This is a genomic window from Acidovorax sp. KPB24-07 (assembly GCF_057543315.1).
Map to the genome: position 1 here is coordinate 1 of NZ_BAAJYS010000008.1, position 55,813 is coordinate 55,813.

Annotated in this window: 46 protein-coding genes, 1 tRNA gene and 4 pseudogenes; 17 read left to right on the forward strand and 34 right to left on the reverse strand. The window is 66.5% G+C overall.

Going from position 1 to position 55,813, the window contains the following annotated elements:
* Together AC27IQ_RS02375 and AC27IQ_RS02380 are read right to left on the reverse strand one after the other, a co-directional pair.
* Positions 1-369, reverse strand: a 369-nt coding sequence (locus AC27IQ_RS02375) for a group III truncated hemoglobin (RefSeq protein ID WP_487088003.1), incomplete at its 3' end; no start/stop codon positions are given.
* A gap of 132 nt (positions 370-501) precedes the next feature.
* Positions 502-1,440, reverse strand: a complete 939-nt coding sequence (locus tag AC27IQ_RS02380; protein WP_487087961.1) for an HTH-type transcriptional regulator ArgP — start codon at positions 1,438-1,440, stop codon at positions 502-504.
* 68 nt (positions 1,441-1,508) lie between these two features.
* On the opposite strand from AC27IQ_RS02380, the gene AC27IQ_RS02385 reads away from it, so the two are divergent.
* The gene (locus tag AC27IQ_RS02385; RefSeq protein ID WP_487087962.1) at positions 1,509-2,165 is read left to right on the forward strand and encodes a LysE/ArgO family amino acid transporter; all 657 of its coding nucleotides are present in this window, start codon (positions 1,509-1,511) and stop codon (positions 2,163-2,165) included.
* A gap of 116 nt (positions 2,166-2,281) precedes the next feature.
* On the opposite strand, the gene AC27IQ_RS02390 is transcribed toward AC27IQ_RS02385, so the two are convergent.
* Entirely contained in the window at positions 2,282-3,175 is an 894-nt protein-coding gene (locus tag AC27IQ_RS02390; protein ID WP_487087964.1) for a LysR family transcriptional regulator, read from the reverse strand.
* 154 nt (positions 3,176-3,329) lie between these two features.
* Here AC27IQ_RS02390 and AC27IQ_RS02395 point away from each other — a divergent pair, with 154 nt between their 5' ends.
* On the forward strand, positions 3,330-4,070 hold the full coding sequence (locus AC27IQ_RS02395) for an SDR family NAD(P)-dependent oxidoreductase (protein ID WP_487087966.1): 741 nt from the start codon (positions 3,330-3,332) through the stop codon (positions 4,068-4,070).
* A gap of 148 nt (positions 4,071-4,218) precedes the next feature.
* Here the strand turns inward: AC27IQ_RS02395 and AC27IQ_RS02400 are convergent, their stop codons facing one another.
* The 4 genes from AC27IQ_RS02400 to mfd form a co-directional block, all read right to left on the reverse strand.
* Complete coding sequence (locus AC27IQ_RS02400) at positions 4,219-5,004, reverse strand: MetQ/NlpA family ABC transporter substrate-binding protein (RefSeq protein WP_487088005.1); 786 nt, start codon at positions 5,002-5,004, stop codon at positions 4,219-4,221.
* A gap of 256 nt (positions 5,005-5,260) precedes the next feature.
* A complete protein-coding gene (gene serB / locus AC27IQ_RS02405) occupies positions 5,261-5,974 on the reverse strand; it encodes a phosphoserine phosphatase SerB (RefSeq protein WP_272564097.1) in 714 nt (237 codons plus the stop codon).
* A gap of 158 nt (positions 5,975-6,132) precedes the next feature.
* The gene (locus AC27IQ_RS02410; RefSeq protein WP_487087968.1) at positions 6,133-7,110 is read right to left on the reverse strand and encodes a Bug family tripartite tricarboxylate transporter substrate binding protein; all 978 of its coding nucleotides are present in this window, start codon (positions 7,108-7,110) and stop codon (positions 6,133-6,135) included.
* Positions 7,111-7,399: 289 nt separating this feature from the next.
* The gene (gene mfd / locus AC27IQ_RS02415; RefSeq protein WP_487087970.1) at positions 7,400-10,873 is read right to left on the reverse strand and encodes a transcription-repair coupling factor; all 3,474 of its coding nucleotides are present in this window, start codon (positions 10,871-10,873) and stop codon (positions 7,400-7,402) included.
* 153 nt (positions 10,874-11,026) lie between these two features.
* On the opposite strand from mfd, the gene AC27IQ_RS02420 reads away from it, so the two are divergent.
* Both AC27IQ_RS02420 and ispF read left to right on the forward strand, forming a co-directional pair.
* Complete coding sequence (locus AC27IQ_RS02420) at positions 11,027-11,875, forward strand: IspD/TarI family cytidylyltransferase (protein WP_487087972.1); 849 nt, start codon at positions 11,027-11,029, stop codon at positions 11,873-11,875.
* Between the two features lie 30 nt (positions 11,876-11,905).
* A complete protein-coding gene (ispF, locus tag AC27IQ_RS02425) occupies positions 11,906-12,397 on the forward strand; it encodes a 2-C-methyl-D-erythritol 2,4-cyclodiphosphate synthase (RefSeq protein WP_284399393.1) in 492 nt (163 codons plus the stop codon).
* Here the strand turns inward: ispF and AC27IQ_RS02430 are convergent.
* Together AC27IQ_RS02430 and ompR are read right to left on the reverse strand one after the other, a co-directional pair.
* A complete protein-coding gene (locus AC27IQ_RS02430; RefSeq protein ID WP_272564092.1) occupies positions 12,378-13,877 on the reverse strand; it encodes a sensor histidine kinase in 1,500 nt (499 codons plus the stop codon). The two genes, ispF and AC27IQ_RS02430, sit on opposite strands and share 20 nt — an antisense overlap.
* Before the next feature lie 76 nt (positions 13,878-13,953).
* Entirely contained in the window at positions 13,954-14,685 is a 732-nt protein-coding gene (gene ompR / locus AC27IQ_RS02435) for an osmolarity response regulator transcription factor OmpR (RefSeq protein ID WP_272564091.1), read from the reverse strand.
* Positions 14,686-14,902: 217 nt separating this feature from the next.
* Here ompR and AC27IQ_RS02440 point away from each other — a divergent pair, with 217 nt between their 5' ends.
* Positions 14,903-15,619 carry an SIMPL domain-containing protein gene (locus AC27IQ_RS02440; protein ID WP_487087975.1) on the forward strand — a complete coding sequence of 239 codons (717 nt, stop codon included), beginning with the start codon at positions 14,903-14,905 and terminating at the stop codon, positions 15,617-15,619.
* Positions 15,620-15,711: 92 nt separating this feature from the next.
* Here the strand turns inward: AC27IQ_RS02440 and AC27IQ_RS02445 are convergent, their stop codons facing one another.
* Positions 15,712-16,494: a 3-hydroxybutyrate dehydrogenase gene (locus AC27IQ_RS02445; protein WP_284424867.1), complete on the reverse strand. Its 783-nt coding sequence runs from the start codon at positions 16,492-16,494 to the stop codon at positions 15,712-15,714.
* Between the two features lie 69 nt (positions 16,495-16,563).
* Here AC27IQ_RS02445 and AC27IQ_RS02450 point away from each other — a divergent pair, with 69 nt between their 5' ends.
* The 3 genes and pseudogenes from AC27IQ_RS02450 (at position 16,564) to AC27IQ_RS02460 (ending at position 19,913) form a co-directional block, all read left to right on the forward strand.
* Positions 16,564-17,514: an alpha/beta fold hydrolase gene (locus tag AC27IQ_RS02450; RefSeq protein ID WP_487088007.1), complete on the forward strand. Its 951-nt coding sequence runs from the start codon at positions 16,564-16,566 to the stop codon at positions 17,512-17,514.
* A 26-nt stretch (positions 17,515-17,540) separates the two neighbouring features.
* Positions 17,541-19,767, forward strand: a pseudogene (locus AC27IQ_RS02455) (RelA/SpoT family protein).
* Positions 19,768-19,836: 69 nt separating this feature from the next.
* Positions 19,837-19,913: transfer RNA gene (locus AC27IQ_RS02460), tRNA-Val, on the forward strand.
* A 330-nt stretch (positions 19,914-20,243) separates the two neighbouring features.
* Here AC27IQ_RS02460 and AC27IQ_RS02465 read toward each other — a convergent pair.
* The 7 genes from AC27IQ_RS02465 to AC27IQ_RS02495 form a co-directional block, all read right to left on the reverse strand.
* Complete coding sequence (locus AC27IQ_RS02465; RefSeq protein WP_284399417.1) at positions 20,244-21,554, reverse strand: citrate synthase; 1,311 nt, start codon at positions 21,552-21,554, stop codon at positions 20,244-20,246.
* A gap of 19 nt (positions 21,555-21,573) precedes the next feature.
* A complete protein-coding gene (locus AC27IQ_RS02470; RefSeq protein ID WP_284403346.1) occupies positions 21,574-21,873 on the reverse strand; it encodes a succinate dehydrogenase assembly factor 2 in 300 nt (99 codons plus the stop codon).
* 5 nt (positions 21,874-21,878) lie between these two features.
* Positions 21,879-22,580 (reverse strand): succinate dehydrogenase iron-sulfur subunit, encoded by a 702-nt coding sequence (locus AC27IQ_RS02475; protein WP_272548188.1) that lies wholly within the window; start codon positions 22,578-22,580, stop codon positions 21,879-21,881.
* A gap of 27 nt (positions 22,581-22,607) precedes the next feature.
* Positions 22,608-24,416, reverse strand: a complete 1,809-nt coding sequence (sdhA, locus tag AC27IQ_RS02480) for a succinate dehydrogenase flavoprotein subunit (RefSeq protein WP_487087979.1) — start codon at positions 24,414-24,416, stop codon at positions 22,608-22,610.
* A gap of 31 nt (positions 24,417-24,447) precedes the next feature.
* Positions 24,448-24,813 carry a succinate dehydrogenase, hydrophobic membrane anchor protein gene (gene sdhD, locus AC27IQ_RS02485; protein ID WP_272564085.1) on the reverse strand — a complete coding sequence of 122 codons (366 nt, stop codon included), beginning with the start codon at positions 24,811-24,813 and terminating at the stop codon, positions 24,448-24,450.
* A gap of 46 nt (positions 24,814-24,859) precedes the next feature.
* Positions 24,860-25,294, reverse strand: coding sequence for a succinate dehydrogenase, cytochrome b556 subunit (gene sdhC / locus AC27IQ_RS02490; protein WP_284399427.1), 435 nt, complete (start codon positions 25,292-25,294; stop codon positions 24,860-24,862).
* A 136-nt stretch (positions 25,295-25,430) separates the two neighbouring features.
* Entirely contained in the window at positions 25,431-26,222 is a 792-nt protein-coding gene (locus AC27IQ_RS02495) for a GntR family transcriptional regulator (RefSeq protein ID WP_487087982.1), read from the reverse strand.
* 223 nt (positions 26,223-26,445) lie between these two features.
* Here AC27IQ_RS02495 and AC27IQ_RS02500 point away from each other — a divergent pair, with 223 nt between their 5' ends.
* From AC27IQ_RS02500 to AC27IQ_RS02525, 6 genes and pseudogenes are all read left to right on the forward strand, one after another.
* Positions 26,446-27,432 (forward strand): malate dehydrogenase, encoded by a 987-nt coding sequence (locus AC27IQ_RS02500; RefSeq protein WP_284399433.1) that lies wholly within the window; start codon positions 26,446-26,448, stop codon positions 27,430-27,432.
* Positions 27,433-27,454: 22 nt separating this feature from the next.
* Entirely contained in the window at positions 27,455-28,231 is a 777-nt protein-coding gene (gene tam, locus AC27IQ_RS02505) for a trans-aconitate 2-methyltransferase (RefSeq protein ID WP_487087984.1), read from the forward strand.
* Complete coding sequence (locus AC27IQ_RS02510; protein ID WP_317353971.1) at positions 28,228-29,241, forward strand: HpcH/HpaI aldolase/citrate lyase family protein; 1,014 nt, start codon at positions 28,228-28,230, stop codon at positions 29,239-29,241. Before tam ends, AC27IQ_RS02510 begins: the two co-directional genes overlap by 4 nt.
* A gap of 49 nt (positions 29,242-29,290) precedes the next feature.
* A complete protein-coding gene (locus AC27IQ_RS02515; protein ID WP_284428820.1) occupies positions 29,291-29,986 on the forward strand; it encodes a hypothetical protein in 696 nt (231 codons plus the stop codon).
* 88 nt (positions 29,987-30,074) lie between these two features.
* A pseudogene (gene acnB, locus AC27IQ_RS02520) lies at positions 30,075-32,658 on the forward strand (bifunctional aconitate hydratase 2/2-methylisocitrate dehydratase).
* Positions 32,659-32,883: 225 nt separating this feature from the next.
* A complete protein-coding gene (locus AC27IQ_RS02525) occupies positions 32,884-33,348 on the forward strand; it encodes a hypothetical protein (protein WP_487087987.1) in 465 nt (154 codons plus the stop codon).
* Between the two features lie 174 nt (positions 33,349-33,522).
* On the opposite strand, the gene AC27IQ_RS02530 is transcribed toward AC27IQ_RS02525, so the two are convergent.
* From AC27IQ_RS02530 to AC27IQ_RS02565, 8 genes and pseudogenes are all read right to left on the reverse strand, one after another.
* Complete coding sequence (locus AC27IQ_RS02530; protein WP_487087989.1) at positions 33,523-34,740, reverse strand: NAD(P)/FAD-dependent oxidoreductase; 1,218 nt, start codon at positions 34,738-34,740, stop codon at positions 33,523-33,525.
* Positions 34,737-36,644 (reverse strand): sulfate adenylyltransferase subunit CysN, encoded by a 1,908-nt coding sequence (gene cysN / locus AC27IQ_RS02535; protein ID WP_284409036.1) that lies wholly within the window; start codon positions 36,642-36,644, stop codon positions 34,737-34,739. Before cysN ends, AC27IQ_RS02530 begins: the two co-directional genes overlap by 4 nt.
* On the reverse strand, positions 36,644-37,543 hold the full coding sequence (gene cysD, locus AC27IQ_RS02540; RefSeq protein WP_487087991.1) for a sulfate adenylyltransferase subunit CysD: 900 nt from the start codon (positions 37,541-37,543) through the stop codon (positions 36,644-36,646). Before cysD ends, cysN begins: the two co-directional genes overlap by 1 nt.
* 60 nt (positions 37,544-37,603) lie before the next feature.
* Positions 37,604-38,776, reverse strand: coding sequence for an MFS transporter (locus AC27IQ_RS02545; protein WP_284403366.1), 1,173 nt, complete (start codon positions 38,774-38,776; stop codon positions 37,604-37,606).
* Between the two features lie 56 nt (positions 38,777-38,832).
* Positions 38,833-39,597: pseudogene (locus tag AC27IQ_RS02550) on the reverse strand (family 3 encapsulin nanocompartment shell protein); the annotation flags it as partial.
* Positions 39,598-39,802: 205 nt separating this feature from the next.
* Positions 39,803-40,525 carry a sulfotransferase-like domain-containing protein gene (locus AC27IQ_RS02555; protein ID WP_487087993.1) on the reverse strand — a complete coding sequence of 241 codons (723 nt, stop codon included), beginning with the start codon at positions 40,523-40,525 and terminating at the stop codon, positions 39,803-39,805.
* Between the two features lie 50 nt (positions 40,526-40,575).
* On the reverse strand, positions 40,576-41,559 hold the full coding sequence (locus tag AC27IQ_RS02560; RefSeq protein ID WP_284409042.1) for an aldo/keto reductase: 984 nt from the start codon (positions 41,557-41,559) through the stop codon (positions 40,576-40,578).
* A 59-nt stretch (positions 41,560-41,618) separates the two neighbouring features.
* A complete protein-coding gene (locus AC27IQ_RS02565) occupies positions 41,619-44,798 on the reverse strand; it encodes a non-ribosomal peptide synthetase (RefSeq protein ID WP_487087995.1) in 3,180 nt (1,059 codons plus the stop codon).
* Here AC27IQ_RS02565 and AC27IQ_RS02570 point away from each other — a divergent pair.
* Together AC27IQ_RS02570 and AC27IQ_RS02575 are read left to right on the forward strand one after the other, a co-directional pair.
* The gene (locus AC27IQ_RS02570; RefSeq protein WP_487088011.1) at positions 44,761-45,069 is read left to right on the forward strand and encodes a hypothetical protein; all 309 of its coding nucleotides are present in this window, start codon (positions 44,761-44,763) and stop codon (positions 45,067-45,069) included. The two genes, AC27IQ_RS02565 and AC27IQ_RS02570, sit on opposite strands and share 38 nt — an antisense overlap.
* Positions 45,070-45,282: 213 nt before the next feature.
* Positions 45,283-45,612: a hypothetical protein gene (locus tag AC27IQ_RS02575; RefSeq protein ID WP_487087997.1), complete on the forward strand. Its 330-nt coding sequence runs from the start codon at positions 45,283-45,285 to the stop codon at positions 45,610-45,612.
* Positions 45,613-46,225: 613 nt separating this feature from the next.
* Here the strand turns inward: AC27IQ_RS02575 and AC27IQ_RS02580 are convergent.
* The 8 genes from AC27IQ_RS02580 to cyoA form a co-directional block, all read right to left on the reverse strand.
* Positions 46,226-46,774, reverse strand: a complete 549-nt coding sequence (locus AC27IQ_RS02580; RefSeq protein WP_487087999.1) for a BON domain-containing protein — start codon at positions 46,772-46,774, stop codon at positions 46,226-46,228.
* 197 nt (positions 46,775-46,971) lie between these two features.
* Positions 46,972-47,508, reverse strand: coding sequence for a response regulator transcription factor (locus AC27IQ_RS02585; protein WP_284399448.1), 537 nt, complete (start codon positions 47,506-47,508; stop codon positions 46,972-46,974).
* Positions 47,498-48,835, reverse strand: a complete 1,338-nt coding sequence (locus AC27IQ_RS02590; protein ID WP_284428813.1) for an ATP-binding protein — start codon at positions 48,833-48,835, stop codon at positions 47,498-47,500. Before AC27IQ_RS02590 ends, AC27IQ_RS02585 begins: the two co-directional genes overlap by 11 nt.
* Positions 48,819-49,643, reverse strand: coding sequence for an SURF1 family protein (locus tag AC27IQ_RS02595; RefSeq protein ID WP_487088009.1), 825 nt, complete (start codon positions 49,641-49,643; stop codon positions 48,819-48,821). Before AC27IQ_RS02595 ends, AC27IQ_RS02590 begins: the two co-directional genes overlap by 17 nt.
* Before the next feature lie 44 nt (positions 49,644-49,687).
* Entirely contained in the window at positions 49,688-50,116 is a 429-nt protein-coding gene (cyoD, locus tag AC27IQ_RS02600) for a cytochrome o ubiquinol oxidase subunit IV (RefSeq protein ID WP_272564074.1), read from the reverse strand.
* Entirely contained in the window at positions 50,113-50,754 is a 642-nt protein-coding gene (gene cyoC / locus AC27IQ_RS02605; protein WP_284403380.1) for a cytochrome o ubiquinol oxidase subunit III, read from the reverse strand. The genes cyoD and cyoC overlap by 4 nt, the downstream gene beginning before the upstream one ends.
* Positions 50,747-52,750 carry a cytochrome o ubiquinol oxidase subunit I gene (gene cyoB / locus AC27IQ_RS02610; RefSeq protein WP_284428811.1) on the reverse strand — a complete coding sequence of 668 codons (2,004 nt, stop codon included), beginning with the start codon at positions 52,748-52,750 and terminating at the stop codon, positions 50,747-50,749. The genes cyoC and cyoB overlap by 8 nt, the downstream gene beginning before the upstream one ends.
* Before the next feature lie 54 nt (positions 52,751-52,804).
* The gene (gene cyoA, locus AC27IQ_RS02615) at positions 52,805-53,884 is read right to left on the reverse strand and encodes a ubiquinol oxidase subunit II (RefSeq protein ID WP_272564071.1); all 1,080 of its coding nucleotides are present in this window, start codon (positions 53,882-53,884) and stop codon (positions 52,805-52,807) included.
* Between the two features lie 176 nt (positions 53,885-54,060).
* Here cyoA and AC27IQ_RS02620 point away from each other — a divergent pair, with 176 nt between their 5' ends.
* Positions 54,061-55,401, forward strand: a complete 1,341-nt coding sequence (locus tag AC27IQ_RS02620; protein ID WP_284428810.1) for an MFS transporter — start codon at positions 54,061-54,063, stop codon at positions 55,399-55,401.
* 108 nt (positions 55,402-55,509) lie between these two features.
* Here AC27IQ_RS02620 and AC27IQ_RS02625 read toward each other — a convergent pair.
* A pseudogene (locus AC27IQ_RS02625) lies at positions 55,510-55,813 on the reverse strand (hypothetical protein); the annotation flags it as partial.

Genomic DNA, 55,813 nt, shown 5'->3' on the forward strand with positions numbered 1-55,813 from the left:
CGGCCTGTCGCAGGCCGGCAGGTGCCCGAAGCATTTGCGGAACAGCGCGCGGGCCACGCCGTGCGCGGCCTGCTGCAGCGAATGCGCCACCTCCGGCGCGAAGCGGCGCTCGGTGTGCTGCCGCCACAGTCCCACCCAGGCCGCGAAATGCGCCGGCGTCACGCCCTCCAGCGCGCCGTGCCGCGCGAGCACGTTGCGGCGGTAGCGCCGGCTGCCCAGCGCCACCGTGCTCCAGAAGTCCACCATGCGCGCCAGGTGCGGCTCCCAGCGGTCCTGCAGGGCCGCGTCGAACACGGGGCCCAGCAGGGCATCGGCGCGCACGTCGGCGTAGAAGCCGTGCACGAGGTCGGTGATGCCCGCCAGGTCCAGGGTGTGCCGAACGGGGGGCTGAAGGGGGCGGTTGAATCCATCGGATCGGTGCGCGGGGCTGCGCGGTGGTTGAAGTCGTCGGGTGGTCGGGTGAGTTGGACCGGGCCGGGGCAGAGCATGCCCGTTCCGGCGTCAAGGGGTTTGACGCGCAGCAAGCGATGGTCGCGCCGTGCCGTCGCCCAGCCAGGCCCCCGCCGCCGCCATCACGCAGCGCGTGAGCCGCTCCAGCCCCGCCTGGGCCGAGCGCGGCAGCGCCCAGTACAGGGGCACGTCCATCCCCGCCTGCGGCCGCAGCTCCACCAGCGTGCCATCGGCCAGTTGCCGTTCGATCAGCACGGTGGGGTGCATGCCCCAGCCCATGCCGACCTCGCAGCTGCGCAGGAAGCCCTGGTTGGACGGCATGAAGTGGCGGGGCGGGTGGCGGCGCGAGGCCAGGCCCTGGCGCTGCAGCCACTGGTCCTGCAGGCGGTCGTTGCGGCCATAGACCATCATGGGCGCGAGCGCGGCAGTCTCGGGCGTCACGCCGCCGCCGAAGTGGCGCTCCACGAATGGCGGGCTGCCGACCGCCACATAGTGCATGGCGCCCAGCGGCCAGGTGTTGCAGCCCGCGATGCTGCCGGCGCTGGCGGTGACGGCGGCGATCACCTCGCCTTCGCGCAGTCGCTGGGCGGTGTGTTCCTGGTCGTCGATGCGGATGTCCAGCAGCTCGTTGCCTCCTGCGGTGAAGGCCGCCATCGCGTCCATGAACCAGGTCGACAGGGAATCGGCATTCACCGCCAGCTTCAATGTGGGGGCTGGCGCCTGGGTGTCGGGCATCAACGCAGGGTTGGCACGGCGCAGTTCGTTTTCCAGCAAGGCCACCTGTTCCACGTGCAGGCAGAGCCGGCGGCCCGCGTCGGTGCCCGTGCACGGCGTTCCGCGCAGCACCAGCACCTGGCCTGCGCGCTCCTCCAACTGCTTCACGCGCTGCGAGATGGCCGAGGGCGTGACGTGCAGCTTGCGCGCAGCGCGCTCGAAGCTGCCTTCGCGCACCACGGCCGCCAAGGCTTCCAGGCCGGCATAGTCCAGCATTAGTTTTGCTTCATATTGCTTAGATACTTTAAGTTTACTTAAATCAAAGCGGTTCGGACAATTCACCCATGTGGATCGCCTCGCCCTCCTTTTCTGCCGCTTCCGTCTCCGCCTCGTGGCTGGCCGGATTCACGGTGTGCCTGACGTTGATCGTCTCCATCGGCGCACAGAACCTGTTTGTGCTGCGCCAGGCCGTGCAGGGCCGCCATGTACGCGCCTGCATTGCCTGGTGCGTCATCAGCGACGCGTTGCTGGTGGCGGTGGGCGTGGCCGGCATGGCGCAGCTGCTGGGCCGATCGCCCACGCTGGCGTGGTGCCTGACGTTGGGCGGGGCGGTGTTCCTGTTCGCGTACGGATGCTTTGCGTGGCACCGGGCGTTCTGCGCGCCGCAGGCGGCGCTGGCCGCCACGGGGCGGGCCGAACGCAGTGCACTGGGCGTCGTCGGCGCGCTGGCCGTCATCACGCTGCTCAATCCGCACGTGTACCTGGACACCGTGGTGCTGATCGGGTCGATTGGCGCGCGGCAGGATGGCGGCCTGAAGTGGGTCTTCGTGGTGGGTGCCGCCTGCGCCAGCCTGCTGTGGTTTCTCGTGCTGGCCTTCGCGGGTCGGCGGCTGCAGCACGTGTTCGCCGATCCGCGCGCGTGGCGAGTGCTCGACACGTTGACGGGTGCCACCATGTTTGCGCTGGCGTGGTGGGTGGCGCGCAGCCTGCAGGGCGATTGATCCGGCGAGCGAGCGAGTGAGCGCGCCGGCGGCGGTGCCGCCACGTGCGGATCACCGAGCCGCAGCGCCTTCGCTCGATCACCGTGCTGCCCGCTTGGTGCAGCGTGGCGCGGCCTTCAGGGCTTCGCGCGGGCCTGCAGGAAGTCAATGAACACGCGCAGCTTGCGCGGCACGTGGGTGCGGCTCGGGTGGTAGAGGTGGAAGCCCGGAAAGGTCGGCCACCAGGGCTTGAGCACCGGCATCAGCCGGCCTGCGGCGATGTCGTCGGCCACCTGCACTTCGAACACGCAGGCGATGCCGGCGCCGGCGCGCACTGCCGCGACCAGGATGTCTCCGTCGTTCGAGATCAGCGGCCCCTGCACTTCCACCTCGACCGCGCGCCCCCTGTTCGTGTATTCCCAGCGGTAGATCCCTCCGCCCAGCCGCACGTTGAGGCAGCGATGGCCGGCCAGGTCCTGGGGCACCTGCGGCAAGGCGCGTCCTTGCAGGTAACGGGGGGACGCCACCGTTGCGATGCGCTGCCGCCCGCCGATGGGCACGGCCACCACGTCCTGCGCCAGATACTCCCCCAGTCGGATGCCGGCATCGAAGCCGCCAGCCACGATGTCGAGCAGCGCGTTGTCGCAATGCAGGTCGAGCGTGATGTCCGGGAATTCCGCGAGGAACGCCTGCAGGTGCGGTAGCACCACGATGTCGGCGGCGGTGCGCGAAACATTGAGCCGCAGCAGCCCTGACGGCCTGTCCCGCGACTCGTTCATGCCTTCGATGGCAAGCGCCAACGACGCCAGGCTCGGCTGCGCCTGTGCCAGGAACCGCTGGCCCAGTTCAGTGACGCCGACGCGCCGCGTCGAACGGTCAAGCAGCCGCACACCCAGACTGGCTTCCAGCTTGCGGATCGTCTGCGAAAGCGCCGACGGCGACACACCCAGTTCCGTGGCGGCCCGGGTGAAGCTCGCATGGTGCGCAACGCGCGCGAACGCGGCAATGGGGGCAAGGAGATCGGGGGACATGGCGCCGATTGTGAAGCACTGCTTCATGCCGCATGCCGCGAGCACCCATTTATCTGAAGCGACGTTGTGCCTATCGTTGGCGCTTCTCCGGCCCGGCGCCGATGGGAATCCCAGCACTTCATTCCTCCACCCTCATCACCCCAAAGGAAAATCCATGAGCTCACTCTCGGGCAAGGTCGCGATCGTCACCGGTTCATCCAAAGGCATCGGTGCCGGCATCGCCGAGCGACTGGCCGCCGATGGCGCGTCCATCGTCGTGAACTACGCCACCGCCGCATCGGACGCGGACGCCGTTGTGCGCCGCATCACCGCCGCCGGTGGCCGGGCAGTCGCCGCGCAGGCAGACCTCTCGCAGCCATCGCAGATCCAGCCGTTGATCGATGCTGCCCTTGCACAGTTCGGTCGGCTGGACATCCTCGTGAACAATGCGGGCATCTACCGCATGGACTCGCTGGATTCGCTGACGGCGGACAGCATCGATGCCCACTTCGCGCTCAACGTGCGGGGTTTGCTTTTGACCACGCAGGCTGCTGCGCGCGTGCTGCCGGCGGGTGGCGTCGTGGTCAACATCAGTTCGGGGCTGGCCAAGAGTCCCTACCCGGTGGTGCATGCCTACTCGGCCACCAAGGGCGCCGTCGACACGCTGACGCGTTCGCTGGCCATAGAGCTTGGACCCCGCCAGATCCGGGTGGTGGGCATCGCCCCGGGCTTCGTGAAAACGGAAGGCAGTGCCGATGCCCCCAAGGAAATGGTCGACATGCTGGTCGGCAAGACGCCGCTCGGCCGGGTGGGGACGCCGGCGGACATCGCCGACGCCGTGGCGTTCGCGGTGTCGCAGCGCGGTGGATGGGTCACCGGAACGACCATCGACGTTGCCGGGGGCATGGTGTTCTGAGCCCCATCGGAGTCCGGCGGCTCAAAGCGCCGGTGCGCTGCTGGCGCTGGCCACCGGAGGCGACGGCCGTCTGCAGGCGACGCGGCCCGCACGCATCGCCGCGTGTGCCAGTGCGTGCGGGCCGCGCAGGCGCGACGTTGGTCCGCCCTCAGAACGCGGGCACCACGGCGCCCTGGTACTTGTCCTGGATGAACTTCTTCACTTCCGGCGTGTGCAGCGCCTTCACCAGCTTCTGGATGCGGGGGTCGTTGGCGCGGTCGGCGCGCGCGGCCACCAGGTTGGCGTAGGGCGAGTCAGCGCCTTCGATGAACAGCGCGTCCTTGGTGGGGTTGAGCTTGGCCTCGATGGCGTAGTTGGTGTTGATGAGCGCCAGGTCCACGTCCTGCAGCGCGCGCGGCAGCAGGGCGGCTTCGAGTTCGCGGAATTTGAGCTTCTTGGGGTTTTTCACGATGTCGATCGGGGTGGCCGTGATGTTCTTGGGGTCCTTCAGCTCGATCAGGCCCTGCTTTTGCAGCAGGATCAGCGCGCGGCCAGCGTTGGACGGGTCGTTGGGGATGGCGACCAGAGCGCCTTCCTTGAGCTCGCCCACGGCCTTGATCTTCCGGGAGTAGGCGCCGAAGGGCTCCACGTGCACCTTGCCGTCGGGCACGGCGACGATGCTGCTCTTGCGGTCCTTGTTGTAGCTGTCCAGGTAGGGCTGGTGCTGGAAGAAGTTGGCGTCCAGCTGCTTGTCTTCCACCGCGGCATTGGGCTGGATGTAGTCGCTGAATTCCTTGACCTGCAGGTCCACGCCCTGGGCCTTGAGCTGCGGCTTCACGAAGTTCAGGATTTCCGCATGCGGCACCGCCGAGGCCGCGACCTTGAGCACATCGGCGGCATGCGCCGAGAAGACCAAGGTGGCAACGGCAATGGCGGACAGCGTTTTCTTCAGCATGGAGAGGGCTTTCATTTCAGTCGGTTGGATCGGTCGGCGGACGCCCCAGCGCGCGCCGTTAGAAGACGTGAATGTAGTGAAGGGCGCGGGCATGCGCCATTCTTTTATTTTCATATCGATATAACGAGCGATCCTCTTATGCGATCCAGCGGATCGCAGTTCGAATGAAAAGAGGCTGATGCCCTAGTATCGTTTGGCTTGGTTGCTATTGAAATAATAGCAATCGGGGTGGCGCGCCGATGGGCACGCCAGGGCGTCAGCGCAGCACTTCCAGCAGACGATCCAACCCGCCTTCGTTGATCGCCACCTTGGCCTGGGCCCGCACCGCCGGCTTGGCGTGGTAGGCCACCGACAGGCCCGCGGCTCCCATCATGGGCAGGTCGTTGGCGCCGTCACCCACGGCAATGGCCTGGCTGGGCGAAATGCCCAGGAGCGAGGCCACTTCCAGCAGCGTCCGGCGTTTCTCGGCGCCGTCGCAGATGTCGCCCCAGGCCTGGTCCACCATGCGGCCGGTGAGCACGCCGTCCTCGACCTCCAACTGGTTCGACCGCGCGAGATCGATGCCTAGCCCGGCGCGGACCCGGTCGGCGAAGAACGTGAAGCCGCCCGAGACCAGCAGCGTGGTCAAGCCCGCGGAGCGGGCCGCCGCCACCAGTTCCTTGGCGCCGGGGTTGAAGCGCAGCCGCTCGGCGAACACGTGTTCCAGGTGCCCGACGGTCACGCCGCGCAGCAGGGCCACGCGCTGGCGCAGGCTTTCCTTGTAGTCGGTGATCAGGCCCTGCATGGCGGCCTCGGTGATGGCGGCCACTTCGGCCTTGCGGCCCGCCGCGTCGGCGATCTCGTCCACGCACTCGATGTTGATCAGGGTGGAGTCCATGTCGAATGCGATGAGCTTGAAGTCCGACAGGGACAGCGGGGTGGAAAGGCCTTGGACGACAAGGCCGGGAGCGAATTCGGTGGCGGCACTCATGGATGGGGGGAGGAAAGATCCTGCGGCGAAGACAAAAGGAAGGGGAGGGGACTGCCCGGCGCGCAGCGGCGGCGTTCCGGGACACAGCGGGGATTATCCCCAGGTCGCCTGCCGCTGCCTGCCTCTGCCGGGATCGCTGCCGCTCCCGCCTCGTTGCTTCACTGGGGCGCCAGCCCGGCCGCCTTGACCAGTTCGGCGTGCAGTTTGATTTCCGCGGCGATGGTGTCCTGCAGTTGCTGGGTGGTGCCGGGCGCCACCTCCATGCCGCTGGCCGCCAGCCGGGTCTGGGTGTCACCCGCCAAGGCGGTGTGGGCGGCGCTGCGCAGCCGGTCGATGACGGGCTGCGGCGTCCTGGCCGGTGCCAGCAGGCCGACCCAGGCCGACAGTTCCACCTGCGGCACGCCGCTTTCCGCCATGGTGGGCACCTGCGGCAGCACCGCCGAACGCTGCGCGCTCATCACCGCCAGCGCCTGCAGCTTGCCCGACTGGATGTGCGGCAACGCTTCGGGCAGCACGGCGAACATGAGGTCCACGTTGCCCGCCAGCGTGTCGTTGATGGCCGGGGCACCGCCCTTGTACGGCACATGCAGCATGCTCGATTGCGTGCGGGTGCCGAACATCAGCGCCGCCAGGTGCTGCGGGCTGCCGTCGCCCGACGATGCGTAGGTCACCCGGCCCGGCGCGGCCCGGGCCGCCTGCAGCACGGCGGCCACGCTCGGAAACTTCTGCGCGTCCTTGGCCACCAGCACCATCGGCTGGTTCACCAGCTTGGTGATGGGCACGAAGTCGGCCTGCGGGTCATAGGGCAGGGTCTTGAAGATGCTCTTGTTGGTGGTCAGGAACGACGCGGGCGACACCATGATCGTGTAGCCGTCCGGCGCCGCACGGGCCACCATGGGCGTGCCGATCTGGCCCGAAGCGCCCGCCTTGTTGTCCACCACGAACGGCTGGCCCAGTTCGGCCGCCATCTTCTGGCCCACCATGCGCGCGATCATGTCGGCGCTGCCGCCAGCGGGGAGCGCGACGATCACTTTCACCGGGCGGTCCGGGTAGGTGCCCTGGGCCAGCGCGGGCGCTGCCGTGGCCACGAGGCCGAGGGCGCAGAAAAATGCCGGGATCGGGCGTGCAACACGCATGGGCGGACTCCTTGGATCGGTTGGAACGAATGGCCGCCGGTGCCATCCCGGCGCGTGCCATCGTCCAAGCAATTCCTGCACCCGTTCGCGGTGTGCTGGCGCGTGCGCCAGCGATTGGCATGTCGGATGCTATTATTTTTATAGCTATATGCCCTAGTACTTATTGCGCTCAGGGCACGTTTCGCTCTGAATGCAAAGGGTCCGGCCAGATGGCGGGGCGCCCCGGCCGGAAGGCACCGAACACCGTGCATGGCATGCCGCTCACCACGGCACCGTCCCAAGCCATCCGTCAGGCGGGCGCGCCCTGCGCCAGCGGCTGCCCCAGGCTGCGCAGCACGTCGCGCACCATCTGCACCCGGTCCTTGGCCTCGGGCAGTTCGCGTTCGATGCGCAGCTTCTCGTTGCCGGCCAGCTTGATGTGCTTGTTCTTCTGGATCAGGTGGATGATGTTCATCGGATCAATCGGCGGCTGCGGCTTGAAGGTGATGTGGATCACGCCGGGCGCCGCATCCACCTTGACCACGCCATAGGGTTGGCTCATGCAGCGCAGGCGGTGCACGTCGATCAGGGTCTGCGCCTGCGGCGGCAGCTTGCCGAAGCGGTCCACGATCTCCTCCAGCAGGCTGTCGATCTGGTCGGTGGTCTTGGCGGTGGCCAGCTTCTTGTAGAACGACAGGCGCAGGTGCACGTCGCCGCAGTAGTCATTGGGCAGCAGCGCGGGCGCGTGCAGGTTGATGTCGGTGGTGACGGACAGCGGCGCCAGCAGGTCGGGCTCCTTGCCCGCCTTGAGCGAGCGCACGGCCTCCGACAGCATCTCGTTGTAGAGCTGGAACCCCACCTCCAGCATGTTGCCGCTCTGGTTCTCGCCCAGCACCTCGCCCGCGCCGCGGATCTCCAGGTCGTGCATGGCCAGGTAGAAGCCGCTGCCCAGCTCTTCCATCTGCTGGATGGCATCGAGCCGCTGCGCGGCCTGCTTGGTCAGGCCCTCGATGTCCGGCACCATGAGGTAGGCGTAGGCCTGGTGGTGGCTGCGGCCCACGCGGCCGCGCAGCTGGTGCAACTGCGCCAGGCCGAACTTGTCGGCGCGGCTCATGATGATGGTGTTGGCCGTGGGCACGTCGATGCCGGTCTCGATGATGGTCGAGCACAGCAGGATGTTGTAGCGCTGTGCCACGAAATCGCGCATGACCTTTTCCAGCTCGCGCTCGGGCATCTGGCCGTGGGCCACGGCGATGCGGGCCTCGGGCAATATCTCTTCCAGCTTCTGGCGCCGGTTCTCGATGGTCTCGACCTCGTTGTGCAGGAAGTAGCACTGCCCGCCGCGCTTGAGCTCGCGCAGCACGGCCTCGCGGATCACGCCCGTGCCCTCGTTGCGCACGAAGGTCTTGATGGCCAGGCGCCGCTGGGGCGCCGTGGCGATCACGGACAGGTCGCGCAGGCCCTCCAGCGCCATGCCGAGCGTGCGTGGGATGGGCGTGGCGGTGAGGGTGAGCACGTCCACCTCGGCGCGCAGCGCCTTCATCTGCTCCTTGTGGCGCACGCCGAAGCGGTGCTCCTCGTCGATGATGAGCAGGCCCAGGTTGTGGAATTGGGTGGATTCGGAGAGCAGCTTGTGCGTGCCCACCACGATGTCCACCGTGCCGTCGCCGATGCCCTTGATGGCAGAGGTGATCTCCTTGCCCGAACGGAAGCGCGACACCTCGGCCACCTTCACCGGCCACTTGCCGAAGCGGTCCATCAGCGTCTGGTAGTGCTGCTCGGCCAGCAGCGTGGTGGGTGCGAGGAACGCCACCTGCTTGCCGCCCGTGACGGCCACGAAGGCCGCGCGCAGGGCCACCTCGGTCTTGCCGAAGCCCACGTCGCCGCAGACCAGGCGGTCCATGGGGCGGGGCGAGATCATGTCCTGGATGACCGCATGGATGGCCGCGTTCTGGTCGGCCGTTTCCTCGAAGCCGAAGTCGTTGGCGAACTGCTCGTAGTCCTGTGGCGAGTAGCGGAAGGCGTGGCCTTCGCGCGCCGCGCGGCGGGCGTAGATGTTGAGCAGCTCGGCCGCGGAGTCGCGCACCTGCTCGGCCGCCTTGCGCTTGGCCTTCTCCCACTGGCCGCTGCCCAGCTTGTGCAGCGGCGCCTCGTCGGCGCTCACACCCGTGTAGCGGCTGATGAGCTGCAGCTGGCTGACGGGCACGTACAGCACCGCCTTGTCGGCGTATTCGAGGTGCAGAAATTCCTGCAGCGCGGGCGTGCCGTCGGGGTTCTTCTGGCCCACGTCCATGTTGATGAGCCCGTGGTAGCGGCCGATGCCATGCGCGCTGTGCACCACCGGGTCGCCCACGTTGAGCTCGGACAGGTCCTTGATCAGCGCCTCGACATCGCTCACCTGCTCCTGCTTCTTGCGCCGGCGCGTGGTGGCGCCGGCGGCGAACAGCTCCGTCTCGGTCACGAAGTCGATGCCGTCGCCGAGCCAGCTGAAGCCCGTCGTGACGGCGGCCGTGGCGATGCCCACCTTCTCCTCGGCATGGGCCTGGAACTCGGCCAGCGAGTCGAAGGCCGGCGGGCTCAACTGAGAGGCGCGCAGGAAATCGAGCAGGCTCTCGCGCCGCCCGGCGCTTTCCGCCAGCAGCAGCACGCGGTGCGGGGTGTTGCGGATGTGGGCGTGCAGGCGCGCCAGGGGGTCTTCGGCACCGCGCGCCACCGACAGGTCGCCCAGCTTCTGGAAATGGGCGTTGTCGGCAATGTCCTCCACGCCCGGTCGCAAGGCGAGCTGCGGGTGCGCGTTGGCCCGGGTGTAGAACTGCTCGGTGGTGAGGAACAGCGCTTCCGGCGGCAGGGCCGGGCGGTCCGGGTCGCCCTGGATCAGGCGGTAGCGGTCCTTGGTGTCCTGCCAGAACCGCTGGAAGGCCGGCTCCAGATCGCCATGCAGCACCACGGTGGCCTCGGCGCCGAGGTAGTCGAACACGGTCGCCGTCTCGTCGAAGAAGAGCGGCAGGTAGTACTCGATGCCCGCGGTGGCCACGCCGTTGCCCATGTCCTTGTAGATGCGGCTCTTGGTCGGATCGCCCTCCAGCATCTCGCGCCAGCGGCTGCGGAATTTGGCCCGCGCGTCGTCGTCCATCGGGAATTCGCGGCCCGGCAGCAGGCGCACCTCCGGCACGGGGTACAGGCTGCGCTGGCTGTCCGGGTCGAATGTGCGGATGCTGTCGATCTCATCGTCGAACAGGTCCACGCGGTAAGGCACCAGCGAGCCCATGGGAAAGAGGTCGATCAGCCCGCCGCGCACCGCGTACTCGCCCGGGCTCACCACCTGCGACACGTGGGAGTAGCCCGCCAGCGTGAGCTGCGCCTTGAACTTCGCCTCGTCCAGCTTCTGCTTGACCTTGAAGTGGAAGGTGTAGCCCGCGAGAAAGGAGGGCGGCGCCACCCGGTACAGCGCCGTGGTGGCCGGCACCAGCACCACGTCCGCTTCGCCCTGGCTGATGCGCCACAGCGTAGCCAGGCGCTCGCTGATCAGGTCCTGGTGCGGGGAGAACGTGTCGTAGGGCAGCGTCTCCCAGTCGGGGAACAGCGCGCAGCGCAGCTCGGGGGCGAAGAACGCCATCTCGTCGATGAGGCGCCGCGCATCGGTGGCGTCGGCCGTCACGATGGCGGTGGTGCGCCGCGCGGCTTTCTCTCGCTCGCCCAGGCGCGCCAGCAGCAGGGCATCGGCGCTGCCCACCGGGCGTGGCAGGGTGAAACGTTTTCCGGGGATGAGTTTGGGGAGGTCCATGCGGGTGGCGGTGCGTCGGGCCCGGGACACCGGCCCCGGGGGCGCGGTGTGCGCGGCGGTCGGGCGGTGCGGGCGAGTGGCAATTCTAGGCGGGCGTGCTCTCGGCGCACGTTGTCAGATGGGGACGCCCGCCCCTCCTACAATGGCCGCCCCATGACCGATCTGCTCCCGCACCTTTCGCCGCCACCGCTCTCCGGCCAGGGGCGTTTCTGGGCCCTGGTGCCCTGTGCCGGCGTGGGCGCCCGTGCGGTGGCGCAGCCTTCGGGGATCGACCGGGTGGCGCCAGGCCAGGTGCCGGTGCTGCCCAAGCAGTACCAGCCGGTGGCCGGGCATCCCATGGTCCTGCACACCCTGGCCGCGTTCGCCGGTGTGGGCCGGCTGCTGGGCACGCTGGTGGCCGTGGCCCCGGGCGATGCGTTTTTCGACGGCCAGCCGCAGCCCACCTTCTTCGTGGCCCCCTGCGGGGGCGCCACCCGCGCGGCGACGGTGCTGGGCGGCCTGCGCGTGCTGCAAGAGCGCGGCGCGCTGCCCGAAGATTGGGTGCTGGTGCACGATGCGGCCCGCTGCCTGGTCACCACGGCGCAGATCGACGCGTTGATCGACGCCTGCGCCGACGACGCCGTGGGCGGGCTGCTGGCCCACAAGCTGGCCGACACGCTCAAGACCGCGATCGACGGCCCGGGCGGCGTGCGCGTGTCCTCCACGGTGGACCGCACCGACAAGTGGCTCGCCCAGACGCCCCAGATGTTCCGCCTCGGGCCGCTGCGGCAGGCGCTGGAGCACCTGGGCCCGGCGGCCACCGACGAAGCGAGCGCCATGGAGGCCATGGGCCTGCACCCCCGGCTGGTGCCGGGCGGCGCGCAGAACTTCAAGGTGACCTACCCGGCCGACTTCGCGCTGGCCGAAGCGGTGCTGGCGCAGCGCATGCATGCCGCCACCCTGGACCGCTTCGGCGGCGCCCGGGGCGAAGCCTCGGCCGTGCCGGGCAAGACGATTTTTTAGGCGCGCGCAGCGCCTGCAGGAAAGCGAACGATGAACATCCGAATCGGCGAAGGCTGGGACGTGCATGCGCTGGTGCCGGGGCGCCGCCTCGTCATCGGCGGTGTGGACGTGCCGCACACCATGGGCCTGCTCGGCCATTCCGATGCCGACGTGCTGCTGCACGCCATCACCGACGCGTTGCTGGGCGCCGCCGCGCTGGGGGACATCGGCAGCCACTTCCCGGACACCGACCCCACGTTCAAAGGCGCGGATTCGGTGGCGCTGCTGGTGGAGGCCGCGCGGCGCGTGCGCGCGCAGGGCTACGAGATCGGCAACATCGACAGCACGGTGATCGCGCAGGCGCCGCGCCTGGCCGCCCACATCCCCGCGATGCGGGCCCGCATCGCGCAGGCGCTGTCGCTGCAGGAGGGGCAGGTCAACGTCAAGGCCAAGACCGCCGAGCGGCTCGGCCCGGTGGGTCAGGGCCTCGCCATGGAGGCCCGGGCCGCGACGCTGCTGTTCGTCAAGCCTTCGCCGGCTTAGGGCGGCGCGGGGGCAGGTTGCGCTTGATCTGAGGGCGCTGCAGGCGCTGCTTGGGGTCCTTGCCGCCGGGCAGGTCGGTCGCCCGCTGCAATTGGATGTGGGCCACCAGGCCGCCCGATCCCGAATTGGCCAGGGCGAAGATGCCGCCCATGCGCTGCACCGTCTTGTCCACGATGGACAGGCCCAGGCCCGCGCCGGCAGCCGCCGTGCGGGCCGAATTGCCGCGGAAGAACGGCTTGGTCAGGTTGGCCAGCTGCTCCGGCGGCACGCCCGGGCCATGGTCGCGCACCTTGATCAGCACCCACTTCTCGCGCCCCTTGGCCGCGATGTCCACGGTGGCCGTGCCGCTGTCGTGCGTCTTGCCGTAGCGGCGGGCATTCTCGAGCAGGTTGGAGATCACGCGCGCCAGTTCGACCTCGTCGGCCAGCACGTTCAGGTCCTCGGGCACGTTCATCGAGATCTGCAGCTCGCGGTGGTCCTGCACGGCGTACACACACGACGACACCACGCCATGCAGGTTGACCGGGTTCAGGGTCACGTTGTCGGGCCGGGCGTAGTCGAGGAATTTGTCGATGGTGGCGTCGAGCTGCACGATGTCGGCCACCATGTGTTCGCGGGCCACGTTGTCCGACACGCTCATTTCGGTTTCCAGCCGCAGGCGGGCCAGGGGCGTGCGCAGGTCATGCGAAATGCCCGCCAGCATCACGGCGCGGTCCTGCTCCAGCTTGGCGAGCTTTTGCGCCATGCGGTTGAAGCCGATGTTCACCTCGCGGATTTCGCTGGTCACGGCTTCTTCGTCGAGCTGGCTGGCGGCGAAGTCGCCGTCGCGCACCCGGTTGGCGGCATACGACAGCTGCTTGAGCGGCCGGTTGATGAGGCGCGCGATGGCTGCGGCACCCGCCAGCGACAGGGCCGCGGCGGTGATGAGCCAGATCATCCAGGTCTTGCCCCCGGCCGCGCTCAAGCGGGACCGGTCCATCAGCAGCCAGTTGGGGTCGCCGTTGATGGTGAAGCCCACCCACAGGCCGCTTTCGCCATTGACGTTGCTCGCCACGATGGTGCCCGGCCCCAGGCGGGTAGTGAGCTCTTCGGTCAGCCGCATGCCGAGCGCCGATGCGTCCAGCAGGTCGAACCGGTCGGAAGGCTCGCGCGGCAGGATGCGAACGCCTTCCTGGTCGGCCATGGTCTTGATCAGCGAGACGCGCGCGATCGCATCGGCATGCACCAGCGCCGCGCGGCTCAGGTTCACCAGCGAGGCGATCTGCTGCGCCGTCTGCAGCGTGCGCGGCTCGAACTCCAGCGCCCGCAGCGTCTGCAGCCAGGCCAGGATGCTGCCCACCAGCAGCAGCGCGAGCAGGAAGAACGTGCGCCAGAAGAGGTTCAGCCCCACCCGTGCACGCTGCGCCCGCAGGTACACGGGGGCCTCCAGGGGGGCGGGGCTGGTGGCGTCGGACGACGCTGCTTCGTAGTTGGCGCTCATGTCGTGAGAATCATCGGGAAATTGCCGAAGGGCAGAGGGCGCCACGGAGAAAACGCGGCCCTCGGCAAAAGGGAGATCAGCTCGTGCCGTCCGGCACGAACACGTAGCCCACGCCCCAGACCGTCTGGATGTAGCGCGGCGCCGCGGCGTCCACCTCGACCAGTTTGCGAAGGCGGGACACCTGCACGTCCAGGCTGCGGTCGAACGGCTCGAACTCGCGGCCACGCGCCAGCAGGGCCAGCTTTTCCCGCGACAGCGGTTGCCGTGGATGGCGGACCAGCGCCTTCAGCATGGCGAACTCGCCGGTGGTGAGTGGCAGCTCTTCGCCGCTGCGCTGCAGTGCGCGCGTGCCCAGATCAAAGGTGAAGGGACCGAAGGTGACGACCTCGTTGTCGCCCGACGGAGCGCCCGGCGCCTCTTGCGGCGGCCTGCGGCGCAGCACCGCGTGGATGCGGGCCAGCAGTTCGCGGGGATTGAACGGCTTGCCCAGGTAATCGTCGGCGCCCACTTCCAGGCCCACGATGCGGTCCACGTCCTCGCCCTTGGCGGTCAGCATGATGATGGGAGTGCGATCGTTGGCGGCGCGAAGGCGGCGGCAGATCGAGAGGCCGTCCTCGCCGGGCATCATCAGGTCCAGCACGATGAGGTCCACGGTTTCGCGCAGCAGAATGCGGTTGAGGGCCTTGCCATCTTCCGCAACCATGACTTCGAAGCCCTCTTGCGTGAGATAGCGCCGCAGCAAATCGCGAATGCGGGCGTCGTCATCCACCACGAGAATCTTGTCGGTACGGTTGGTTGTTGAGGCCATTTGTTTCCCAAGTCCTATTTGTAACAGAGCCGATTCTGACCACCTTGAACCCCGAAGTTCGGCTTTTTGCCAGATACCTGACCAACTGTTACAAGTTTTGCCCCGCCACGCACAGACGCTATCGGGCCTTTACCGCCGATTGATCCGGACCGGTTAACGTAGCGTGTCAAGGGTGTCCGATGCACCCGCCCACTTTCTCTTCACAAGGATTCCGATCATGAGAATTGCTACAAAAATTATAGCTGCAGGTGCTTTTCTGGTGTGCACTGGCGCCGCTTTCTCCCAAAACGCCGTGATGCCGCCACCGCAGAATGTGCTGCAGCTGTCCGCGACCGGCACCGTGGATGTCCAGCAGGACCTGCTGGTGCTCACGCTGGCCACTAGCAAGGAAGGTGCCGATGCAGCCACGGTGCAGACGCAGCTCAAGCAAGCGCTGGACTCCGCGTTGGCGGAGGCCAAGCGCTCTGCCCAGCCGGACCAGATGGATGTGCGCACCGGCGCGTTCGGCATGTACCCGCGCTATGGCAAGGAGGGCAAGATCAACGGCTGGCAGGGCCGGGCCGAGCTGATCCTGCAGGGCCGTGATTTCTCGCGCATCACCACCACCGCCGGCAAGATCCAGTCCATGCCGATCAGCCAGATCGCCTTCGATCTGTCGCGCGAGGCCCGCGAGAAGGTGGAGGGCGAGGCGCAGACCAAGGCCATCGAGCAATTCAAGGCCCGTGCGAATGAACTGGCGCGCGGCTTCGGCTTCAGCGGCTACACGCTTCGGGAGGTGGCGGTGAACAGCAACGAGATGATCCCCGGCCCCCGGCCGCGCATGATGGCCATGGAGGCCAAGATGTCGTCGATGTCCGCCGATGCGCCCGTACCGGTGGAAGCCGGCAAGGCGCAGGTGGTGGTGAACGTCTCTGGCGCCGTGCAACTGCGCTGAGGGGTTGGCGGGCTGACGCCCGTGCCGGACCGCCTCCTTCCCTGGATGCCAGGGCAGGGCGCCGGTGATCGGGCGGTTAAGGCTTTTCGTTCTTACTGGGCGGCCCAGCCACCGTCCATGTTCCAGGCGACGCCGCGGACATTGTTGGCCGCCGGCGAGCAGAAGAACACCGCCAGTTCACCCAGTTCTTCGGGCGTGGTGAACTGCAGCGAGGGTTCTTTTTCGCTCAGCAACTGCTTCTTGGCGTCTTCGTTCGACAGGCCCTGGTCGGCCGCCTTGGCATCGACCTGTTTCTGAACCAGCGGCGTGAGCACCCAGCCGGGACAGATCGCATTGCAGGTCACGCCGGTGGTGGCGGTTTCCAATGCGGTGACCTTCGTCAGGCCCACGATGCCGTGCTTGGCTGCCACATAGGCCGCCTTCTGGGCCGAAGCCACCAGCCCGTGCACCGAGGCGATGTTGATGATGCGGCCCCAGTTGGCCGCTTTCATTGGAGGCAGGGCCAGGCGCGATGTGTGGAAGGCGCTGGTCAGGTTGATCGCCAGGATGGCATCCCACTTCTCGACGGGAAAGTCCTCCACGTTCGCCACGTGCTGGATGCCTGCGTTGTTGACCAGGATGTCCACGCGCCCGAACTGGCTGGCGCTGTACTTCATCATGTCCTCGATGTCCGCTGCGCGGCCCATGTCGGCGCCGTGGTAGGCCACCTGCGCGCCATGGCTTTCGCCGGCCGCCAGCACCTCGGCACGGGGGCCGTCCACATCGCCGAAACCATTGAGGACGACGTTGGCGCCCTGGCGCGCGAGCGCCTTGGCGATGCCCAGTCCGATGCCGCTCGTGGAGCCGGTGACGAGGGCGGTTTTGCCTTGAAGCATGTGAGTCTCTCCGAATGAATTAGGATGAACGCAACCATTATCGAGCGCCCCCGCGACGAATTCGTTCCCATGACCGAGCCTACGCTGAATTACGTGAATTGCCCTGGAATCGCTGCCAAGGAGGGCTCGGCGGACGATGCAGCCGCCAGCCATCGCATGGCGTATTGGGAATGGAACGCGACGGGCCAGCCGGGCCATCCCCATGTGGTGGTTTGCGTGCATGGCCTGTCGCGCCAGGGGCGTGATTTCGATGTGCTCGCCCGCCGTCTGTCCCACCACGCCCGTGTGCTGTGCCCCGATGTGGCCGGCCGCGGCCGCAGCGACTGGCTCGCCGACCCCATGGCCTATCAGGTGCCGGTGTATGCAGCCGACATGCTGGCACTGCTGGCCGACGTGCATGGCCGTGCACCCATCCAGCATCTGGACTGGGTGGGCACCAGCATGGGCGGGCTGATCGGCATGGCGCTGTGCGGCCAGCCGGGCCTGCCGCTTCCCGTGCCGGTGCGCAGGCTGGTCCTGAATGATGTAGGGCCGGTGATCGAATGGAGTGCGCTCCAGCGCATCGGCCAGTACCTCGGGCGGCCCGCCCACTTCGAAACGGAGCAGCAGGCAGCCGATGCCCTGTGGACGATCTCCTCCAGCTTCGGCCCCCATACGCCGGCGCAGTGGCTGGCGTTGTCGCGCGCCATGCTCCGGCCTGCGCCCGAGGGTGGGTTCGTGCTGCACTACGACCCGGCCATCGCCCAGCCGTTTCGCGCGATGACGCAGGAGGCCGCCGTTGCGGGCGAGACGCAGCTGTGGCAGCTGTATGAACAGATCAGTGCGCGCACGCTGCTGCTTCGCGGTGCGCAATCGGATCTGCTCTCGCGCTCGACGGCGCAAGCCATGTCGCAACGCGGGCCCCGCGCGCAGGTGGTGGAGTGGAGCGGGGTGGGGCACGCCCCGACGCTGGTGGCGGACGAACAGGTGGATGCGGTCGAGGCATTTCTCTTCGACCCCGGCGAAAGAGGTGGGCTGTGAAGAGTCTGTCCACCGCCACTCCCGGCATGCAGGGCCAGGGGGGCGCGGGGAGCGCGTCGCCCCGGTCCGATGCCGTGCCGCAGCTCATCGCTGCCACGGCGCTGTCGCTGCCCGAGCAAGCGGGCGCGCTGGCGCGGGCCCGGGCCTTTGCGGAACCGCTGCTGTCCAGCGAGACGCTGGAGACCGGTGAGAACACCTTCGCGCATGCCGAAGCCGTCGCCTCCATCCTCAAGAACATCGGTGGGTCGGAAGCCATGCAGGCGGCCAGCTATCTGGTGCATGCCTGCTCGCACCTGAACAAGCCCGAGGAGGTCATCGCCAAAGCCTTCGGGCAGAACTTTGCCGCCCTGGCTGTGGAGACCACCAAGCTCATGCGTGTGCAGCAGCAGGCGCGCGAAGCCCAGCTTGCCGGGCAGCCGGTGGACGACCCCGCCACGCAGACCGAGAACGTGCGCAAGATGCTGCTCGCATTCTCCCGGGACCTGCGCGTCGTGATGCTGCGTCTGGCCTCGCGTCTGCAAACCCTGCGCTTCTATGCCGCCACCAAACGCGCCGTGTCGCCCGGCATCGCGCGCGAGGCCCTGCAGGTGTTCGCGCCGCTGGCTAATCGGCTCGGCATCTGGCAGATGAAATGGGAGCTGGAAGACCTGTCCTTCCGGTTCCTGGAGCCGGAGACCTACAAGCAGGTGGCCCGGCTGCTGGACGAAAAGCGGGCCGAGCGCGAGGTGTACATGGAGCAGCTTCGCGGCCGGCTGGAGTCCGAACTGCGGCCGCAGCATCAGCGCCAGCGTGCAGGGCCGGCCCAAGCACATCTACAGCATCGTCAAGAAGATGCGCGGCAAGTCGCTCGACTTCGAGCATGTGTTCGACATCCGGGCGCTGCGGGTGGTGGTGCCTTCGGTGAAGGATTGCTACGCCGCGCTGTCCTGGGTGCACGAGCATTTCAAGCCCATCGACGCCGAGTTCGACGACTACATCGCCAAGCCCAAGCCCAACGGCTACCAGTCGCTGCACACCGTCGTGCGCGACGAGACGGGCAAGGCCATCGAAATCCAGATCCGCACCCAGGCCATGAACGACCACGCCGAGCATGGCGTGGCCGCGCACTGGGCCTACAAGGAGGCCGGCACCAAAGGCTATGCGGGCGTTTCGGCCTCCGGCGAATACGACGCCAAGATCGCGGTGCTGCGCCAGTTGCTGGCCTGGGAGCGGGACATGGCGGGCACCGTGCAGCACGGGGGGCTGTTCGAGGACCGCATCTACGTGCTCACGCCGGACGCGGCCGTGGTGGAGTTGCCGCAGGGCGCCACCCCGGTCGATTTCGCCTATGCGGTGCACACCAGTGTCGGCCACCGTTGCCGCGGCGCGCGTGTCGACGGGGCCATGGTGCCGCTCAACACGCCGCTGCAGAACGGGCAGACGGTCGAAATCACCACCGTCAAGGAAGGCCGCCCGTCGCGCGACTGGCTCAATGCCGAGCTGGGCTACCTCACCAGCCACCGCGCCCGCGCCAAGGTGCGTGCCTGGTTCAACGCCCAGGCCACGCATGAGACCACGGCGCGGGGCCGCGAGGCAGTGGAAAAGCTGCTGCAGCGCGAGGGCAAGACCGCCATCAAGCTCGACGATCTTGCCGTGCAGCTGGGCTTCAAGACGGCAGACGCCTTGTTCGAAGTGGTGGGCAAGGACGAGTTCTCGCTGCGTACCATCGAGACGCTGCTGCGCCCGCCCGAACCCGTGCTGCAGCCGGACGATTACCTGCTGCTCAAGAAGACGCGCACCTCCGAGACCGCGCCCAAGGGCGGGGTGCTGGTGGTGGGCATCGATTCGCTGATGACCCAACTGGCCAAGTGCTGCAAGCCTGCGCCGCCCGACAGCATCCGGGGCTTCGTCACGCGCGGCAAAGGGGTCAGCGTGCACCGCGCCGACTGCAGCAATTTTCGCGAGATGGCGGCGCGCAGTGCCGAACGCGTCATCGAAGTGGAGTGGGGGCAATCCAAGGCGTCCGCCGGTGCCGGCCCGTCGGTCTATCCGGTGGACGTGTCGGTCGAGGCTGCAGACCGGCAAGGCCTGCTGCGCGACATTTCCGAGGTCTTCGCCAGGGAGAAGACCAACGTGATCGGCGTTCAGACGCAGTCCGTGAAAGGCACGGCCTGGATGACGTTCACGGTGGAGGTGGCCGACTCCGGCCGGCTCAACAAAGTGCTCGGCATCGTGGCCACGGTGCAAGGCGTGCGCTCTGCGCGGCGCCGTTGAAAGAAAGCGCGCAAAGTTGCCTGAAACGTGTATTTTTTACTGCTACAATCTCGCTTCTCGAATACACACAGGCGCGTAGCTCAGCTGGTTAGAGCACCACCTTGACATGGTGGGGGTCGTTGGTTCGAGTCCAATCGCGCCTACCAACTAACCATTGGTAAAAGCCTTCCAAATCATCGATTTGGAAGGCTTTTTTTATTTCCGAAAGAACTTTCGGGCGTCCTGCCGCAAAGTGTCAGCGGGGCAGCGGGGATGCGGCTCTTGCAATTGGTCCCGGGTCTTCGAGGTCGCGCCTCGAATGGTTTGCTCCCGTGGTCTCGGATCGCTTGGATAAACCCCCGCAAAGCCGCCAGAAAAAGCCTTGGCGTGGATGCCAACAAAAAATGCCAGCCAGCGTTGGCTGACTGGCATTCGATGTTGCAGGCTTTGCCTTCCGGAGAAGAGGCCCATTCCAGGGCCCTCTCCAGAAATACCGCTCAGCGCTTGTCCAGCGGCTGCACGTCGCGGCGCTCCGCGCCCACGAACAGTTGGCGGGGGCGGCCGATCTTGTACTCGGGGTCGCCGATCATTTCGTTCAGCTGGGCAATCCAGCCCACGGTGCGGGCCAGCGCGAAGATGCCGGTGAACAGGTTCACCGGAATGCCGATCGCGCGTTGCACGATGCCGGAGTAGAAGTCCACGTTCGGGTAGAGCTTGCGCTGCACGAAGTAGTCATCTTCCAGGGCGATTTTTTCCAGTTCCTTGGCCAGGGCGAACAGCGGGTCCTTTTCGAGGCCCAGTTCGGCCAGCACTTCGTTGCAGGTTTCCTGCATGAGCTTGGCGCGCGGGTCGTAGTTCTTGTACACGCGGTGACCGAAGCCCATCAGCTTCACACCGGAGTTCTTGTCCTTGACCTGCTTGATGAACTCGCCGATCTTCTCCACGCCGCCCTGCGCCTGGATGTCGTGCAGCATGTTCAATGCGGCTTCGTTGGCGCCACCGTGGGCGGGGCCCCAGAGGCAGGCCACACCCGCGGCGATGGCGGCGAACGGGTTGGTGCCCGAGGAGCCGCACAGGCGCACCGTGGAAGTGGAGGCGTTCTGCTCGTGGTCGGCGTGCAGGATGAAGATGCGGTCCAGCGCGCGTTCGAGCACCGGATTGACCTTGTACTCTTCGCACGGCGTGCCGAACATCATGCGCAGGAAGTTGCCGGCATAGCTCAGGTCGTTCTGCGGGTACATGTAGGGCTGGCCCACGCCGTACTTGTATGCCATTGACACCAGCGTCGGCATCTTGGCGATCAGGCGGATGGCCGAGATCTCGCGGTGCTGCGGGTTGTTGATGTCCGTGCTGTCATGGTAGAAGGCCGAGAGCGCGCCCACCAGGCCCGTCAGCACGGCCATCGGGTGGGCGTCACGGCGGAAGCCACGCAGGAAGAACTGCATCTGCTCGTTGACCATCGTGTGCTTGGTCACGCTGTCGCTGAACTCCGTCTTCTGCGCGGGGTTGGGCAGTTCGCCCTTGAGCAGCAGGTAGCAGGTTTCCAGGAAGTCGCACTGCGTGGCAAGCTGCTCGATGGGGTAGCCGCGGTATAGCAGCTCGCCCTTGTCGCCGTCGATGTACGTGATCGAGGACTGGCATGCCGCAGTGGAAAGGAAACCGGGGTCGTAGGTGAACATGCCCGTCTGCGCGTACAGCTTGCGGATGTCGACCACGTCGGGGCCGATACTGCCTTGGTACACGGGAAGTTCCACGCTGGGGCTGCCGTTGCTGAACGATAGCGTTGCCTTGTTGTCTGCCAGTTTCATTTCCAGTTTCCTTCTGTTGTTAGCCCGCAAGCGGTGGAGGGGGTGCTGACGCTCTGCGGCGCAGCTGTTCAAGCACTTCCTTGACGTCCCTGGTATCGATCTCGCCCGTGGGTTCCTTGCGCCGCAGCAGCAGGTCCAGCAGGTCGTTGTCGGAAAGGTCCATCAAGGTCGTGAGACCTTGTGCCTGGCGCTGGGTCAGGCGCGAGCCGTAGGTGGCGAAGAACTGCTCGATGAACAGATCGTTCTCCACCAGGCCGCGGCGGCTGCGCCACTTCAGCTTGGCGGCCTCGCGTTCGTCGAGCAATTCGTCGTCGGCCATGGCGGTCAGATGGCGCGACGCACCATCAGTTCCTTGATCTTGCCGATGGCCTTGGTGGGGTTGAGACCCTTGGGGCACACGTCCACGCAGTTCATGATGGTGTGGCAGCGGAACAGGCGATAGGGGTCTTCGAGGTTGTCCAGACGGGCGCCCGTGGCCTCGTCGCGGCTGTCCGCAATGAAACGGTATGCCTGCAGCAGGCCGGCGGGGCCCACGAACTTGTCGGGGTTCCACCAGAAGCTGGGGCAGCTCGTCGAGCAGCTGGCGCACAGGATGCACTCGTACAGGCCGTTGAGCTCATCGCGCTCTTCCGGGCTCTGCAGGCGTTCCTTCTCGGGCGTGATGCCTTCGGTGATGAGGTACGGCTTGATCGAGTTGTACTGCTTGAAGAACTGCGTCATGTCCACGATCAGGTCGCGGATCACGGGCAGCCCGGGCAGTGGCTTGAGCACGATGGTGCCCTTGAGCGTGTTCATGTTGGTGAGGCACGCCAGGCCGTTCTTGCCGTTGATGTTCATCGCATCGGAACCGCAGACGCCTTCGCGGCACGAACGGCGGAACGAGATGGATGGGTCCTGCGCCTTGAGCTTCACCAGGGCGTCCAGCAGCATGCGCTCGTGGCCGTCGAGTTCGATCTCCACGGTCTGCATGTAGGGCTTGGCGTCCTTGTCCGGATCGTAGCGGTAGATTTGAAAGGTGCGCTTCATGGTGTTCTTTCTCGTGGGCTTGTAGGGTCAGAACGTACGGACCTTGGGAGGCACGCTGTCGACCGTCAAAGGCTTCAGGTTCACGGGCTTGTAGGTCAGGTTGTTGCCTGCGCTGTGCCACAAGGTGTGCTTCATCCACTCTTTGTCGTTGCGGCCCAGCGGGAATTCCGCGTGGTCGGCCGGATGCTCGTAGTCATACACGGTGTGGGCGCCGCGGCATTCCTTGCGGGCGGCGGCGGAGGTCATCGTGGCCTGGGCCACTTCGATGAGGTTGTCCACTTCCAGTGCTTCCATGCGCGCGGTGTTCCAGACCTTGGACTTGTCCTTGAGCGTGACGGAACCCACGCGCTCGCGGATGGCGTTGATCTTGACCACGCCTTCATCCATGCCTTCTTGCGTGCGGAACACGCCGGCGTGCTGCTGCATCGACGCGCGGATGTCGTTGGCGACGTCCTGGGCGTAGGTGCCTTCGTTCGAATCCTGCAGCTGGTTCAGGCGCGCCAGGGTGCGGTCGGCGGCGTCGGCCGGCAGGGGCTTGTGCTCGCCGCTGCCCTTGATCATGTCCACGATGTGGCGGCCTGCGGACTTGCCGAAGACCAGCAGGTCGAGCAGCGAGTTTGTGCCCAGGCGGTTGGCGCCGTGCACCGACACGCACGAGCATTCGCCCACGGCGTACAGGCCGTTGACGACCTGGTTGTGCAAGTCGCCGTTCTGGATCACGACCTGGCCGTTGATGTTGGTCGGAATGCCGCCCATCTGGTAGTGGATGGTGGGCACCACGGGGATCGGTTCCTTCGTGATGTCGACGTTGGCGAAGTTGACACCGATCTCATACACCGAGGGCAGACGCTTGTGGATCGTCTCGGCACCGAGGTGGTCGAGCTTGAGCAGCACGTAGTCCTTGTTGGGACCGCAGCCGCGGCCTTCCTTGATTTCCTGGTCCATGGAGCGCGAGACGAAGTCGCGCGGCGCCAGGTCCTTCAGCGTGGGTGCGTAGCGCTCCATGAAGCGTTCGCCGTTGCTGTTGAGCAAGATGGCGCCTTCGCCGCGGCAGCCTTCGGTCAGCAGCACGCCGGCACCGGCCACGCCGGTGGGGTGGAACTGCCAGAACTCCATGTCCTGCAGCGGGATGCCAGCGCGTGCCGCCATGCCCAGGCCGTCGCCGGTGTTGATGAACGCGTTGGTCGATGCCGCGAAGATGCGGCCCGCACCGCCGGTGGCCAGCAGCACGGCCTTGGCCTGCAGGGCATACAGCTCGCCGGTTTCGAGTTCCAGGGCGGTCACGCCGACCACGTCGCCAGCGGCGTCGCGGATCAGGTCGAGCGCCATCCACTCCACGAAGAAGTTGGTTTTGGCCTTGACGTTCTGCTGGTACAGCGTGTGCAGCATGGCGTGGCCCGTGCGGTCGGCCGCGGCGCAGGCGCGCTGCACCGGCTTTTCACCGTAATTGGCCGTGTGGCCACCGAAGGGGCGCTGGTAGATGGTGCCGTCGGGGTTGCGGTCGAACGGCATGCCGAAGTGTTCGAGCTCGTACACGACCTTGGGGGCTTCGCGGCACATGAACTCGATGGCATCCTGATCGCCCAGCCAGTCCGAGCCCTTGATGGTGTCGTAGAAGTGGTAGTGCCAGTTGTCCTCGCTCATGTTGCCGAGCGACGCGCTCACGCCGCCCTGCGCCGCCACGGTGTGCGAGCGGGTGGGGAATACTTTGGACAGCGAGGCCACGTTCAGGCCGGCGCGGGAGAGTTCGAGGGCGGCGCGCATGCCGGAGCCGCCGGCGCCGACGATGACGACATCGAACTTGCGCGTGGTGATGTTCGCTTTGGTGTAGCTCATTGTTATTTGCCTTCAGTCGCGGGGGATTGGATCAGAGACGCCAGAGGATCTGGATACCCCAGCCGGCGCAGCCGACGAGCCAGAAGATCGCGATGGCTTGCAGGGCGAGGCGCAAGCCCACGGGCTTCACGTAGTCCATCAGCACATCGCGCGTGCCCACCCAGACGTGCCAGGCGAGGGCCACGATGACGGAGAAGGTCAGCACCTTCATCCATTGCGCCGAGAAGATCGAGGCCCAGCGGTCGTAGCCGATGGGACCCTTGGTCAGCAGCACCTGGGCGAGCAGCACCACGGTGAAGAGCGCCATCAGGGCGGCGGTCACGCGCTGGCTCAGCCAGTCGCGCACTCCGTAGTGGGCACCGACGACGATGCGCTTGGAGCCGTAGTTCACGGACATAGAAGATCCTTTTTTTTTTGGGGTTCGTGGGATAAGCCGGCGCGACTCAGTACAGGCCGAACAGCTTGGCGCCGAGCACGACGGTGAGGGCGATGCTGATGACGAGGGTGGCGGTGGCGGATTTGCTGCCGAAATCCTTGTTCACCGCGTCATGGCTCACGTCCATCCACAGGTGGCGCAGGCCGGCAGTGAAGTGATGCAGGTACGACCAGATGAGGGCCAGCACGACGAGCTTGAGGAACCAGCCCGGCACGAAGCCCAGGCCCACCGTGAAGGCGGCCTTGAATTTGCCGAAGGAGATTTCAGAGGACACCGAGGTGTCGAACATCCACAGGATGAAGGGGAGCAGCACCAGCATGATCACGCCGCTGACGCGGTGCAGGATCGACACCCATCCTGCGGCAGGAAGGCGGTAGGTGGGCAGGTCCGTGAGGGCATTGATGTTGCGGAATTCAGGCCGCTTTTTGGCGATCTCGGTCATGGCGGTGCTTTCGTGGATGTAACTGCTTTGTAATTTCGCGCGAACGAAACAACCCAAAATTCTATTGCAATGCAACAACCGCAGTGTTTCGGTACGGCGTAATTTCACCGCGCGGTATCGGCATGGTCGGGCAGTCTCAGCTCAGTTCGTTGTGGTAGTGGTGCGTATCGGTGCGATACAGGCCCTTGCGTAACTCCATAGGAACTTCGTTGTAGGTGTAGGCAATGCGCTCCACGCTAAGCAGCGGCGTACCGGGTGCCACCTGCAGCAGCCGCGCCTGCTCGTCATCGGGCTGTACCGCCCGCAGCTTCTCGTCGGCGCGCACCATTCTGACGCCGAAATCGATTTCGAACATGGCGTAGGTGGGGCCCTGGTAGCTGGACATCTGCTCGGCGGTCAGCCCCTTGAAGGCCTGCCCGGGCAGCCAGATGTCTTCCAGGATGGTGGGAACGTCGCCGAACGACAGGATGCGCCGGGCATGCACCACGGCGTCGCCGCTGCGCAGCGCCAGAGCGCGAGCGATCTCGGCGCTGGCACGGATGCGGCGGCATTCGATGATGTGGCGCTGGGCCGGCCCCTCGACCCGGGCGTCGCCCGAGTCGGGCATGAGCTTGAGGAACCGGTATTGCACGTGCCGCTCGGCATGCGTGGCGACGAAGGTGCCCTTGCCCTGGCGGCGAACGACGAGGTTCTCCGCCGCCAGCTCATCGATGGCCTTGCGCGCCGTGCCCTGGCTCACGCGGAAGCGGGCGGCCAGTTCCATCTCGCTCGGGATCGATTCGCCCGGCTTCCATTCGCCATGCTGCAGGCTGTGCAGGATGAGTCCCTTGATCTGCTGGTACAGCGGGCTGAAGGCCGGCGTGGGTGCGCCCGCGCTTCCTGCGGGGAGCGCAGGGCTGTCGGAGGCGGCAACCGGAAGGGTGGACATGGCGGCGGATCGAGGGGCGGCTGGCGCGCGGGGCAAAGGTGGGGTGTTTTCGCGCGTCGGCGAGGCCGGATCATATCTTATATAAGACATAAGACAAATTGACCGGATCCGGATTTCAGCGGTACACTCGGGAGCTGTTCTGCAGGGCACGGGCTGCTTGGTTTGACTGGCGCTGGTGCATCGACTGCACCGACACCCGTTTTTCCACTTTCTGGAGTTTTTCATGAGCAAGAAGCCCGTCCGCGTTGCTGTTACCGGCGCCGCCGGTCAAATCGGTTACGCCCTGCTGTTCCGCATTGCCTCCGGCGAAATGCTGGGCAAGGACCAGCCCGTCATCCTGCAATTGCTCGAAGTGCCCGTCGAAGGCCCGCAAAAGGCGCTCAAGGGCGTGATGATGGAACTCGACGACTGCGCCTTCCCGCTGCTGGTCGGCATGGAAGCCCACAGCGACCCCATGACGGCATTCAAGGACGCGGACTACGCCCTGCTGGTGGGCTCGCGCCCCCGCGGTCCGGGCATGGAGCGTGCCGAACTGCTGGCTGTCAACGGCGCCATCTTCACTGCCCAGGGCAAGGCGCTGAACGCCGTGGCCAGCCGCAACGTGAAGGTGCTGGTCGTGGGCAACCCTGCCAACACCAACGCCTACATCGCCATGAAGAGCGCGCCGGACCTGCCGCGCAAGAACTTCACCGCCATGCTGCGCCTGGACCACAACCGTGCTGCCAGCCAGATCGCCGCCAAGACCGGCAAGCCCGTGGCCGCCATCGAAAAGCTGGCCGTGTGGGGCAACCACTCGCCCACGATGTATGCCGACTACCGCTTCGCCACCATCGATGGCGAAAGCGTCGCCAAGACGATCAACGACCAGGAATGGAACGCCAACACGTTCCTGCCCACGGTGGGCAAGCGCGGTGCCGCCATCATCGAGGCGCGCGGTTCCTCCTCGGCCGCTTCGGCAGCCAACGCCGCCATTGACCACATGCGTGACTGGGCCCTGGGCACCAATGGCAAGTGGGTCACCATGGGTGTTCCTTCGGATGGCCAATACGGCATTCCGAAGGATGTGATGTTCGGTTTCCCTGTCACCTGCGAAAACGGCGAGTACAAGGTCGTCGAAGGCCTGGAAATCGACGCTTTCAGCCAGGAACGCATCGACAAGACGCTGGCCGAGCTGCAAGGCGAGCAAGACGGCGTGAAGCACCTGCTGTAATTTTTTCGGGTTCCGTTTTTTCATGCTCGACTGGAATCCCGCGCTCTATCGCCGCTACGAGGACGAGCGCACGCGCCCGGCCCAGGAGCTGCTCGCGCGGGTGCCCCATTCCGCGCCGGTCCACGTGGTGGACCTGGGCTGCGGGCCGGGCAATTCCACCGAGCTGCTGGTGCGGCGCTTCCCGCAGGCGCAGGTGACCGGCATCGACAATTCCGAAGCCATGCTGGCCAGCGCGCGCGAGCGCCTGCCCGGCGTGTCCTTCGTGCTGGGCGACATCGCCCGCTGGGTGCCCGACACGGCGCCCGACCTCATTTACGCCAATGCCGCCCTGCAATGGGTGGGAGGGCATGGCGACCTCTTTCCGCGCCTGTTCGACAACCTCGCCCCCGGCGGCGTGCTGGCGATCCAGATGCCCGACAACCGCCAGGAGCCCACGCACCGCCTGATGCGCGAAGTGGCGGCCGAGGCTCCGTGGCGCGAGCCCATCGGCGATGCCGACGCGCTGCGCACCGAGCTTCTGGACATCGGCGGCTACTACGACCTGCTGGCCACGCGCGCCGAGCGCATCGACGTGTGGCACACCGTCTACCAGCATGTGATGGCGTCGCCTGCGGCCATCGTCGAATGGGTGCGCGCCACGGGCCTCAAGCCCTTCATCGATCCGCTGGGCGATGCGTTGCGCGAGAGCTTCCTGGCCGAGTACGAGCGCCGCATCGCCGCGGCCTATGCCGTGCGCAGCGATGGCCGCCGTTTGCTGGCGTTCCCGCGCATGTTCATCGTGGCGCAGCGCCCGTCATGAGCGCGACCGGTGCCCACCCCGCGGCGGTGCTCATGGGCGCCCAGGCCAGTGCCATGCGCTTGCCGGTCTGCGACCATTACAGCGGCGTGGAAGCGCGCATGCGCAAGAGCCTGGAACTGCAAGCCGCCATGGCGGCCGAGCTGGGCCGCTGCGTGTTCGATGTGACCCTCGATTGCGAAGACGGTGCCCCCGTGGGCCGCGAGCGTGAGCATGCCGCCCTCGTGGCGCATTTGGCTCGCACCGCATCCCCCGGTGCCCGGGTGGCCGCGCGCGTGCATGCCGTGGACCACCCCGCCTTCGCCGAAGACATGGCCACCATCGCCGGCGAAGCCGCCACGCGGCTGTGCCACATCATGGTGCCCAAGGTCGAGTCGGTGGACGACGTGCTGCACGCCGAAAAGGCCCTGCTCGCCGCATCGGCAGGGCAGGTGCCGTTGCACGTGCTGCTGGAGTCGCCCGCGGCCATTCAGCGGGCTTTCGAGATCGCCGCCCATCCGCGCGTGCAGTCGATCAGTTTCGGCTTGATGGATTTCGTCTCGGCGCATGCCGGTGCGATTCCCGCGAGTGCCATGGGATCGCAGGGCCAGTTCGAGCACCCACTGGTGGTGCGCGCCAAGCTCGAGATCGCCGCGGCATGCCACGCCCACGGCAAGGTGCCGTCCCACTGCGTGGTGACCGAGTTCAACGATGCCGATGCCCTGCGCACGGCGGCCGGGCGCGCCGCGCGCCAACTGGGCTACACGCGCATGTGGAGCATCCACCCGGCGCAGATCCGCCCCATCCTGGAAGCCTTCGCGCCCGCGCAGGACGAGATCGCGCAGGCGGCCCAGCTTCTTTCCACCGCCGCGCACGCCGACTGGGCCCCCGTCAGCGTCGATGGCGTATTGCACGACCGCGCCAGCTACCGCTATTTCTGGCAGGTGCTGGAGCGTGCGCACCAGACCGGCCGCGCGCTGCCCGCCGCGGCGCAGGCCTGGTTTGCCCAGCCGGCCGCGGGTCCACAGGCCTGAGCCGTCCCACCATCAAGTTCCCCACACCTCCTTTTTCGTCGGAGTTCCCATGAAAACCTTCATCGCTTCTGCCCTGATGCTGCTGGCCCCTGCGCTGGTGATGGCGCAAGACGCCGCTCCCGCCAAGCCCGCACCGGCCAAGAGCACGGCCAAGGCCGCACCTGCCAAGGCCGCCGCCAAGGAGAAGTCCGCCGAGGCCAAGCCCGCGGCCAAGCCAGCTGCCAAGAGCGCGGCAGCCAAGCCGGCCGCGGCCAAGAAGGCCACGAGCAGCCGCACGCAGCTCAAGAGCGCCACCAACCAGGTGGCCACCGGCATCATCGCGGCCGAGGCTGCCCTGACGCCGCAGGAACTGGCCATCGCCGAACGCGTGCACACCGGCCACATTCCCTGCGAACTGGGCGCTTCTGTGCATGTGGAAGCCGATGCCAAGTCGCCGGGCCACTTCCGCATCGACGGCAAGGGCTTCAACTACTACATGTCGCCCATCGCGACCAGCACGGGCGCGGTGCGCCTGGAGGACCAGAAGGCCGGCGCCGTGTGGATCCAGATCGCCAACAAGTCCATGCTCATGAACCAGAAGCTCGGCCAGCGCCTGGCTGACGAGTGCATGAGCCCGCAGCAGGTCGCCGTGACCGAATCCATCAAGAAGAACCCGCAGCCCAGCCTGCTGGAAGCCCTGCCTGCCTCCGCCAACGCACCTGCCACCGTGGCGGCGCCAGCGGCTGCATCCGCACCGGCCCAGTGATTCTTCTTGCCCGGGTGCACCCGCTGCGCCCGGACCGCAGGGCCTGCCATGGCCAGCCCCACACACCAAAAACCCACCGGAGAAAAATATGTTGAAAGCCTACCGTGACCATGTGGCCGAGCGTGCCGCATTGGGCATTCCGCCCCTGCCTCTCACGGCCAAGCAGACCGCCTCGCTGATCGAGCTGCTGAAGGCTCCGCCCGCCGGCGAAGAAGCCACGCTGGTGGACCTGATCACCTACCGCGTGCCGGCCGGTGTGGATGATGCCGCCAAGGTCAAGGCCAGCTACCTGGCGGCCGTGGCCCACGGCACGGAAAAGTGCGCATTGATCGGCCGCGAGAAGGCCACCGAGCTGCTGGGCACCATGCTGGGCGGCTACAACCTCACGCCGCTGATTGACCTGCTGGACGATGCGGCCGTGGCGTCCGTCGCGGCCGAAGGCCTCAAGAAGACGTTGCTGATGTTCGATCAGTTCCATGACGTCAAGGAAAAGGCCGACAAGGGCAACGAATTCGCCAAGGCCGTCCTGCAAAGCTGGGCCGACGCTGAGTGGTTCACCAGCCGCCCCGAAGTGCCGCAGAGCATCAAGCTCACGGTGCTCAAGGTCACCGGCGAAACCAACACCGACGATCTGTCGCCCGCCCCCGATGCCTGGAGCCGTCCCGACATTCCGCTGCATGCGCTGGCCATGCTCAAGAACAAGCGCGACGGCATCACGCCGGAAGAAGACGGCAAGCGCGGCCCGGTGAAGTTCATCGAAGACCTGCGCGCCAAGGGCAACCTCGTGGCCTACGTGGGCGACGTGGTGGGCACGGGTTCCAGCCGCAAGTCGGCCACCAACAGCGTGCTGTGGTTCACCGGCGAAGACATCCCCTACGTGCCGAACAAGCGCTTCGGCGGCGTGTGCCTGGGCTCCAAGATCGCCCCGATCTTCTACAACACCATGGAAGACGCGGGTGCGCTGCCCATCGAGCTGGACGTGAGCCAGATGAACATGGGCGACGAGATCGAACTGCTGCCCTACGCCGGCAAGGCGCTCAAGAACGGCCAGGTCATCGCCGAGTTCGAGGTCAAGAGCGAAGTGCTGTTCGATGAAGTGCGCGCCGGTGGCCGCATTCCGCTGATCGTGGGCCGCGGCCTCACCGCCAAGGCGCGCGAGGCCCTGGGCCTGGCGCCTTCGACGCTGTTCCGCCTGCCGCAGAACCCCGCCGCGACGGGCAAGGGCTTCACGCTGGCGCAAAAGATGGTCGGCCGCGCCTGCGGCCTTCCCGAAGGCGAAGGCGTGGTGCCCGGCACCTACTGCGAACCGCGCATGACCTCGGTCGGCTCGCAGGACACCACCGGCCCGATGACACGCGACGAACTGAAGGACCTGGCCTGCCTGGGCTTCAGCGCCGATCTGGTGATGCAGTCCTTCTGCCACACCGCGGCGTACCCCAAGCCCGTGGACGTGAAGATGCACCACGAACTGCCCGACTTCATCAGCACGCGCGGCGGCATCTCGCTCAAGCCCGGTGACGGCATCATCCACAGCTGGCTCAACCGCATGCTGCTGCCCGACACGGTGGGCACGGGCGGCGATTCGCACACGCGCTTTCCGATCGGCATCAGCTTCCCCGCCGGCTCGGGCCTGGTGGCGTTCGCCGCCGCCACGGGCGTGATGCCGCTCGACATGCCGGAATCGGTGCTGGTGCGCTTCAAGGGCGCGATGCAGCCCGGCGTGACCCTGCGCGACCTGGTGCATGCCATTCCGCTGTACGCCATCAAGGCTGGCCTGCTGACCGTCGAGAAGAAGGGCAAGAAGAACATCTTCTCGGGCCGCATCCTCGAAATCGAAGGCCTGCCGGACATGAAGGTGGAGCAGGCGTTCGAGCTGTCCGACGCCTCGGCCGAGCGCTCGCGCCGGCTGCACGGTGCGCCTGAACAAGGAGCCGATCATCGAGTACATCAACTCGAACATCGTGCTGCTCAAGAACATGATCGCCCAGGGCTACGCCGATGCGCGCACCATCACGCGCCGCATCAAGGCCATGGAAGCGTGGCTGGCCAATCCGCAGCTGCTGCAGCCCGACGAAGATGCCGAGTACGCTGCCGTGATCGAGATCGATCTGGCCGAGATCACCGAGCCCATCGTCTGCTGCCCCAACGACCCGGACGACGCCAAGACGCTGTCCGACGTGGCCGGCGCGACGATCGACGAGGTGTTCATCGGCTCGTGCATGACCAACATCGGCCACTTCCGCGCGGCTTCCAAACTGCTGGAAGGCAAGAAGGACATCCCGGTCAAGCTGTGGATGGCGCCGCCCACCAAGATGGACGCGCACCAGCTGACCGAGGAAGGCCACTACGGCGTGTTCGGCGCGGCCGGTGCGCGCATGGAAATGCCGGGCTGCTCGCTGTGCATGGGCAACCAGGCACAGGTCAAGGAAGGCGCCACGGTGATGTCCACCAGCACCCGCAACTTCCCCAACCGCCTGGGCAAGAACACGAACGTGTACCTGGGTTCCGCCGAGCTGTCGGCCATCTGCTCCAAGCTGGGCCGCATTCCGTCCAAGGGAGAGTACCTGGCGGATGTGGGCGTGCTCAACCAGAACGGCGACAAGATCTACAAGTACATGAACTTCGACCAGATCGAGGAGTACAAGGAAGTCGCGGACGGCGTCGCCGCCTGACCGGCGCCTGCCACCCTGAAGAAAAAGCCCGCTTCGGCGGGCTTTTTTTTGCTATTGAAATGATAGCTATATGCCGGCGTTTTTATTGCGCTGGAGGCCTTTTTGATGCTGAACGGTCTGGTGGCGTCTGGATGGCACTTTCTCCCGGCGCTAGGATCGGGCGTAACCGATCGATGGCGCCGCGGAGCGCCGCAGTCAAACCGCGCAGCCGAAAGCCCTCCCGCCATGCCATCCCATCGCCTGACCCTTTTCGCGGATTACCACCAGTTCTACCTTCAGGACGAAGCGGCGCCAGGGGACCTGGCAAGCGCCTGGGACGAGGCCGCGACGCTTCGCATGCTGGCCGTGTCGCAGGGCGTCGTCGGGTTTGGCACTGCTCGGAACATGCCGGTGCCGGTGACCCTGGAGTTGCTTGAGGCCGAGCCGCAGACCGACCTGGCCCGGTTCGACCATGTGGTCGATGGATCGGTGGCCATTGCCACAGGCCCGCTCGTCGTGGCGGGGTGCACGGACTACTTGCCCGATGCGGCCCGGTTCGATGTGCCGCCTGGAGCGTACCGGGTCAGGCTGTCCAGCGCGGGTCTGGATTCGCTGTCTCCCGATGGGCTGGAAGGCGAAGACCGCTATCTCGTGCAGATGTGGCCGGGTGCGCTGTTGGAACCGACGGTGCTCAAGCAGCATGCCGGCTGACCTGAGCGTCAGGGGAGGCTGCCTTTTGGATGGCCCGTGTATTGGCCGCTGAGTGAACGCGCCTGGGGCAACGGCCGGAGCGCCCTGTAGCGGCTTGGCCTGAGCCATTGGGCAAAAGATGGCCGGCCGCATCGACCAGGCGCCCATGGCGTTCCGATTCAGGCCCACCGCCACTCATGGCAGTGCTTCGAGGCGCTCGCAGGGGGCTTCGGCAAGGGTGGGCCGGTCCGGGCTCAGAGCGGCGGCCGAAAGCCCGCGTTCGACGAAATGGTCCGGCAGGCCCCCCGTGAGGACCAGGGAGGCCACGGCTTGTCCCACCGCCGGTGCGATCTGGATGCCGTACCCGCCCAACGCGGCGGCCCAGAAGAAGCCGGGCGCATTCCCGGCGGCCCCGAGCACGGGCGAGCCATCGGCAACAAAGCTGCGAAGGCCTGCCCAGCGGTGGGCCACGCGATGCACCGCCAGGGTGGTGGCCTGTTGCAGCCGATCGACCGCAACGGCCACATCCCACTCCTCGGGCTGCACGTCGCAGGGCGGCATGGGGGTTTCATCGCTGGGGCTGACCAGCAGGCGCCCGGCCTCGGGCTTGAAATAGAAGGTGTCGGCAAGGTCCGTCACCATCGGCCAGGACGCCAGCGCGGGCTGGCCGGGCATGCCGTCGGGCAGGTCCACGATCACGGCGGTGCGCCGCTTGGGCACCAGGTCGATGGTCGCCACGCCGGCCTGGCGCGCGGCCTCGTCGGCCCAGGCGCCTGCGGCGTTCACCAGGCAGGGCGTGTGAAACCGGCCCGCCACCGTGTGGACGGTCCAGTGGCCCGACGCATCGCCCTCGGCCCACTCGACCCCCGCGGCGGTCTGCACGCGGCCGCCGGCGGCCCGGATGCCGCGCAGGTAGCTCTGGTGCAGTGCATCGACGTCGATGTCCATGACCGAGGGGCGCCACACGGCGCAGCGGTAAGGCCTCGGGTCGATGACCGGGCAGCGCGACAGCGCCGCGTCCAGCCCGATCACGCGGGCGGGTTGGTGGGCATGGTGGCCGGCAGCCAGGGCGGTGTCGATGCGGCCGCAGTCCACGTCGTCCTGCGTTGCCAGCGCCACCACGCCGCGCGGCGCCACGAGCGGCACTGAAGCAAAGCCGACAGGGGGTGCTTCGAAAAACGGGCGACTGGCCGCGGTGAGCGCGCGGACCGTCCGGTTACCGAAATACTCTGAAAACAGGGCGGCCGAACGGCCGGTTGCGTGGTAGCCGCAATGCGCCTCGCGCTCCAGCAGCAGCACCCGCCGGTGCTGCGCCAGTGCCCAGGCGCAACTGGCCCCGGCCATGCCCCCGCCCAGGACGATGGCGTCCCAGTGCGACTCGGCGCCCGTGCCGGCAGAGCCGGTGCGGCTCATGCGGTGGCGGCGGTGCGCGCCGCCGAGGGCGGCACCACCAGCCCCGCGGCGATGAGCCGGGAGACGATGCAGTCGGCGGCCTGTTCGGGCGACATGTACGCCGTCTGGATGTGGATGTCCGGCTGCTCCGGCGGCTCGTAGGGCGAGTCGATGCCGGTGAAGTTCTTCAGGGCGCCGCTGCGGGCCTTTCGGTACAGCCCCTTCGGGTCGCGCTGCTCGGCGAGCTCCAGCGGCGCGTCGATGAACACCTCCAGGAACTCGCCAGCCTCCAGCAGCGCGCGCGCTGCACGCCTTTCGGCACGGAACGGCGAGATGAAAGCCACCAGCACGATCAGCCCGGCATCCACCATCAGCCTGGCGACTTCGCCCACCCGGCGGATGTTCTCGACCCGGTCGGCATCGGTGAACCCCAGGTCTTTGTTGAGGCCGTGCCGGACGTTGTCCCCGTCCAGCAGAAAGCTGTGGCAGCCGCGCCGGTGCAACTGCTGCTCCACCCGATTGGCGATGGTCGATTTGCCGGCGCCGGAAAGCCCGGTGAGCCACAGCACGCAGCCTTTCTGGTGCTTGATGGCGGCCCGCTGCGCCTTGCTGACCTGGGTGTGGTGCCAAACGAGGTTGTCGGCATCGCGCAGGGCACGCACGAGCATGCCCGCCCCGGAGGTCTCGTTGTCGATCCGGTCGATCAGCAGGAACCCGCCGGCGTCGCGGTTGAGGTCGTAGGCGTCAAAGGCGATGGGCTGGTCCAGGGTCAGCTCGACCAGGCCCACCGCGTTCATGTCGAGCTGGTCCGCAGGCAGCCGGTCGAAGGTTTCGATGTCCACCCGGTGGACGATGCGCGTGACGGTCGCACCTACGGTGCGGGGGCCGCATTTGAGCCAGTACCCGCGGCCAGGAAAGAGAGGGGTTTCGCTGAACCAGACCATGTCGGCTTCGATGCGGTCGGCCACTTCCGCGGGAGAGGCCGGGTCGGCGATGAGATCGCCGCGCGAGACGTCGAGCTCGGCATCCAGCACCAGGGTGACCGACTGGCCCGCCGTGGCGGCCGGCAGATCCCCATCGTACGTGACGATGCGCTTCACGCGTGCCAGCTGGGCGCGGGGCTGCACCACCACCGCGTCACCCACGCGCACGCTGCCCGCTGCCACCGTGCCTGCCAGGCCCCGAAAGTCTTCGCTCGGCCGGTTCACCCATTGCACCGGAAACCGAAGCGGCTGTCGCGCGGCGCCTGCCTCGTCGACCTCCGTGGCCTCCAGCCACTGTCCGAGCGTGGGCCCCTGGTACCACGGCGTTTGAAGGCTGCGCTCGACCAGGTTGTCCCCTCGCAGTGCCGACATGGGAATGCACACCGGGGCAGGCAGGCCCATCTGCTGCGCCAGCGCGCAGAACTCCGCTTCGATCTCGGCGAAGCGGTCTTCGCGGTAGTCCACCAGGTCCATCTTGTTGACCACCAGGGCCAGGGCCCGGATGCCCAGCAGCGCGGCGATGTAGGCATGCCGCCGGGTCTGGCTGAGCACCCCTTTGCGCGCATCCACCAGCACCATGGCCGCGCCGGCGTTGGAGGCCGCGGTGGCCATGTTGCGCGTGTACTGCAGGTGGCCCGGTGTGTCGGCCAGGATGAATTTGCGCGTGGGCGATGAGAAGTAGCGGTAGGCCACGTCGATGGTGATGCCCTGTTCCCGCTCGGCCACCAGGCCATCGACCAGCAGCGCGAAGTCGAGCGCACCGCCCTGCGTGCCTGACTTGCGGGAGTCGGCGGCCAACGCCTGCAACTGGTCCTCGTAGAGGCTCTTGGATTCGTACAGCAGCCGGCCGATCAGCGTGCTCTTGCCGTCGTCCACGCTGCCGCAGGTGATGACGCGCAGCAGGCTGCGCTGCGGCGCGGGAGAGGGTTGGGTGCCGCTCATCAGAAATACCCCGCCTGTTTCTTCAGTTCCATGGAGCCTTTGCCATCGTGGTCGATGGCCCGGCCTTGCCGCTCGGAAGTGTGCGCCGCCAGGGTCTCGGCAATGATCGCCTCCAGCGAATCGGCATCGCTTTCGATGGCGCCGGTGAGCGGGTAGCAGCCCAGCGTGCGAAAGCGCACCCGCCGCATCCGGGGGTGTTCGCCCGGGGCGAGGGGCAGGCGCTCGTCGTCCACCATGAGCAGCATCCCGTTGCGCTCCACCACGGGCCGTTCCTTGGCGAAGTACAGCGGCACGATGGGAATCTGCTCGCGTGCGATGTATTGCCAGATGTCCGCCTCGGTCCAGTTGGAGAGGGGGAATACGCGGATGCTCTCGCCCTGGTGCTTGCGGGTGTTGTAGACCCGCCAGAGCTCGGGCCGCTGTCGCCGCGCATCCCAGCGGTGGTGCACCGACCGCAGCGAGAACACGCGTTCCTTGGCGCGCGATTTTTCTTCGTCGCGGCGCGCTCCGCCGAAGGCGGCGTCGAACCGGTGGTGGTCCAGCGCCTGCTTGAGCGCCTGGGTTTTCATCAGGTCGGTGTGCACCGCCGATCCATGCACGAACGGGTCGATGCCCATCGCGATGCCGTCGGGGTTGCTGTGCACGAGCAACTCCATGCCGGTGTCCCGCGCCCGCTGGTCCCGGAAGGCGATCATCTCGCGGAACTTCCACAGCGTGTCCACGTGCAGCAGCGGGAATGGCGGCCGTGCGGGGTAGAACGCCTTCATCGCGAGGTGAAGCATCACCGAGCTGTCCTTGCCGATGGAATACAGCATGACGGGGTTGTCCGCCTCCGCCACCGTCTCGCGCAGGATGTGAATGCTCTCGGCTTCCAGCCGCTGCAGATGATCGAGAAACATGTCGTCGGCTCCTTGAAAAAAGAGGTGTCTGAATATGAGGGCGTGGCCGGAGGGTGTGCCTCATGACGGCAGCGATGGCCGCCCGCGAGCGCGCAGCGGCATCCACAGCAGCATCACGCCGACCGTGCTGGCCAGCGTGGCCGCCAGCATCACGCCGTAGATCTCGGCATAGCCGAAGCGGGCCGCAACGAACCCGGCCACCACGCCCCCGGCAGCGATGCCCAGATCCCAGAACGAGGTGAACATGCCGAGCGCGGCGCCGTGGTGGGCCGGCTCGGTCTTCTGGATGACGATCAGTGCCAGCGAGGGGTAGAACAGCGAGAGTCCGAGCCCCATCGCCAGCCCACCCAGCACCGCCACCATGAGGTTGGGCGCGATGGCGAGCAGCAGCAGGCCCACGGCCTCGCCCAATGCCGCCCACAGGGCAACGCGATATGGCCCGAACTGGTCGGGCCAATGGCCAAGAAAAAGCCGTGATCCCACATATGCGAAGCCGAACACGTTGAATGCCAGGATGCCGTTGTCGATGCCCTTGGCCGCCATGTACAGCGAGACGAACGAGGCCAGCGCGGCATACCCCATGGACCCCAGCGCCAGGGTGACGCCGGGAAGGCACGCCGACCGAGGAAAGAGCGCGCTTTTGGCCGCCGCGGGCACCTTTGGGGGCGCGGGCTTGGCCATGACGAAAGCGAAGCCGGCCAGGGGCGCGGCAACGCAGAGCATCCAGACGGCGGAGAACCCGGCTGCCTGCATCAGCGCTGCGCCGGCCAGCGCCCCCAGCGTCACGCCCGACCACATGCTCACCCCGTAGAGCCCGATGATCTTTCCGCGCCGGGCTGTGGGCGCAAGCCCCACCAGCCAGGTGGCCCCGGCGGTGAAGGCGCAACCTTCGCCCATGCCGTGCAGCACCCGTACGGCAGTCAGCACATCCACCCGCTGCGCCATGGCGTAGCCGGCGCCGGCCAGCACGCAAAGGAGGGCGCCCAGCAGCATCAGCGTCCGGTGCCCTATGCGGTCCGACAGCCGGCCGGCGACGGGCCGGGTGAGCACCACCGCCACCGCGATGGCGGCGATGACGGTGCCCACGTCCACATCGCTGCCGCCGAGCGCGTCCTTGACGTAGAAGGGCAGCACCGACAGCGTGGCGCCGATGCCCAGATGGCAAAAGAAAAGGCCGAGGAAGATCGGCATGAAAGGCCGGTAGAAAGCCAGGCCGGTCTGTGGGGCGTTCATGGGGGCGGTCCTTGTCGGTGGGCGCGCGGGCCATCCCGCGCGCGGTGCTGCGGGGCTCAGTCGGCCTTCACGACATGGAAGAAGTGCGTGGGCAGGTGCACTGCCAGCCCTTCGTAGATCTCCGCGCAGACCGCCGTGCCTTCCGTGGCGAAGGTGCCGGCGGGTGGCGTGCCCACGCGGATGACCGACTTGCCCGTGTGCAGGATGCGCGCCGCAACCGCGAAATCGCCGACCAGCGCACAGCCCGGGGCCACCATGCGGGTGCGCACGATCTTCGTGCCGTTTTGCTGCAGGTCGCCCAGGATGCCTTTGCCCAGAAGGCCGTGGTAGTAGTCCACCGGGTTCACGATCATGGCGTGCGCGGTGGCACCGTTTTGCTCGATCGCGTTGCAGGCGGCCATGATGCCGTCGAAGTAGCTGGTGGCGTAGGGCAGCCGCGTTACGCCGGGATGGTTGAGCAGGCCGTGCGGGCCGAAGGTGAGCGCCTGGTTTTCCGCCGTGGCCAGGCGCACGAGAAGCCGGTAGTCGATGAATTCTGCGATGCCGCGCTCGTCGCCCGCCAGTTCCGGCGGCAGCTGGACCCAGGCCGAGATCGGGCGCACGATGCCTTCGCCCATGCCGAAGCGGAAGGTGGCCTCCTGGCGCAAGTCTCCTTCGTGGATGCCGCCGGTCTCCACTTTGGGGGGGCGGCTCTCGGACCAAAAGCGGTTGTGCGTCTCGCTCACCAGACGCTTCCTGAAGAGCTGGCTCACCATCAGGCGGGGCCGGTCCTGCGTGGGCTTGAAGGCCTCGGTGATGGTGAAGTCGAAGTGCACTTCGGTCGTGTCCCCTTTTTTTCAGGTACGCCTGGGCGAACTGTTCGCCGGAGGACAGGGCCTCGACGGGGCGGAGGGGGGCGATGGCATTGGCTTGGATCGACGACATGGTGTTGGCTGCTTTCTCTCGGTTGGGAAGGGGTGAGAACGACGTGAAAGGCGGAACGTGTCTGGAAGGGAACTGGGTGGCAATCGCGCGGACGCGCGAACCTCAAATGGCGTGCTGTACGAGCTGCTGGTAAAACGGGTAGTGGTGATCGAAGTACCCCTTCAGCAGCGGGTTGTTGGCCACGGTGTCCGGGTACGCCTTGGCGGTGGCCGCAAAGCCCGAACTGCGCATCGCGTCCAGATGCCATTGGCGGGTGCGGCTCCATTCCGGCCGATCGCTGGGCTGCCATTGAAGGGCCGAGGCGATGAAAGGCAGGCCGACTTCTTCGCAATAGCGCTGCACCACCGCCTGCGGTGTCTTGACCAGGCGGTCGGCATCGACGAGCACCGGGGCCGACCCCTTGAGCCGGGTGGCCAGCTCGAAGATCTCGAAAAGGTGTTCGTAGCCCACCTCATGCAAGGCGATGGTCGGCTTCATGTGGTACATCGAACTGATCGTCGGCGCAGGGTCGCGCACGATGAAGGTGTGTTCGATGTCCGCCACCTCCTCGGGGTGGTCGAACAGGTACCGGTAGCGGTGCTCCACCGTGTCCTTGAAGAACACGGGCCGATGCGCTGCCAGCGTGCGCAGGTGGTCGAAGAAGGCGCGCTCGGACCGCACCACCACCTGGCCGCCCGAACCATCGGGCAGGGGCACTTCGCCCGTGTCGAGCAGTGTCACCAGGGGCTCATGGATCACGGTGACGTCGTTGCGCTCGATCATCATGCGCAGGAAGGCGGTGGACAGCGCGCGTTGATGCGCCCACAGGGCAATGATCTGTTTCATGCAAGGCTCCGGAAAAAAGGGGGCGAGAGGGGGCTCGGCCGGATGGCCCTTCACTGGGACCACGCGGTGGGCGAGCGGTCCCAGCGGTGCGCGCGCAGCGTCTGCAGCAGCGGAGCCTCCATCCGGCGCCCGTCGCTCACGCTCAGATTGGCCTCGACGTTGCGCAGCTGGCGCATGCCGGGAATCACCGTCGAGACTGCCGGGTGGTGCAGGATGAAACGCAGCGCCATCTCGGGCAATGCCATGCCCTCGGGCAACACCGTGCGCAGCCGCTCGGCGCGGTCCACGGTGGGGCCAAGGTTTTCCGGCCCGAAGTAGGTCGATCGCCAGTCCTCGGCCGGGAACACCGTGTCGTGGGATAGCGTTCCCGTCAGCCCGCCCTCATCGAAAGGCACCCGCGCGATGAGGCCGATGTCCTTCTGAGCAGCCACCTGGAACAGCCGGTCTTCCGGGGCCTGATCGAAGATGTTGTAGATCACCTGGATCACGTCGATCAGCCCGGTGTCGATGGCCCGCAGGCAGTTGTCCGGCTCCCAGCGGTTGACGCTGATGCCGATGCCCTCGATCAGCCCTTCGGCACGCAGGTCCCCCAATGCGCGCTGCCATTCTTCTTCGTCCGCCCAGCGATCTTCCCAGACGTGCAGCTGCATCAGGTCGATGCGATCCGTGCCCAGGTTTTCCAGGCTCTTCATCGTGAACTCGCGGATGTGATCGGCCGGAAACACGTCCTGCAGGCGGTCGCTCGGTCGGGGCGGCCATTCACGGTTCTTCGGCGGGATCTTGGTTGCCACGTACAGCCGGTCGCCCGTGTGCGCACGCAGCAGGCTGCCCAGCATCTGCTCGCTGATGCCGCGCCCGTACACCCAGGCGGTGTCGAAGAAGTTGCAGCCCAGTTCCACCGCGCGCTCCAGGCAGCGCGGCGCCGTTTCGTAGTTGGCGCCAGTGAAGTTGCCCGGACCTCCCGCGATCCCCCACATGCCATAGCCCACTTCGCTCACCTGCCAGCCAAGCCGGCCCATCCGTCGATAGTGCATCGCGCCCACTCCTGTCGATCAAAGAAAAGAAATACGGGAAACCAAAGCAGTCGAGGGGATCAGCGCACGGCCGATGGCGCTGCGGCTCCGGACCGGAGCAACTGCCGCGCGTAGCGGCCGATGGAGGCTGAGAAGTCCCTGCCGTCTTCCGCGGCCATAGCCTGCTCCAGCCCCGCACATTCGTCGCGCCGGAAAAGACGGGGGTTGTCCGTCAGCAGTGCGGACAGGGCGTCGGCGAAGGCCCGTTCATCGCCTGCGGCTGGCAGCAGGCGGCGGACCACGGTGAGTGCCCGCGGGCCGCCCGCTGCCACGGCCGCATCGAGCCGCTCCATCCAGGCCGTGCAGGACACCTGCGGCATCGGGGTGCCGGCGGCTTCGAAGATCGTCGGAAAGGCCATTCGCTGTGGATGCAGCAAATGGAAGGTGCGGCCCCATGCCTGGGGCGAACGCATGGCGAGCACCACGCGGCGCGCCACGTAGTCCGCAGGCGACCAGTCGGAGACGATCTCCGCGGCCGGCCGGACCCCCAGGTGCGCGATGGCCGTCAGCAGAAAGTGGGTCAGCGCGCGCTCATTGGGCCGCTGAAGCAGACCCTCTGCGGCGGCCGGCATGACCTCGCCCAGCCGGTAGATCGATACATGGGCGCCTTGCCTTCGCGCTGCGTCGAGCAGGCGCTCCGCGGCCCACTTGGAGCGGCTGTAGCCACTGGCGGGCCGGACGCCCTGAGCGAGGTCGAAGTCCTCGGCGAGCGGCGAAGCCTGCAGCGCGGCGTGCTGGTCCAGCGTCCCGAGGGTGGAGATGTGGTGCAGCGGCTTGGCCCGGCCCTCCAGGGCCAGGCGCAGCGCCTCCCGGGTGCCCAGAACATTGGTCGCGCGGTGGGCGCCGTAGTCGTACAGAAAGTTGACCATCGCCCCGCAATGCAGCACGGCGTCGCACGATTGCGAGAGCTGGCGCCAGGCGGCCGCTTCCAGGCCGAAGGCCGGCTGGCCCAGATCGCCCGGAACAGCCACCAGCCGGCCTGCAAAGTCCGGCCGCCACAGGCCTCGTTCCTGCAAGTCTTTCTCCATTGCCGACTGTGCGTTGCCGGCATGCCGGCACAGGGCATGCACCGTCGCGGTGGCGTCGCTCGACAGGATTTCGCGAACCAGGTGGCTGCCCACGAAACCGGTGGCACCCGTCATGAAGATGCTGGAAGGCTGCCTTGGTGCGTTGTGATCCGACCGGCGCGCTGCGACCCAGCCGGCGGGCAGCGTGGCATCGCGTTCCATCGCCTGTTCGTCCTGGGGTTCCTGGCTTTCTTCGCGGCCTTCGCAATGGCCCGGGGTGGCGATACGCTGTTTCGCTTCGATGCAGCCAGCGATCTGCCGCGCGGTCGGCTGCGCCATCAGTTCCGCGATGCGCACTGGCACGCCAAAGCGTTTTTCCAGCGACACGATCAGCGACACGGCCTGCAGCGAATCGCCGCCATGGTCGAAAAATGGATCGTCCGCGCCCAGGGCCGGTTGGTGCAACTGACGGCGAAAGACCGCCAGCACGGCATCGGCCAGCGAAATGGCCGCGTCTTGCTGCACGGACGTGTCCGCCGAGGTGTCCAGGGCAGGGCGCTCGAGCTGGCTCAGCAGCGCCTTGCGGTCGAGCTTGCCGTTGTCGGTGGTCGGCATCTCTGCCAGCAGCACGATGTGCCGCGGCACGGTGTGGCGCGGCAATGCCCCGCGCAGGTGGGATTCCAGCGCGTCGCGTGTCAGGCCGGCATCGCCGGCGGCAAACAAGGCCAGTGCCCGGTCGTCACCCTGGCCCACGGTCATCGCTTTGGCGTGGTTCACGCCAGGGCATTGCTCCGCGGCGCTTTCGATTTCGCCCAGTTCGATGCGCACCCCACCGACCTTCACCTGAAAATCCTTGCGACCCGAAAAGCGCAGCCGGCCCAGGCTGTCGAAGTAGCCGAGGTCGCCGGTGCGGTAGAGCTTGGCCCCCGCAATCGAGGCAAAAGGGTTGTCCACGAAGGCGGCCGCCGTGCGCTGTGCATCGTGCAGATAGCCGTTACCGACGCACACGCCGCCCACCAGCAGTTCGCCCCGGGCGCCGGGCGGCAAGGGCCGAAGCGCCGAGTCCACGACGACGACATTGCAGTTGTCGATCGGCCGTCCCAGCGGGATCGACAGTCCGTCGGCATCCTCGACCGGGTGGAACACCATTCCGATCGAGGTTTCCGTCGGACCATACGCATTGGTGATGCGCAGCGCTGGCAGGATGGCACGCAGCCGGTGCACCATTTGCGGCGTGATCTCTTCGCCACCCACCACCAGTTCACGCAGCGTGGCGAGCCGACGGCGGATGTCATGGCTGTGCTCTGCCAGCACCACCAGTTGGTTGAACACGCTGGGCACGAAATCCGTCATGTCGACGCCGTGCTGTGCAATCGTCTCTACCGTGCCTTCGAGGTCGAGGTGGGCCCCCTCCTGCGGAATCACGGTGCTGCCCCCGGCCGTCAGCGGCCAAAACAACTGCCATACCGACGAATCGAAGGTGTGCCGCGTGTTCTGCAGCACGCACCGTATGCCGCCGTCGCGGTGGAAATAGCGCGTCATGAACTGGAACCGGTTGGTCAGTCCCGCATGGTTGTTCATGGCGCATTTGGGCCGTCCGGTCGTTCCAGAAGTGAAGATGCCGTAGATGGCCTGTTCAGGGGCAATAGGAGCCTGGATGCGGGCGGCCGAGGTGCCGTCGAGAAGGGCGACGTCGACCGCCACCGCACGGTTCCGGTGGCTGGCCGGTACGTTGGAAGCGTCGGTGCACAGCACCGTGTGGCTGTTCAGCGCCTCCAGGGCTTGCTCGCGACGCTCCATCGGCCAGCCCGGGTCCAGAGGAACGAACGCAGCGCCCAGCTTCATCAGCGCGAAGTAGCAGACGGGCAGCTCCAGGCTGTTGCCCAGCAGCACCGGAACGGGCGTGGCCGACCCGGTTCCCCGGGCTGCCAGCAGGCCGGCCAAAGCGTTGGCTTTGCCGTTGAAGTCCCGGTAACTGAGCGCTGAATTGCCGAAAAAGTACGCTACCTTGTCCCTGTGGCGATCCGCCGATTGTTCCAGCCAATCGGGAATCGAAAGAAACGGTCCATATTCGTGTGAATGGCCGGAGAGCATATTGATTGCATATTGAAGCGATGCAACTCCAATGCCCGCTGCCTGCGACGCGGATATATTCTTGTCCCCCATCATGGTGCACAGGATTTCCAGGTACATCTCGGCAATGGCATTGCAGGCCGGTGCTGCAAAATCGCGGGCATTGGCAATCACCACGGCGGACGCTATTTCATTTTCCAGTTGGCAGTGGATCAGAATTTTGGCGGATCCGATTTCAATGGGAGTGGTGTGGTCCGCCAGTTGCACCATGAGTGCACCATTTTCGGGAATTTTTCTGGATAAATCGATGAATGCACCAACTTGGTTGGCAGGGCATTTTCTCCATTGGGCATCGGTATTGGCAGGCCACAAGGCACGGAACATCGGTTGATGCACTGCCGGCCGCACCTCGAAGCCCGACGTGCGTGGCACGCGGCTGCGCCAGAAGTCCAGCACCGCGACGGGGATTTGCAGGTCGAGCCGGTCGCAGAGCTCGAATGCGGCCACGGCAGCCAATGCCCTGAAGTCCATCCGCGCTTCGCCGTCCGGCACAACCTCTGCCCGACGCGAGTACTGCCCCAGAACATGGCTGCCGAGGGCGTAGGTGCCACCGGATATTTCTTTTTCTGTGGGATTTTCTGAAGGCTGCCTTGGTGCTTGGGGCTTCGCGCTGTTCACCGTTTCAGGAGCGATCGAAAAATGGCTTGAATCCACCCGCATTGGAATTCCCCTGTTTGTTTTCCATGTTCGCAACCCCATGCCTGCAGTGCTTTCGCAATGGGTGAATACCCATTGCGAAAGCAAAAGACAAAGCTTCGCCCAACTGGATAAATCCAGCGGATTAAAGCGATTCCTTTTTCTGAAGATCCCCGATCCCGTGCTTTTGGTCGATCTGAATTTTTTCGGGGGTTTTTGTTGCGGATTCAGTTTCTAAAAAAACAGGTTTGTTTGTCGATGCCTTTTTTGATCTTTATTTGTATGGTGTGTAAATTATTGTTTCTGTAACTGCTTTTTAATTCGCATTTTTATATTTCGGATAAAAGCCCGGCTGCTTTGCCGCATTAACCGTGGTTTTTTGGGGTTTTTTTAGAGGATTTGAAGCCGTGCGTTCGCTTTGCTTGCGTTATCTGCTCAGCCACGCCGCTTGCTGGCGAAGCTAAAAACACTCGCATCGATATTGGTTCATGGCGGCCTGCAGGATCGCCTTCCCCTCGGCTGAGCAGACGGATTTGGGCATGGGTGGGCCTGGGAAACCGCTTTTGGGAGCCTTTGAACTCAGGAATGGACGGCCGCGACGCGCATGGAAGAGGCGCAAGCGCTCCGCTTTCGATGGAGCGGCTTGGGATGAACCTGCTGAAGCGGCGTCGGGCAACGCGCAGATGGCTGCCGCTCCGGCTGCTGGTGCCGCGCGTGCGAACGTGTGAGTGGGGCGCCTCGTCGATTCCAGGGCGCTGGGCGGGCGACTCAGGGCGATGGCATTCCGGTGCCAGATCAGGACCCACGGCCCTTGGACAGATCTGCCCCGGGGGCAGATGGATCGGTGGTGGCTAAGGCTTTGCCTCGGCGGCAGGGGATCGCGCCGCCGGTGCCAGCGGGTAGCGGATCGCATCAGGGGGACCGAGCACCGCCATCTGGTCGATCACCGTGACCACATCGGCCGTCTCTGCCAGTTGTTTCACGAATGCCTCCCGGTCGAAGTCGGCGGCCACGCAGCCCTGTACGTAGATGATGCGTCGCTGGAGCATGAGCCACAGGGTCGACTTGCGGTCCCATTGCGTCTGCTCCGCGATGTGGGTAAGTCGCCGTTTCACGGCCTCGCTGATTTCGCCGTCGTACCGATAGCCGCTGGACAGGCGGCAAGTGCCCTGGATGTAGCAGCTGTTGCCGCGTTCAGCGCGGTAGTGTTCCTCGCGCTGCCATTCCTGCCGGGTCAGCAGCGGCCCCAGGGGTTGCGGGCAGTCCGCCACGGCATGGGAGATCTGAAAGAAAGGGTCGTTGCCCCAATTGCGCAGGTCTTGGTCTGCGTGTGCGGGCGCAATGAAAGCCAGAGCCAGCATGGCGCTGGCAGCCCAACGCGCCTTTTCGGATTGCCGCATGGTGTTTGTTCTCCCTTGGTGTCGATGAGCCTCGCCGGCCTTCAGCGGCGGCCTGCGCTCTCCTGCCTGCGCCAGATTTGGCGAAGGCCCCGCTGTCAGGTCAGCGTGAGCGTACCAATGCTTCCGATCGGTGTCGATGCTTGTACAGGCAGGCATGGCCGGCATCCCTCTGCGCGGGGTGCCCGGTGGAGCGGGACTCAGTTCACGCGCCGCTTGTCCAGCTTGCGTGCCAGGGTGCGCCGGTGCATGCCGAGGCGCCGCGCGGTTTCCGAAATGTTGAAGCCGGTTTCGGCCAGCACCTCGTGGATGCGCTCCCATTCCAGCGTCTTGATCGAGCTGGAGCGGTTGGTCAGCTCCACTTCGATATTGCCCTCGGTCAGGCCGAAGGCGGCCTCGATGTCGTCGGTGTTGGAAGGCTTGGCGAGGTAGTGGCATGCGCCGAGCTTCACGGCCTCCACGGCCGTGGCGATGCTGGCGAAGCCCGTCAGCACGACGATCAGCATGTCTTCGTTGGCGGAGTGGAGCTTCTGCACGCAGGCCAGGCCCGAGGCCTCGCCCTTGAGCTTCAGGTCCACCACGGCGTAGCCCGGCGTGTGCCCGTCCAGCAGCGCCTCCACCTCGGGCAGGTTGGCCGCATGCAGCACGTGGTAGCCGCGCCGTTCGAACGAGCGCGCCAGCGTGCGTGCGAAGGCCTCGTCGTCCTCCACGATCAGCAACAGGCGGTCAGCGTCCATGGTCCGGGGTCTCCTGCAGCGCGACGGCTGCCAGCGGAAGGGTAATGGTGACGGCGGCGCCGCCGGCCGCGCGGTTGCGCGCGGTGATGGTGCCCCCGAGGGTGCGCGCCACGTTGGTGGCCAGGTAAAGCCCCAACCCACCGCCCGGCCGGCCCTTGCTGGACTGGTAGGGCTTGCCGAACTGCTCCAGCATGGCCGGGGCGAAACCGGGGCCGGCATCGGTGACGGTGATGAGCAGGGCATCGGCCTCCTGCTCAGCTGCCAGACCCACCCAATGCGGCGACGCATCCCGTGCATTGTCCAACACGTTGAAGACCATCTGCTGCAGGGTGACATCCGAGACCATGGGGCGGTCTTCGCCGAACTGGTTGTCGTAGGCGAACGTGCCCACGGGCCGCGTGCTGCGCCACTCCTCGGCCAGTTGGTCGAGGAAGGTGCACACGGTGGTCTGCATCGATTCCTCGCCCCGGGTTTCTCCAGCCGACAGCAGGATGCCGCTCACGATGGTCTTGCAGCGCCGCACCTGGGCCTGCATCTCGGCGATCTCGGCCTGCAGCTCGGCATCCTGCGCCAGGGCCGGCATGCGGCGCCAGTCGCCCAGGATCACGGCCAGGGTGGACAGCGGCGTGCCCAACTCGTGCGCCGCGCCAGAGGCCAGCAGCCCAGTGCGCACGATGTGGTCTTCTTCCGCGGCGCGCTGGCGCATGGTGGCCAGCCGGGCGTCGCGCTGGCGCAGGTTGCGGCCGATGCGCGTGATGAAGATCACCAGCAGCACGGCGTTCAGCATGAAGCACACCAGCATGCCCAGCACGTAGGGGCTGTACAGCCCCCGGTCGTGGTCCAGCGGCAGGGCGAGCGGGCGGCTGAACAGGGCCAGCCCGCACAGGCAGGCCACCGTCATGGCGACGATGGTCCAGGTGTAGCCCGCGCGCAGCAGCACGGCGGCCAGCGTGACCTGCAGCAGGTACAGGAAGACAAACGGGTTGGTGGTGCCGCCGCTCAGGTAGAGCTGGGCGGTGAGCATGGCCACGTCCACCACCATGGCGAAGAACAGCTCCACGTTGCGCACGCGGCGGCCGATGCGCCAGCGCAGCAGGCTGGCCGTGTTGAACACCACCAAGGCGCCCAGCACCATCAGCATGGCCTGCAGCGGCAGGATGATGCCCAGGCTGTAGTGCACCACCTCGATGGTGAAAAGCTGCCCGATCACGGCGATCCAGCGCAGCTGGATCAGCTGCTGCAGGTTCTTGAGCCCGGTGGAGTCCGCTACTGCCGCCCGCGTGCGCGGCGCGGGCCGTTCGGCCGGGGCGTCAGGGGACAGCGGCATCGGTGGCGGGCGAAGCGTGGTGCTGGCGGCGCCTGCGGTCGTCGCGCCATACGTACCAGGCACCCGCGGCCACCATCAGGGCCAGCGTGTACCAGGTGATGGCATAGACCAGGTGGCTGTTGGGGAAACGCACCACCGTCAGGCCGCCGACGGGCCACTGGAGGGCGTCCGCTGACGTGCCCGTGGTGGCGGTGGGTGCGGCGGAGCGGGGGGCGGCGTCCTCGTCCACGAAATAGGGCGCGATGCCGGCCACGCCGCGCGCGGCGGCAATGGCGGCCACATCTCGGGAGAACCAGCGGTCGGCGGTGGGGTCGTTGTGCCGCAAAAACCCACCTACGGGCTCGCTCAGTCGCAGCAGGCCGGTCACCTCGGTCTCGCCCTGGGGCGCGGGGGCGGCGCGTGCGGCGGGATCGCGGGCCTGCGGCGGCACGAATCCCCGGTTGACCAGCACGGCCGTGCCATCGGCCTGCCGCAGCGGCGTCACCACCCAGAAGCCGGCGCCCAGCGTGGTGTTGGCCTGTACCAGTGCCTCCTTGGCGTGGTCGAAGGTGCCGCGAAGGCGCACATGGCGGTACTCGGCGTCGCGCGCCGCATCGGGGCTGCGCTGCCATTCGGCGGGGGAGGGGGGGGCGGTGGGAGCGGCATGGATGCGTTTCTCCACGCGCTCGATGAGATCCAGTTTCCAGGCGCGGCGTGCCACTTGCCAGCTGCCCAGCGCCACGAGCGTGGCAAACACCAGCAGCGCGCACACCCCCATCGCGGCCAGTCCGGCCCGGGAGCGGGGCGGGGCGGGCCTGTCCACGCCCATGGCGGGCGCGGGAGAGGATGCAGTCGCGCTGCCGGAGATCGGGGTCAAGGCATGTTCTTCATGTCGTGGATCGACATGGGCATCATGTTGTGGTTGAGGTGGAACATCACCCACAGCGAGCCCGCCAGCGTGATGACCACGAGCACGACGGTGAAGACCAGTGCCAGCATGTTCCAGCCGCCTTCGGACTTGGTGTTCATGTGCAGGAAGTACACCATGTGCACCACGATCTGCACCGCGGCGAAGCCCAGGATCACCAGGGCCGTGGTGCTCGACTGCTCGAACACCTTGCCCATCACGAGCCAGAACGGAATGGCGGTCAGGATGACCGATGCGACGAAGCCGATCACGTAGTCGCGCATGGAGCCGTGGCTGGCGCCATCGTCTTCATGGTGGTGATCGTGGTGGTCGTCGTGGCCGTGGTGGCCATCGTGGGTGTCGGTGAGGTTCTGGTGGTTGTGGGGGGTGCTCATGGCAGGACTCCCATCAGGTAGACGAAGGTGAAGACGCCGATCCAGACCACGTCCAGAAAGTGCCAGAACATGGACAGGCACAGCAGGCGGCGGCGGTTGGCGGGGGTCAGGCCGTGCTTCTTGAGCTGGAACAGCAGCACGACGAGCCAGATGATGCCGAAGGTGACGTGCAGGCCGTGCGTGCCCACCAGGCCGAAGAAGGCCGACAGGAACGCGCTGCGCTGCGGACCGGCGCCTTCGTGGATCAGGTGGTTGAACTCGTACAGCTCCAGGCCGATGAAGGCCGCGCCCAGCAGGCCGGTGATGGCCAGCCACACGATGGTGCGGTTGACCTTCTTCTTTTGCATCTCCAGCATGGCAAAGCCATACGTGATGGACGACAGCAGCAGCATGGACGTGTTCAGCGCCACCAGCGGCAGGTCGAACAGGTCGGCGCCGGACGGGCCGGCGGCGTAGCTGCGGCCCAGCACGCCGTAGACGGCGAACAGGCAGGCGAAGATGAGGCAGTCGCTCATCAGGTAGATCCAGAAGCCCAGCAGGGTGCCGTTCTGCGGATGGTGTTCTTCCGTGAGGTGGAAGACCGGTTTCGCCGGGGCGCCCGAGGCGCCGGGGTGGTGGAGTGCGGTGGTATCAGACATGGCTGGCCAGGAGACGGGTGCGATCGGCTTCGGTGCGGGCAACGGTGTCCGCATCGATGTAGTAGTCGCGTTGGTAGTTGAAGGTGTGGGCGATGCTCACGACCAGCAGGGCGGCGAACGACACGCCGGCCAGCAGCCACATGTGCCAGATCAGCGCGAAGCCCAGCACCGTGCAAATGCCGGCGATGACCACGCCAGCGGCCGTGTTCTTGGGCATGTGCACCGGGATGAAGCCGCTCAGCGGACGCTCGTAGCCGCGCTGCTTCATGTCGTGCCAGGCATCGTTGTCATGCACTTGCGGCGTGAACGCGAAGTTGTAGGCAGGTGGCGGTGACGACGTGGACCATTCCAGCGTGCGGCCACCCCATGGATCACCCGTCGTGTCGCGCAGGGCTTCGCGGTTGCGCCAGCTGACCACCAGCTGGATCAGGAAGCTGCCGATGCCCAGGGCGATCAGCACGGCGCCGAAGGCGGCGATCTGGAACCAGATCTGCAGCGACATGTCCTCGAAGTGGCTCATGCGGCGCGTGACGCCCATCAGGCCCAGCACGTACAGCGGCATGAAGGCCATCCAGAAGCCGATCAGCCAGAACCAGAACGAGCACTTGCCCCAGAACGGGTCGAGCTTGTAGCCGAAGGCCTTGGGATACCAGTAGTTGATGCCGGCGAACAGGCCGAACACCACGCCGCCGATGATCACGTTGTGAAAGTGGGCGATCAGGAACAGGCTGTTGTGCAGCACGAAGTCGGCCGGTGGCACCGCCAGCAGCACGCCGGTCATCCCGCCGATCACGAAGGTCACCATGAAGCCGATGGTCCACAGCATGGGCACCTCGAACTTGATGCGGCCCTTGTACATGGTGAACAGCCAGTTGAAGATCTTCGCCCCGGTCGGGATCGAGATGATCATGGTCGTGATGCCGAAGAACGAGTTCACGCTGGCGCCCGAGCCCATCGTGAAGAAGTGGTGCAGCCACACCAGGTACGACAGGATGGTGATCACCACCGTGGCATAGACCATGGAGGCGTAGCCGAACAGCTTCTTGCGGCTGAACGTGGAGACGACTTCGGAGAACACGCCGAACAGAGGCAGGATCAGGATGTAGACCTCAGGGTGGCCCCAGATCCAGATCAGGTTCACGTACATCATCGAGTTGCCGCCGAAGTCGTTCGTGAAGAAGTTGAAACCGGCGTAGCGGTCCAGCGACAGCAGCGCCAGCACGGCCGTCAGCACCGGGAAGGCGGCGACGATCAGCACGTTGGTGCACAGCGAGGTCCACGTGAACACGGGCATCTTCATGAGGCTCATGCCGGGCGCGCGCATCTTCACGATGGTCACCAGCAGGTTGACCCCTGACAGCAGCGTGCCCACCCCCGCGATCTGCAGCGACCAGATGTAGTAGTCCACCCCCACATCCGGACTGTGCAGGATGCCCGAGAGCGGCGGATACGCCAGCCAGCCGGTCTTGGCGAACTCGCCCACGAACAGCGAGGCCATCACCAGCACGGCGCCGCTGGTGGTCATCCAGAAGCTGAAGTTGTTGAGGAACGGGAAGGCCACGTCGCGCGCGCCGATCTGCAGCGGCACCACGTAGTTCATCAGGCCCGTGACCAGCGGCATCGCCACGAAGAAGATCATGATCACGCCGTGGGCAGTGAAGATCTGGTCGTAGTGGTGCGGCGGCAGGAAGCCGGGGTTGTCACCGAAGGCGATGGCCTGCTGCATCCGCATCATGATCGCGTCGGCGAAGCCGCGCAGCAGCATCACCAGCCCGAGGATGATGTACATGATGCCGATCTTCTTGTGGTCGATGCTGGTGAACCACTCGCGCCACAGGTAGCCCCATAGCTTGAAGTACGTCAGCGCACCGAGCACGGCGATGCCGCCGAGCACGACGGCGGCGAACGTCGCGATCAGGATCGGTTCGTGCAGTGGGATGGCCTCCCAGGAGAGGCGGCCAAAGATAAGTCGGGTGAGGTCTGTAGGATCGGACATCGGAGGTCGCGTGCCGTTGGCGCGTGAAAAGTGAGGGGTCTGAACGCGTGCCGCTTAGATCGGCTGCGTGGCAGGGGCCGGGGAGGCCGTCGCGGCGCCCTCGGGGTTCGTGACGGTGCACATGGCGCCCACGTAGCTGCGGGCGGGCGTGTCGGCCAGGCCCAGGCGCGAGCGGGTGGCGTCGTCCAGCGAGGCCACGTTGAACGAACCGGGCTTGCCCAGGCCGCCATTGGCATCGATCGCCATCATGTCCTTCATGCACATGCGGTTGGCTTCCACGCAGCGGTTCAGGATGGCGTCATACAGGCCGGGGGCCACGGTGGCCCAGCGGCGCACGGGGTCGCGTTCGCTGGGCTTTTCCAGCTGCAGGTAGCCGTCGCGGCCCAGTTCGCCGCCGGCGTCCTTGGCCTGCTTGACCCACTGGTCGAAGCCCGCCTGGTCCACGCCATGGAAACGGAAGCGCATGCCCGAGAAGCCCGCACCGCTGTAGTTGGCGGAGAAGCCCTCGAAGTTGCCCTGCGCGTTGATCACGGCGTGCAGCTTGGTTTCCATGCCCGGCATGGCGTAGATCTGGCCGGCCAGGGCCGGGATGTAGAACGAGTTCATGACCGTCGAGGCGGTGATCTTGAACTGGATCGGGCGGTCCACCGGCGCTGCGATCTCGTTCACCGTGGCGATGCCTTGCTCGGGATACAGGAACAGCCACTTCCAGTCCAGCGCGACGACCTCGATCACCAGGGGCTTGGCGCCTTCCGGCACGGCACGACCTTCGCTGATGCGGTCCAGGGGGCGGTAGGGGTCCAGTTTGTGGGTGCTGACCCAGGTGATGGCCCCCAGGGCGATGATGATCGCCAGCGGCGCCGACCAGATGATGAGTTCCAGCCCTGTGGAGTGGTCCCAGTCCGGCTGGTACTCGGCCTCGGTGTTGGCCTGGCGATAGCGCCAGGCGAACAGGAAGGTGAGGAAGATCACCGGCACGATGATCAGCAGCATCAGGACGGTCGAGACGATGATCAGATCGCGCTGCTGTGCGGCGATGTCGCCGGAGGGGCTGAGCACGACGGCATTGCAGCCGGCGAGCAGCGCGGCCGCGGGCACTGCGAGCAGTCCGCGAAGTCGATGGGTGGAGGGCATACCGGGCAAGAAAGGTGGAAGGCGGCACGGATGGCCGCGGGACGGCGTCGAATCTACGTGAAAACCATTGTGGTGTGAATGGGACGTTTTGTCCTACAGTGGGTTGCGGCTGCCAGAGACAGTTCACTGGCCCGCCAAAGCAAAAACTGCTGGTGCATTCAAAAAGGAGCACGCCGATGACCACATTGACACAGCATTTTCCCGGATCTTCATCGCGCGCCACCACGGAAGAAGACTCCCGGCCCGTACAGAACGGACACTCCCCCGTCGCTCCCGAGGAGATAGCGATCGGCGTGGTGATCGGCCGCGCTTCCGAGTATTTCGACTTCTTCGTATACGGCATCGCCTCGGTGCTGGTCTTTCCCACCGTGTTCTTTCCCTTCGTGGACCGGCTGCAGGGCACGCTCTACGCCTTCGCCGTCTTCTCGCTGGCCTTCGTCGCACGCCCCTTCGGCACCGCGCTGTTCATGGCCATGCAGCGCCGCTGGGGCCGTGGCACCAAGCTGACGGCCGCGCTGTTCCTGCTGGGTTTTTCCACAGCCGGCATGGCCTTCCTGCCCGGGTATGAAAGCCTGGGGGCCTATTCCATCGTGCTGCTGGCCCTGTTCCGCATCCTGCAGGGGGTGGCGATGGGTGGTTCGTGGGACGGGCTGCCCTCGCTGCTGGCGCTGAACGCGCCGGCCAGCCGCCGCGGCTGGTATGCCATGCTGGGCCAGCTGGGCGCGCCCACCGGCTTCATCATCGCCAGTGCCCTGTTCCTGTTCCTGCATGCCAGCCTGTCGGCGGAAGACTTCATCTCCTGGGGTTGGCGCTATCCGTTCTATGTGGCCTTCGCCATCAACGTGGTCGCGCTGTTCGCCCGCCTGCGCCTGGTCGTGACGGACGAGTACACCAAGCTGCTGGAGGAGCGCGAACTGGAACCCACGCCCATCGGCGAGATGGTGCGCACGCAGGGATACAACGTCTTCATCGGCGGCTTCGCGGCGCTGGCCAGCTACGCGCTGTTCCACCTGGTGACCGTGTTTCCCCTGTCCTGGGCGGCCCTGTACCCCGAGCAGCCGATCAATGACGTGTTGTTCGTCCAGCTGATCGGCGGCGTGCTGGCCATCGGCAGCATGATCGCGTCAGGCGTGATCGCCGACCGCCTGGGCCGGCGCACCACGCTGGGCGTGCTGGCGGTGATGATCGCCGTCTACAGCGGTTTCGCGCCCACGCTGATCGGTGGCGGCGCCGTGGCGCTGGATGCGTTCATCCTGATCGGTTTCGTGCTGCTGGGCCTGTCGTACGGCCAGGCGGCCGGCGCGGTGACCGCCAATTTCGCGTCCAAGTACCGCTATACCGGCGCGGCCTTCACCGCCGACCTGGCCTGGCTGGTGGGCGCGGCATTCGCACCGCTGGTGGCGCTCGGCCTGTCCGCACACTTCGGCCTGTTTGCGGTGAGCCTGTACCTGCTGTCCGCAGCGGCCTGCACGCTGGGGGCCTTGAGCGTCAACCGCATGATCGAACGGCGCGACTGAGATCGGGACCGGGCGGAAGGCGGGCCGGCGCACGGCGCCGGCCGCCACCTTGGGTTGGCGGTATTTGCTATTGAAAAAATAGCAAAATGCCCTATAAGAATATGGGTTTCAAGCCATTTCGGCTTGAAACCCTTTTTTGTTGCGGCTTGCCTGGTCGCTTTGGCTGGGGCTGGATGGCCAGTGGCCGTCGGCGCGCGCGCCTGAAGAGCATCCCGGGCGACCGGCAACCGGCAACCGGCAACCGGCAACGCAACCACGGCGGCCAGCCTCAATCCCGCGGTGGAATCCGAATGACGAGGGACGAGGCACCCGCCCGTCCACATCGCGGGGCAGGGTCTCGGTCTTGTCCAGCGCGCGCATCACGGCGTCGTCCCAGCCTTGTTGCGCTCGATTTGGTGATGCGGGTGCCCAC

Excerpts from the sequence above, each read along its gene's own strand:
- AC27IQ_RS02380 (WP_487087961.1), bottom strand. The coding sequence starts at position 1,440 with ATGCTGGACTATGCCGGCCTGGAAGCCTTGGCGGCCGTGGTGCGCGAA.
- AC27IQ_RS02385 (WP_487087962.1), top strand. The coding sequence starts at position 1,509 with ATGTGGATCGCCTCGCCCTCCTTTTCTGCCGCTTCCGTCTCCGCCTCG.
- AC27IQ_RS02390 (WP_487087964.1), bottom strand. The coding sequence starts at position 3,175 with ATGTCCCCCGATCTCCTTGCCCCCATTGCCGCGTTCGCGCGCGTTGCG.
- AC27IQ_RS02395 (WP_487087966.1), top strand. The coding sequence starts at position 3,330 with ATGAGCTCACTCTCGGGCAAGGTCGCGATCGTCACCGGTTCATCCAAA.
- AC27IQ_RS02400 (WP_487088005.1), bottom strand. The coding sequence starts at position 5,004 with ATGCTGAAGAAAACGCTGTCCGCCATTGCCGTTGCCACCTTGGTCTTC.
- serB (WP_272564097.1), bottom strand. The coding sequence starts at position 5,974 with ATGAGTGCCGCCACCGAATTCGCTCCCGGCCTTGTCGTCCAAGGCCTT.
- AC27IQ_RS02410 (WP_487087968.1), bottom strand. The coding sequence starts at position 7,110 with ATGCGTGTTGCACGCCCGATCCCGGCATTTTTCTGCGCCCTCGGCCTC.
- mfd (WP_487087970.1), bottom strand. The coding sequence starts at position 10,873 with ATGGACCTCCCCAAACTCATCCCCGGAAAACGTTTCACCCTGCCACGC.
- AC27IQ_RS02420 (WP_487087972.1), top strand. The coding sequence starts at position 11,027 with ATGACCGATCTGCTCCCGCACCTTTCGCCGCCACCGCTCTCCGGCCAG.
- ispF (WP_284399393.1), top strand. The coding sequence starts at position 11,906 with ATGAACATCCGAATCGGCGAAGGCTGGGACGTGCATGCGCTGGTGCCG.
- AC27IQ_RS02430 (WP_272564092.1), bottom strand. The coding sequence starts at position 13,877 with ATGAGCGCCAACTACGAAGCAGCGTCGTCCGACGCCACCAGCCCCGCC.
- ompR (WP_272564091.1), bottom strand. The coding sequence starts at position 14,685 with ATGGCCTCAACAACCAACCGTACCGACAAGATTCTCGTGGTGGATGAC.
- AC27IQ_RS02440 (WP_487087975.1), top strand. The coding sequence starts at position 14,903 with ATGAGAATTGCTACAAAAATTATAGCTGCAGGTGCTTTTCTGGTGTGC.
- AC27IQ_RS02445 (WP_284424867.1), bottom strand. The coding sequence starts at position 16,494 with ATGCTTCAAGGCAAAACCGCCCTCGTCACCGGCTCCACGAGCGGCATC.
- AC27IQ_RS02450 (WP_487088007.1), top strand. The coding sequence starts at position 16,564 with ATGACCGAGCCTACGCTGAATTACGTGAATTGCCCTGGAATCGCTGCC.
- AC27IQ_RS02465 (WP_284399417.1), bottom strand. The coding sequence starts at position 21,554 with ATGAAACTGGCAGACAACAAGGCAACGCTATCGTTCAGCAACGGCAGC.
- AC27IQ_RS02470 (WP_284403346.1), bottom strand. The coding sequence starts at position 21,873 with ATGGCCGACGACGAATTGCTCGACGAACGCGAGGCCGCCAAGCTGAAG.
- AC27IQ_RS02475 (WP_272548188.1), bottom strand. The coding sequence starts at position 22,580 with ATGAAGCGCACCTTTCAAATCTACCGCTACGATCCGGACAAGGACGCC.
- sdhA (WP_487087979.1), bottom strand. The coding sequence starts at position 24,416 with ATGAGCTACACCAAAGCGAACATCACCACGCGCAAGTTCGATGTCGTC.
- sdhD (WP_272564085.1), bottom strand. The coding sequence starts at position 24,813 with ATGTCCGTGAACTACGGCTCCAAGCGCATCGTCGTCGGTGCCCACTAC.
- sdhC (WP_284399427.1), bottom strand. The coding sequence starts at position 25,294 with ATGACCGAGATCGCCAAAAAGCGGCCTGAATTCCGCAACATCAATGCC.
- AC27IQ_RS02495 (WP_487087982.1), bottom strand. The coding sequence starts at position 26,222 with ATGTCCACCCTTCCGGTTGCCGCCTCCGACAGCCCTGCGCTCCCCGCA.
- AC27IQ_RS02500 (WP_284399433.1), top strand. The coding sequence starts at position 26,446 with ATGAGCAAGAAGCCCGTCCGCGTTGCTGTTACCGGCGCCGCCGGTCAA.
- tam (WP_487087984.1), top strand. The coding sequence starts at position 27,455 with ATGCTCGACTGGAATCCCGCGCTCTATCGCCGCTACGAGGACGAGCGC.
- AC27IQ_RS02510 (WP_317353971.1), top strand. The coding sequence starts at position 28,228 with ATGAGCGCGACCGGTGCCCACCCCGCGGCGGTGCTCATGGGCGCCCAG.
- AC27IQ_RS02515 (WP_284428820.1), top strand. The coding sequence starts at position 29,291 with ATGAAAACCTTCATCGCTTCTGCCCTGATGCTGCTGGCCCCTGCGCTG.
- AC27IQ_RS02525 (WP_487087987.1), top strand. The coding sequence starts at position 32,884 with ATGCCATCCCATCGCCTGACCCTTTTCGCGGATTACCACCAGTTCTAC.
- AC27IQ_RS02530 (WP_487087989.1), bottom strand. The coding sequence starts at position 34,740 with ATGAGCCGCACCGGCTCTGCCGGCACGGGCGCCGAGTCGCACTGGGAC.
- cysN (WP_284409036.1), bottom strand. The coding sequence starts at position 36,644 with ATGAGCGGCACCCAACCCTCTCCCGCGCCGCAGCGCAGCCTGCTGCGC.
- cysD (WP_487087991.1), bottom strand. The coding sequence starts at position 37,543 with ATGTTTCTCGATCATCTGCAGCGGCTGGAAGCCGAGAGCATTCACATC.
- AC27IQ_RS02545 (WP_284403366.1), bottom strand. The coding sequence starts at position 38,776 with ATGAACGCCCCACAGACCGGCCTGGCTTTCTACCGGCCTTTCATGCCG.
- AC27IQ_RS02555 (WP_487087993.1), bottom strand. The coding sequence starts at position 40,525 with ATGAAACAGATCATTGCCCTGTGGGCGCATCAACGCGCGCTGTCCACC.
- AC27IQ_RS02560 (WP_284409042.1), bottom strand. The coding sequence starts at position 41,559 with ATGCACTATCGACGGATGGGCCGGCTTGGCTGGCAGGTGAGCGAAGTG.
- AC27IQ_RS02565 (WP_487087995.1), bottom strand. The coding sequence starts at position 44,798 with ATGTACCTGGAAATCCTGTGCACCATGATGGGGGACAAGAATATATCC.
- AC27IQ_RS02580 (WP_487087999.1), bottom strand. The coding sequence starts at position 46,774 with ATGCGGCAATCCGAAAAGGCGCGTTGGGCTGCCAGCGCCATGCTGGCT.
- AC27IQ_RS02585 (WP_284399448.1), bottom strand. The coding sequence starts at position 47,508 with ATGGACGCTGACCGCCTGTTGCTGATCGTGGAGGACGACGAGGCCTTC.
- AC27IQ_RS02590 (WP_284428813.1), bottom strand. The coding sequence starts at position 48,835 with ATGCCGCTGTCCCCTGACGCCCCGGCCGAACGGCCCGCGCCGCGCACG.
- AC27IQ_RS02595 (WP_487088009.1), bottom strand. The coding sequence starts at position 49,643 with ATGGGCGTGGACAGGCCCGCCCCGCCCCGCTCCCGGGCCGGACTGGCC.
- cyoD (WP_272564074.1), bottom strand. The coding sequence starts at position 50,116 with ATGAGCACCCCCCACAACCACCAGAACCTCACCGACACCCACGATGGC.
- cyoC (WP_284403380.1), bottom strand. The coding sequence starts at position 50,754 with ATGTCTGATACCACCGCACTCCACCACCCCGGCGCCTCGGGCGCCCCG.
- cyoB (WP_284428811.1), bottom strand. The coding sequence starts at position 52,750 with ATGTCCGATCCTACAGACCTCACCCGACTTATCTTTGGCCGCCTCTCC.
- cyoA (WP_272564071.1), bottom strand. The coding sequence starts at position 53,884 with ATGCCCTCCACCCATCGACTTCGCGGACTGCTCGCAGTGCCCGCGGCC.
- AC27IQ_RS02620 (WP_284428810.1), top strand. The coding sequence starts at position 54,061 with ATGACCACATTGACACAGCATTTTCCCGGATCTTCATCGCGCGCCACC.